We start from the raw sequence: 57,671 nt of genomic DNA, 5'->3' as shown, positions 1-57,671 counted from the left end.
CTTATAGATTTCTTTAACGATTTATTCAAAAGTACAGTATTTATAAATGATGATATTAATTATAAAGATGAAGATGATTTGGATTATAATAAAAAAACAGATGATAAATCAGTATCTTTACTAATATTAAATAACAATATAGAAGATGAGAGCATTCATTTATATGCCGATGATAAAACAGAATTAGAAGCCTATGCAATAGCTGAGTATATAAAAAATAATTATAGTAATGATTATAAAAACACTGTGATACTTCTTCCAACATTCAGTAGATTAGATAAATATTTAAAAGCATTATCAGATTATAAAATACCGTACTATATAGACGGCGGAAATAAATTCTACTCAAGAGAAGAAATAGTATTAATAAAAACATTCTTGGAATATTTAATATTAAGAGATCATGCAAAACTTCCTGAAATTCTTAGAAGTGAGTTATTCGATATTGATATAGGCAATTTATCAGATTTCCTATTCAGCTTATATGTAAGAAATCTGGATATAAAAGATTATTTTCCAAAAATGATATATGATGAAAATAAATATAAAGAAATAGAAAATATAGCTAAATCAAAAAGTTATTATAATCAATTAAAAACAGCCAAAGAATTATTAAACAGCATAGAAAGTAAAATACCTATGATGAATGCCGCTGAAATAATAGAAACTATATGTATTGATACTAATTTCTATAATTATTTAATGACTATGAATGATGCGGAAATTTCCTATGCCAATATAGAAAAATTGAAAAAAATAGCAAATGATTTTGAAAATCAAACAGGCAATAATATTTATGATTTTGTACTCAATCTAAAAAATACCAATGATAATGAAGCCTACTCTGCTATACCGAAATTATCAGTAGAATCTGTAAAAATAATGACTATACATAAATCTAAGGGACTTGAATTTAATAATGTATTTGTTGCTGGAATAGGCGGTCATATAAGACCTAATTTATCAGATTTTGATTTTATAGAAGATTCATCATTTATAAAACTTCCTGTAAAAAATAAACATTATACTGTAGATTTCTCAGCCTTAAATACTGACTACAATAAAAAAAGCGAATTTTCAGAAAAAAGAAGATTATTATACGTAGCATTAACAAGAGCATCAAACAATTTAATACTTTCAGGGGAACATACAAAAGAAGAAACATACAGATCATATTTAGATAAATATTTTCATGATGAAACAAAGAAATACAAAGCAGATATTATAAGCGAAGATACAGAAGGATTAATAAAAATTGATGATCTAGAAAATAAATTTATTGATACATATTTCTACGGATTAGCTATAAAAAGAGAAGAAGAAATAGATATTAAAGATGCTCAGTCAATAAAAGAAAAAATAAATAGTCTTTCAAAAGAAGATAAAAAAGAAAATAATAATGAATATATAAAAAATATTAATCCGTCTTTAAATAACAAGTTCAATAAAAATTATGTTAATATATCAGAGCTTCTTGATAGAAAAATATCAAAACTTGAAAATGATATAAATAATACAGATAATGAATATAATGAGGACATAGAAGTTATATCATATAAGGATATAGGAATAATAATACATAAAATGCTTGAATATTTTAATTTTGATAAATACAAAAAAGAAAAAGAAAAATATTTAGATAAAATAAAATCATATATTTTGAAAAGCAATAATCATTATAATAAAGAGCAATTAACAGAAATATTAAATACAGCATTTAAAAAACTATTTGAAAATTATCATATACAAAATATACTTAATGGTGATGAAGAAATAGTATCAAGAGAGCATACATACCAACATGATAACGGGAAAAAATTAATAACTGGAAAAATTGATATTATAACTAAAAATAAAAATGATGAATATTATATAATAGACTATAAAGTAGCAGAAGAAAGCGAATATAATATAAATAAATATCAAGATCAATTAAATATTTATAAGTTTATGTTTGAAGAAGTTATGAAAACAAATAATGCTGATATAGATAAAAATAAAATAAAAACTGATATTATATTCCTTAAATAAATTATGAATATCAAATTTTAATCATATTTATTATAAAATACACTGTATTTATATATTATTACAATATATTTTTATTAATTATTTCTATTATATTAATAATTTTCTTTACTTTTTTCTATTATAATGTATATATTATAATTGTGAGGAAAATGAATGGAAGTAATTTTAAAATATTTTACATTAATAATTTGTTTTTTATCTATCATATCATGTGATAAGCAGGTATTTTTCAATAGATTTAATTTAAACAGAGCTTATAATCTATATGAAAAAGGAAAGAATGCAGATGATGATAAGGCACTTCTTGAAATAACTTCCACCTATAATGACATTATAAATCAGAAAATATATGCTCAGGATAGATTAGCATCTGTATATAGAACATTGGGTGAAAGAAGTTTAGTAAAAGAACAGTATGCATATTCAGCAAAATATTTTACTGAGGCGTTAAAAATACTTCCAAATAGTCCTTATTTAAGATACGGACTTGGAATATCTTATGCCAATTTAGCAGAAAGTGCTGATACTTATGAAAAAAAGAGTAATTTTATACAAAGAGCAGAAAACAATATTAGATTTGCTATAGATAAAGACCCTAACAATGCAAACTATTATGCTGCTTTAGCATCATTAAAGGGAATGCATCAGGATAATTATGAAGAAGCATTTGATAATATAAAAAAAGCTGTTGAAATGAATCCTAATAATGCAGATTATTTAATGCTGCTTGCAAGAATACAGTACAGCAGGGGAAATTATAATGAAGCGGTGGCAGCGTACAGAAAAATACTCAATCTCCCTGTTGAAAATAATGTTAAAGAAACGGTATTAAAAAATATTGAGCAAATTATAGGACAGAGAAATTGAGTAATAATTATGATGTTAAAACTTATTTGATTGCCTTAAATCAAATTGATAAAGTAGGAGATAAAAGAATATCCGAACTTATAAATCATTATGAATCTGTAGAAAATATTTTTGATGATAAAGAAGAAAATATAAAGGAATTATTAGAAAAAAAATTTAAATCTCAAATAGGTAATTTTGATAAAAATGAGATATTAGATAAAGCAAATACAATAGTAGAAAAATCAAATAACTATGGTATAGGAATATTAAGTTTATTTGATGAAGATTATCCATTTAATTTAAAACAAATAGATAATCCGCCTTATATACTTTATTATAAGGGAGATTTAAAAAAGCTAAGAAGAAATGCTATAGCTATAGTAGGTACTAGAGAGCCTACAAATGAAAGCCGTAAATATTCTTTCGAGCTTGCTAGTAAATTATCATCTTTGAATATATCTGTTGTATCAGGAATGGCTAAAGGAGTCGATAGAGAGGCACATCTTGGGGCAATATCATCTCATATTAATACTGTAGCAGTTTTGGGAAATGGCATTGATAATGTTTATCCTTCTGAAAATTTGCAGATATATAATAAATTATCAGAAAAAGGATTGATAGTAAGCGAATTTGAAATAGGAAGAAAGCCTGACAGAATGAATTTCCCTAGAAGAAACAGAATAATATCAGGACTTTCTTATGCTGTTGTTATGGTAGAAGCTGCAAGCAAATCCGGTGCTTTAATTACTGTTGATTATGCTCTTAATCAAGGCAGAGATGTTTATATTGCACCTTATGATGAGAAAAAAAGCTGTTATTTTGGAAATCATAAACTATATAAAGATGGTGCTAAAATAGCATATAATTATATTGATATACTTGAAGATTTTGATTCAATATTCTCAAATGATGATGATTATGTGAAAATGAAATTAAAATATTTTGAAGGCGGAGATATAAAATCTAAAGCCGTAAAAAATGATTCTATAAAAACTGAAAGCAATAATAGTAAAGAAAGGAAAGAAATAAAAAAAGAAACAGTAAAAAAAGAGGAAAAGAAAAAAAGCAAAATATCAAAACAAAATGATGAATCTATTATAAGCAGTTTAGAAGAAAATGAGGCATTGCTTTATAATATAATAAAACAAAATGATAAAATACATATTGATGAAGTTATAGAGGAAAGCAAAATGAAAGTGAATACTGTAACTTCTATGCTTATGCAATTAGAGATAAAAGGGATTATAAAGCAGCTTTCAGGAAAATATTATACTATAGAAAAATAAAAAATATATATAACTTTAGGATTTATAAAAGGAGATTTAACTATGGCTACAACAACAGAGGAAAAAGTAAAAAAACAGCAAGTAAAAAGACAAAAGACAAAAAAGAGTCTAAAAAGAAAAAACTTGTTATAGTGGAGTCTCCAGCGAAAGCTAAAACAATTAATAGATATTTAGGCTCTGATTATCTTGTAATGTCATCAATGGGGCATTTAATCGATTTGCCTAGAAGCAGACTGGCTATAGATGTAGATCATGGCTTTGAACCTGAATACATCACTATAAGAGGAAGAGCTAAAATATTAAATGATTTGAAAAAAGAGGCAAAAAAAGCGGAAGAAGTATTACTAGCTGCCGATGATGATAGAGAGGGAGAAAGCATAGCTTGGCATATAGGAAATAAAATCAGAGGCGTAAACTCTGCTGTGCCTATAAAGAGAATAGTTTTTCATGAGATAACAAAAGATGCATTAAAAGAAGCTATTGATCAGCCAAGAGATATAGATATTTCAAAAGTTAATGCTCAAAAGGCAAGAAGAGTATTAGACAGACTTATAGGTTATAATTTAAGCCCATTATTATGGGATAAAATAAAAAGAGGACTTTCGGCAGGAAGAGTACAGAATGTAGCTTTACTTATTATTTGTAATAGAGAAGATGAAATTGAAACTTTTGTACCTGTAGAATATTGGACTTTCGGAGTATTTTTAAAGCATAAAAATAAAGAGTTTTTAGCAGAACTTCAAAAATATAAAGGTGAAAAGCCTGATTTAAAAACTAGACAAGATGTTGAAGATATAATGGAACATCTTAAAGACAAAACTTATACTGTTGCAAGCATAGAGGTAAAAGACAGATTAAGAAACCCTACTGCTCCATATACTACAAGTAAGCTTCAGCAGGCAGCAAGCAGTGCATTAGGATACAGTGCTTCAAAAACTATGCAGGTAGCACAATCACTTTATGAAGGTGTTGATATAGCAGGAGAGGCTACTGGTTTAATAACTTATATGCGTACTGATAGTGTAAGAATATCTCCTGTTGCTCAGGAACAGGCTAAAGAGTTTATTGAAAAAGAATATGGAAGCAATTATTTACCTCCTGAACCTCCTACATATTCAGTAAAAAAGAATGCTCAGGACGCTCACGAGGCTATAAGACCTACTAATGTATTTTTAACTCCTGACAGCATTAAAGAATATTTGAAAACAGATCAATATAAACTGTATAAACTTATATGGGAGAGATTTGTATCGTCTCAAATGCTTCCTGCAAAAATGAAAAACACAAGGGCTATAATAGTGGCTGGAGATTGTGAGTTTTCTCTTTCTTCTTCAAAAATAGAATTTGACGGATTTATGAAGGTTCTTACAATAGACAAAGAAGATAAAGAAAAAGCTTCAAAAATGCCTAATTTATCAAAAGATGATGTATGTGAATTTGTTGAAAATAATCCTCAGCAGCATTTCACAACACCTCCTCCAAGATATACAGATGCTTCACTCGTAAAAATACTTGAAGAATCAGGAATAGGAAGACCTTCTACTTATGCCCCAACTATTAAAACAATAATATCAAGGCATTATGTACAGAGAAAAGGAAAGCAATTAGTACCTACAGAATTAGGAAAATTAGTTAATGAACTTATAAGCGAAAATTTCCCTGAACTTGTAAATATTAACTTTACTGCCGACATGGAAAGTAAACTTGATAAAATAGAAGACGATAATATAGAATGGAATAATATATTAAAAGAATTCTATCCTCATTTTTTGGATACATTGAAAACAGCTACTGAAAATATTAACAATATGAAAGACTTTTTCAATGAAGAAACTGATTTCGTATGTGAAAAATGCGGTAAGAAGATGATTAAGCGTTTGGGAAGATATGGATATTTCATAGCTTGTTCCGGATTCCCTGAATGTAAAAACACTAAAGGAATATCTTTTGGCGTTTGTCCTAAATGCGGAGGCGATATAACATTAAAACGCTCAAAAAGAGGAAGAGAATTCTATGGTTGTTCTAATTATCCTAAATGCGATTTCGTAAGCTGGGATAAACCTCTTCAAGAACCTTGTCCTAAATGCGGAGGACTTATGGTTGAGAAGAATATTAAAAACAAAGGATTGTTTAAAGTTTGTATCAAGGAAGATTGCGGTTATTCGGAGGAAATCAAAGAGGACGAAGAATAACATTACTATTAATTACTGTATTAGCTCTGTTTAATACTTGTTATCTACTTTATCCGCAAAATAATGATAAGATAAAACTAAATAATTTAAATATAAAAGTAGAAGATTTGAAAGAGGCTTTTAATCCAGCTGTAAGTAAATTCAGTGAGAAAACTATATCTACAATAATTATAGATCCCGGACATGGAGGAAAAGATCCAGGAGCTGTGGGAGTAAATAAATTATTTGAAAAAGATATAGTTTTAGCCTTTTCATTAGAGTTAAAAGAAGAATTAGAGGATTTGCTTCCAAATGTAAAAATAGTACTTACAAGAACAGGAGACACATACCCTACTCTTGAAAAGCGTTTTGAAATAGCTAATAATGCCGCAAAAATCAATACTGATAAAGCAAAAAATGCATTATTTGTAAGCGTACATGCCAATGCTTCATTTAGCCCTAATGCTAGAGGTTTTGAGGCTTATTTTGTGAGTGCTCAGGAGTCAAGCGAATATGCAAGAGCAGTGTCTATGTTTGAGAATGAGGCTTTGGTAAAGTTTGATAATATAGATACTTCAAAATATGAAAAAGATTCCTCGCAAATAACTCATAACTATATGCTTGTAGAACAGTATCAAAAAGAAAGCAAATTATTAGCTGAATCAATCACAGAACAAGTTCTCAAAGTATCAGGAGTGGCAAGAAGAACTAAACCTGTACAGAATGCTTTATTTTATGTTCTTAAGGGTGCCGTTATGCCTTCAACATTAATAGAATTAGGATTCATAACAAATCCGACTGATGCTAAGTTTATGAACACCAAAGAAACAAGATTAAAAATGGTAAAAGCTACTGCCGAAGGTATAAAGAAATACATAGAAATTTTTGAAAAGACTAAAGGTTTTACAAAATAATAGCAATATTCAAAATAAAGTTTTTAAATTAAAATATAAAATCCTTTATTCTTAAAAATATTTTCTGTAATTAATAATAAATTTAATAAAATAGTATATAATAATATTTATAAATTCTTTCTATAAAATTCTAATGCCTTTTTTTCTATGTCTTTTATAAATTTATCTTTATAATTACAATATAATTCAATATCATTATTACAATTTTTCAAAGCTTCCAATTTTATTTTAACATATTCTTCAGCAATATTTTTATTTGCCCTTAAAAAATCTCTAAAAGCTAAATGCCTTTCAATATCAAACTTATTATTAATATCAAATATATGTATATGAGAAAATCTTTTTTGGGTACCGTTATCATCAATATAATCTTTCATAAAAAATCTTCTCTTTGCTATTCCATTTTCTCCCATGGCTTTATAACCAATATTAGCAAAATCATCATTATAACTATCAACTTTATTTATGTCATCAACTACAGCCAATATATCTATAATAGGTTTTGCTTTTAAATTTTCTATTGATGTGCTTCCTATATGATGAATGCTTATAAGTATATCATTAATAATATTTTTTATTTTTGATTCTTCCTCTCTATATAAATTCTTCCAATTAGGATCATAATCAACAATTTCAATTATTCTCATTCACAAACTCCAAATATAATAAAATTATTATGTATACTAAAAAAATATATTTTGTCAAAATAATTTTTTTAATTCAAAATATTTTCAGGGCTTTGCTGCGAAGCACACAGTCGTGCCGAACCCTAGTTCTTTTGCGACTGAAAAGAGTGCCTGTGGTATTGGTAAAAAGAACCTATATCCTCGACAGGCTCGGATACGCTTCGCGAAAGACTGCATTTAGTCTTTAATTTAATAAATTATCTTGCATGTAAGACAAAATTAGTATTATTTAGTACTAATTTTATACTTGCACTTTCGCCGCAGGCGGACTTTGTCTGGTTCTTTTTGCGGCGGGAAAAAGAACAAGAAAACATTGACAAACTTAAAAATTTTCAGTATATACTAAAGAATAATATAAATATTACAAAAACTATTGAAATATAATAGATTTATTTTTCATTGTTTTTTATAAATCACATCAAAAATAATAAATATATAACAATGATTTATTAATTTTTATTTAAGAAAAAGAGTTTTTATATAAAAAATAAAATACTCTTTTTCTTTAAAAAATTCAAATATTAATGAACCTCTCCCCAGCTGTTTCCTTTATGTATATCAACAGTTATAGGCACATTAGTTTTTACTGAATGCTCCATTATCTCTTTCATTATAGTCATAGCCTTGTCAGCCTCTTTTTCAGAAACTTCAACTACTAATTCGTCATGAACTTGCATAACTATTTTTGCTGTCTTCAAATGATTTTTAAACTCTTTATGTATAGCAACCATAGCAACCTTTATCATGTCAGCAGCACTTCCCTGAATAAGAGTATTCAAAGCCATTCTTTCAGCCTCATTTCTAGCCATAGCATTTGAAGAATTGATAGTCTTTGATAAATCCCTAATCCTTCCGCACATAGTTCTTACATAGCCTTTATTTCTTACTTCTTCAACTACTTCCTCACAGAAAGGCTTCACTCTTGAATATGTTGAAAAATATCCTTTTATAAAATCTTCAGCTTCTTTTCTTTTTATTCCAAGCTCTTTTGAAAGTCCGAATGCTGTTTTACCGTAAATGATAGAGAAGTTTATTATCTTAGCAATATTTCTCATTGATGCAGTTACATGCTCTTTGCTCACAGAATATATTTTCATTGCTGTTTTTCTGTGAATATCATCATTATTTTTGAATGCTTCTACTAATACAGGATCATTACTGAAATGTGCCAATAATCTTAATTCTATTTGAGAATAGTCTGCTGCTATAAGTAAATTGCCTTTTTCTGGTATGAATGTATTTCTTATCTCTCTACCCTCTTCACCTCTCACCGGAATATTCTGCAAATTAGGTTCTGATGATGATAAACGTCCTGTAGCTGTTACAGTTTGATTGAATGAAGCATGTATTCTTCCTGTTTTTTCATTTATCAAAGTAGGGAACACATCAAGATAAGTATTTTTTAATTTTGCATATTTTCTATATGTAAGCATGTATTCTGCTATTTTGTATTTTTGAGAAAGTTCTGTTAATACTTCTTCATCAGTTGAGAAACCTGTTTTTGTTTTTTTAGTTGGAGGTATTCCCATTTTATCGAATAGTATATACTCAAGCTGTTTAGGAGATTGTAAATTAAATTCTTCTCCTGCTTCTTTATATATTTTCTCTTTAGTCTTTTCTAATAGTGAAGTATACTCATCGGATAATGCTTTCATTCTTTCGCTGCTTATATAAACACCGTCAAATTCCATATCAGCAAGTACGCTAACTAAAGGCATTTCTATATTAAAAAATAATTCTTCAAGATTATGAGTTTTTAAAAGAGGAGCAAAACATTCATAGAATCTGAATGTTACATCAGCATCTTCGCAAGCATACTCAACAACATCTTTTAAAGGTGCATCTAATAATGTCTTTTTAGCATTATCAGTTAAATCGCTGTATTTGATTGTATTGTATGAAAGATAAGCCATAGCTAAATCATCCATATTGTATCTTCCTCTTGTAGGATTAATCAAATATGCAGCAACCATAGTATCAAAGTACATATTGCCTAAACTTTTACCAATAGCTCTCATCATCTTGTATTCATATTTAAGATTATGACCTATAACCTTTATATCTTCTTTAGATAAAGTATCAAATACAAGATTCATACATTTATCTTTATCAATATTAGTTCTTCCGCTTAAATCTAAATAAAATGCTTCATTAGATCTTATAGCAAATGAAATTCCTATTATAGTATCTTTGAAAGTATCAAGTCCTGTAGTTTCAAAATCTATACATACAAGTTTTTTACTGTTAATATCTTTTAAAAGATTTTCTAATTCTGTTTCATTCTCTATTAAATAATAGCTAGCCTTATTATCTTTAGCACTAAGTATAGGACTTTCTTCTTTTACTGTTTCATTGCTATTTGTTTTTTCATCAGATATTTTTACTTTTTCAGCTTTTTTATTTGAAGAAGAACCATATATATATGAATTAATTTTATCTCTTATCTGTTTTAATTCTAATTCATCTAATATTTTATTAACTTCATCAATATTTATTTTACTGCTTGCTATTTCATTATAATCTAAATTAAAATCTTTAATATCTCTTTCGATGGTAGCAAGTTTATAGCTCATATATGCCATATCTTTTGATTCTAAGAGTTTTTCTTGAATCTTACCCTTAATAGAATCAATATTTTCATATATACCGTCTAAACTTTTATATTCTTCAAGAAGTTTTAAAGCAGTCTTCTCTCCTACTCCTTTAACTCCAGGTATATTATCAGAAGCATCACCCATAAGGGCAAGTAAATCTATTATTTGATTAGGATAAACTCCCCTCTTTTCTTTAACAGCCTCAGCATCATATTCCATTAACTCATTATCTTTATTGCTTGCAACCACTCTTACATCATCGCAAACAAGCTGAAGTATATCTTTATCAGGAGAATAAATTATAGTTTTTATATTCTCTTTTTTATTTTTCTCAGCAATAGTTCCAACTATATCATCAGCCTCATAATTCTCTAGTACTATTCTAGATATACCTAAAGCATCTATAAGATTATAAAGTATAGGTATCTGACTTCTTAAATCATCAGGCATACTCTCCCTATTCTCTTTATACTCTTTATATATTTCATTTCTAAAAGTTTTTCTAGAACTGTCCAAAGCTATAGCAACATATTCAGCAGGATATGTATTAATAAGCGAGAAATAAGTTCTCATGAAACCATTAATAGATGAAACATTTTGCCCCTTAGAGTTTAAAAGAGGTCTTTTCAAAAAAATAAAATGGTATCTGTAAAGTATACCAAATGCATCGATAATAAGAAATGTTTTTTTCATAATATTTCCATAATTGTTTTTTAATAGATTACATAACTTAATTATTATCGTAATTTGGCAGAAACATTTACAAAATATTCTCTGCTTGATATAGGATAGCCTTTAATAGTTTCATACTTAACATCTAATACATTCTTTACACCAAATTTTAGAGATATATCTTTTTTAAATACAAATGAACTTATTATATCAAATGTGGTATAAGACTTATCAACTTCAGATTTTGTTGTATTATTATATTGATCCCCTATATATTGTACATTAAAAAGTATGCTTGATTCAAAATCCTTATTTCGACTATATATATATTCCAAAGATGTATTAAACTGATGCCTTGGAAGTCCCGGTAAATCATTATTATTTACACTTACATTATATAAATTTTTACCAACCAAATATGAATAATTACCTTTTATCCTTATGGTTGAACTAATATCTTTTATTGGTATATTGAATATTATACTAGTTTTAGTTCCTTGAGTTGTAAGATATTGATTATTATTTGTAAGTAAATCTTTTTTAGAGCTTATAAAATATAAAGCTTCAAGAGTAACTATATCATGTGGTTTTAATGATAATTTAATATTACCGCCCTGATATAAATTCTGATTTTTTATATTATTAGTGTATCCCCTATTTAATAATGCAATATCAGTTTGCATATTAACAAAATATCTTCCTGTTACACTTATCTGTTTTATAGGACTTACATTAAAATTAACATTTCCATTCACGTATGATCTGAAATCTGCTGTCTTACTTTTCTTACTGCTGAATCCCCTTTCCTCTCCTGAAGTATCTAAATTAAAATTTAATGAACTATTATTTTGATTTTTTATATTATATTCAAGCAAATTCATTTTACCAGAAGATTTACTTTCATTGGTTTGAGTTTTTACATACTTAATAGTTTTATCCGATTCAAGCTTAATATCTCTTGATAATTTTGTATATAGTAGTTCTTCAGATTTAGAATATTTCTTACTCAAAATATCATATACAATACTTCCGCTTGATGCATAATAATTAATATTTATTGAATCTATATCATCTTTATTATATAAAAATAAATATATTTTTTTTTCATCATTATTAAGTACTTTACCATTCAATATAAATGTAGACTGAGAATATACTGTTTTATTTTTTATATCTATATTACAATATTCTTTTATAAGTTCTGCCATATTTTGTGATTTAGATGACTTTATTTGACTTTTTCTTATATATATTGATTTGTCAAAGAGAAATTGCTTTTCTTTATGAGATGCTTGAATTTCATTTGTTTCTTCTTGTATAATTTCATAGTCAAATGCATTTTCATCTTCAGACAGAATATTATCTTCAGCATAAATAGGAAAAGACAAAAACATATATAATAATATTAATAAAAAAGCCGGCATATTTTTTATTCCTATCTCATTTAACAATGTATAAACTTAAACCAATAAAATAGAAATTTGAAAAATTAATAGATGTAAAACGAATTTACATATAATAATCATTTAAGTATATTTTTTATAATTTTGAATGCTCTGTAAAATTCACTGTCATAATTATATGTAAAAGGCTCTTCATTCGGAAATAATAATATAAATCTAATGATATATACGATTATAAAAATTAATAACATAGAGATTATAATATAGTTATTATGATAGATATAATTTGCTATTTTAAACCTTTTTTTAAAAATCACTACAAAGAAAATAATACTTGGAAATATGAATAATGGATGATAATAAAAAGCTTTTTTGAAATTTAATTTTAAAACTTCTATATGTGCTCTTGTCATTCCACATCCTGGACATGGATATCCTGTAACATTTCTAATCATACACAATCTATCTATTGGGATATAATATTTATCAAAATGTTTATTGCTGTCGTAATTTATAAAAAATACTAAAAAAGATATTAATATAAGTTTTAAAAATTTTGTCATAATATTAATATTATGTTTTTAAATTAAAACTATATTATACATATTTTTCCATTTGATTATATATGATATCAGCAAGACCAAAAGTTTTTGTTTTTGAGAATTCTTTTGCATATTCATCATAAAGCATATCCTCAAATATCTGCTCAGCCATACCTCCATCTATTAAACCGCTTTTATCAACAGTTTTTCTCATCTCTTTAAGCATTTGATTAATCATCAAAGCTTCAAAGTCTTCAGATACTTGTCTTAAACGTTTTTTTTCAAATTCTTTATTATATTTGGATATTGCATTATTTACATTTTCTGTTGGAGTTGTATCTATAGAGAATTTAGCATTTCCATATTGTTTTTTGGCATTTTCTAATTTAGTCAAATTAGCACTGCCCATACTTAAATTATATTTATCAGTTATATTCATAATCTTTCCTGTAGTAAAATTGTATCGTTAATTATATCGGAAATCATTAAAATTATATTAGCAATAAAAAAGCCTGAACCATATTAAAGATTCAGACTTTATATGTTTATTAATAATTACCAAGTTACTATATATTCAGTATAAATATAACCTTTACTTATAGACTTAGTCATCTTTACTTTAGAACCATTAGGATATTTGAATCTAAATATATTTTTTATCATCTCATCAAAATAAGTTTCTATCATAGAATCATAATTAGGGAAGTAGTGAAGATGATAAATAATACGTCTCTTCTCTGCTTTAACTACTTCTACATGGATATTTTTAAACATTTTCTTAGTAAAGTTAACAAATACATCAGCTAATGAATTCTTTTTAGCAAGTTTTATAAATACTTTTTTAATAAAACTAAACCTTTTAAAATCATATCTAGCTTTTTGTCTAATACCTTCTCTTGCTCCATCATAGAACTCATCCATTATTGAAGTCATAGGTATAAAACAAGATGTAGACAAAGGATATTTCTTTCTAAATTTAGTCTTTTTCAAATCTTTAAATATGTTTTTACATTCATCAGGCATTTGATCTAAAAGAGTTTGGAATTTATCCTTTCCAAAAGTAGCTACAACAAATCTATAAATACTTTCTACGAATGCCTGTCTGCTGTATGCCCTATCGCCTTCATTAATAATTTTTATTTTCTCTTTAATAACATCTTCAAAATCTTTTATAACATAATTAGACATTTCTTTTTCTAACATATCAACTGAATCACTGGCTACATTAGAAAGCTGTTCTATTTCTTTTATTAAACCAAATACATTTCCTATTTGATTTCCCATATCCTGAGTCTTAGAAACTATATCATCACTATTTTGTGATACAAGCTTCATGGCCTCATCATTTTTCTTAGAGAAATCAGAAAGATTTACCAAATCATCCTTCGCTATAGATATTCTTCCATGTAAATTTGTATATTGTTCTTTAATCTCTTTAACAGCATCATACAGACTTTCTATAGATACACTTATCTCTTTTGTAGAATCATATTTTTCATCTGCAACTTTTTTCACCTTAGTCATAGTATTAACAAAATTCTGAAGCTTAACTAACATATCTTCTGTAGTTACTATTCTTTCTGTCATACTTGACATAATAAGATTCATTTCTTTTTCTATATCTCTTAATATCTTCCAAGCTTTTTCAGACTGCAAATTTGTTGTAGTAGCTAATTTTCTAATCTCTTCAGCAACAACTGCGAATCCTTTACCTTGTTCTCCAGCATGTGCAGCCTCAATAGCAGCATTCATCGCTAACATATTTGTCTGCTGAGATATATCAATAGTAGAATTTACGAAGTCTGTAATACCTCTTATAGAAGTTATTAATGATTTTGTAATATTTTCAGTTTTAACTATTTTTTCTTTACTATCCTCTGCTAAAGATACAACATGTTCAGATTCTTCTTTGGCCTTACCTACTGAAAGAGATACTTCCTGCATATCTTTTTGCATAGTCATAGTTAATGAATTAATTTGATTTATACTTACAGACTGATCATCGATTTTGCTTTGAAGATTATTAGTCATATCATCAATGGAAATTAATTCAGCCAAGCTAGAAGCTATAATTTTATATATTTCCAAATTACTAGTTTCTACATGTTTGAATTCTGTTTGCTGAGATGATATATTATCTATTATTAAACTTACAGATTCTGTCATAGAACCAGCAGCTTCGGATATATCTACCATCTTAACTTTTAAAGCATTACTTTGCTCTTTTGATACTTTAAGAGTTTTTGATACACTTGAAAACACATGCTGAACCATATCAAAAAATATTCTTATCCAAGTGCTTAAATCTCCAAGAGAGTCTCTAGAATGAATCTTACTTACATTAACAAATATATTATTATCAAACACCCCAGATTCCAATTCCTGAGATATTTTATCCAAAGGCTTTAATGATATAGGAATAGTAATATTCAAAACTACTATTATAACTATAATGGCAACTATTAATATAAAGAATATTGTATTATTAGTTGTTACCAATACATTATAGAAAAAGCTTGTAGGAACATACATAAATATATTATAAAAACCATTATCAAACTGTTTGAAAAATAAAGTATATGTATTATCGCCTACTTTATAATTCTCCCTTATTCTAGTATTAGTATAGAATGTTGTATTATCTATTGCATTGTTAATCCATTCTATATCTTTTAAATCACTTAATATATAATTAGCATTATCATGATAAACTATCCTTCTATTTCTAGAATCAAATATAACAGTATTGAATGGTCCTGTTTTTACTATATTAGTAAACATTTCATGAACTATTTCTAAAGAAACATCTGATAAAGAAACTCCTATCAAATTATCATTTATACTGGAATATATAGGAGATGAGAAAGAAATAACTTTTTGAGGCTTATCAATATTCTTCAAATATGGAGAAGAATAATAAATAGTTCTAGGTCTTTTAGCCTCTCTATTCCAATTCTCAGGAAGAGCCAAAGAATAAAATTCCTCTTGATTATAGTTATCATTAACTGTTTCTATTTTAGGCTGCATATTACCAGTATTACCTACATCATACAAATATAAAGAATAAAGTCCTCTCATATAAGGATTATTATCTATGATATCTGGCTCAAAATATATACCATTTGCTATAACATGATGCAAACCTAATTGAGATTTATGGAATCTATATATTATTTTTCTTAAATTAGTAGCAACATCTGTAACACTTCCTGTAGAGTATAAATCATAAGATACTGTAGCTATATCTGATAAGGAAACAGTACCTACAGTCGTTGAAGTGAATATATTATCAAAAGTAGAAGATACATCATAAAAATAGTTCTGCGAAATATTCATAGCAGAATTATATAATGCTTCTCTATTCGTTCTAGTATTTATGAATATTGTTGGGGATAATGCTAAAATTACAACTATAATAACTAATAAAAGTACCTTATTTTTTAGACTCATAGAAAAAACCTTATATTAAATAAAAAATTACTGCTTAAATTATCGGATACTTTTTTCTTATTATTAAGAATGATATATATTATTTTTTCAGAAACTTTCTTGATAATCTGCCTTTAAACATACTAATAAAGGAAACAAAATCATCATTTCTTAATATAATGTTCATTATAGAATAAACAACAACTCCTAATAATATTACTATAAATACTTTTAATATAAAAAATACCCTAGAATCAGCATTACTAGATAACAAATAATATTTCATTCCATAGACAGAAGCCGCCATAAATAAACTAGCAGCCAATGTCTTTACAACCTCAATTTTTTTATTTATTATCGATTTCACTGCCATTCTCTTTATAAGCAATACATATAGTATACAAAAAGATACAATATTTGCAACAACACTTGATATAGATATTCCTATAATATCGAATTTAAATATATAAACACATAAATAATTACTAACAGCATTAATAATAAATGTAAAAAATGCTACATATACAGGAGTTTTCATATCTTTCATAGCATAAAATGACTGTACAAGTATTCTATAGCTTGCCACAAAGAATAATGATATAGATAAATATCTTAAAGCACTAGATACTAAATATGTAGATTTTGAAGAAAAAGCACCGTACTCAAATATCATTCTTACAATTTCTCTGCCAAGTACCACAAATCCAAAAGTAGCTGGAATTGTAACTAAAGCAACAAGCCTTAAAGAATATCCTAAATTTTCAACAGCTTCATCTTTTTTGTTATCAGCTATTAATTTACTTAAAGTAGGAAGCATAACAGTTGCCACACTTACAGCAAAGACACCCAAAACAAATTCATGTATTCTAGTAGCAAAAGTAACAGCTGAAACCCTGCCCTCTCCTATAGCTCCAGCAAATGCAGTAGAAACAAGCAAATTTATCTGATATATACTAGCACCGAAAATACCCGGAGCAAATAATTTTATCATCTTTATAACATAAGGTTCTTTAAAATGAAAATAAGGCTTGAAACTAAAACCCTGTTTATGTACAAAAGGCATTTGATAGGCAAATTGTACAAACCCTCCAAGCAGTACAGCAAATGCGAATACATAAGCCATATTATTAAAAAAATTAGGAAGAAAAAATTTAAAGAACAAAGCCATAGATATAATTACAGTATTTAAAAGTATAGGGCTTGCAGCTGATATTGAATAATAGCCCCTTATATTAAGTACACCCTGCATTAAAGCTGCCAAAGATATAAATAAAAGATAAGGAAACATTATTCTTGACAAATCCGATGCCAGATTAAGAGCTTCTATATTATTATGTGCTGATTTATAAAGTATTCTCACAAGCAAAGGAGATATTATTATTCCAATAGCTACAACTACTATAAGTATTAATCCCAATAATGTAAAAACAGCCCTAAAAAATTTCTTTGACTCTTCAATGCCTTTTTCTTTTTCAAGCTCTGTAAATACAGGTATAAAGCTTGCAACCATATTACCTTCAGCAAATAATCGCCTCAATAAATTTGGAAGTATGAATCCTATTGCAAAAGCATCTGCTATGAATGTAGTACCAAGCAAAGCAGCCTGTATTTGATCCCTTACAAGCCCAAATACTCTGCTTACTGTAGTTACTAATGACATTTTTAATGATGATTTAGCTATCTTTTCTTTACTTACTGTTTTATTCTCTGACATATTGCCTCTATTATAAATAAACTGCTAATAGTTTTTATTTTAAATATTATTAATTATAACAGTATATCAAACATATAATAAAAAGCGAATTTATACTAAAAATTTTTAAGTTTGTCAACCGATGCTCTTTATGTAAATTTTATCTACTTTTTTTGACGCACACGCTCTGCGGGCTTCGCCAAAGTAGCAAAAAACGCATATACTATAACTTAATATTTTAAGAATATGTATAAAACTTGGTATAACCATAATGTCAGATTAAAAATGCGGTCTTTCGCGAAGCGTATCCAACCTGTTGAGGATATAGGTTCTTGCCTGCCGAAGGCACGCACAGCGAGGTGGTCTTCACCTATACCAATACTGAAAGGTACCTCCCTACGGCACGCAAAGCGTCGGTAAAAGAACTGTGGTGCTGCAAGCTGTGTACTTATTAAGGGCAAAGCCCTGCATATAGTTAAATTTAAAAAAATTATTTTTGACAAAATATATTTGTTTCAGTATATATTAGTATAAATTAAAATTCTTTTCATCTCTATATTCTTCTAGTTCTTTTTTATAATCAAAATTTTCAGGTAATCTTCCTTGATATTTCTTTAAATTTTCTAAAGCCTGTTTTTTATCATTTATTATTTTTTCATTTGAATCATTATTTATAAAATCTATTACTGATAAAAGTTTATCTTCTGGTAATTCTTTAATTAAATTTAATGTTTTTTCTCTTAACTCTGTCACCTAAATATCCTCTTAAATTATTATATATTAAATCTATAATAATTACATATCAAAATTTATTTTATTAAATTATTTTTTTAGATTTATAATAAATATTTACAATATTTTTATAATATAGCTTTCCCATACGAAACAAATATAGTAGAAAAATAAAGCCTAATCAAAAAGCAATAAAAAATTAATATAGTTTAATTAACATAATATTTTTTATTAATATATGCCTGTACTTGTGTTATTTTTACATATAAAGAAAATCAATAATTCAAACAAAACAAAAACTATAAATTAATCATATACTAAGATTTTAAATTTTGTTCTCACTCCCCACCCTCTATATTTATTAATTAATTTTGAATTTATAATTTTCTTTATCTTTATTGCTTTAACATGAATGATAACACCCACCCTAGTATTATTTAGGTTAAAAATGGTATTAACGCACGTTAAATAATTATAAAAATAAAGTATGCTAAGAATAAAGCAATTTCAATTATTCAAAAAATCAACTTACCGTGCGTAATTATCAAAATATTATGATAACTAATAATTGAAATTTTATTATTTTAATGTAATATTAAAAAATTCATAGTTTATTTTTTATAAAAGAGGAATATATGCAAAATAATATTGATAAGGTTTTAATACTAGATTTCGGCTCACAATTTACACAGCTTATTACAAGAAGAATAAGAGAATTGAATGTGTATTCAGAAATTCACCCATTTCATGTTTCAATAGATTTTATAAAGGAATTTAATCCTAAGGCAATAATACTTTCAGGAGGTCCTTCAAGTGTATACGAAGAAGATGCACCAAAAGTAGATAAAGAGTTATTTAATTTAGGAGTGCCTATACTTGGAATATGTTATGGTATGCAGATAATAGTTTATTCTATGGGCGGAAAAGTTGAAAGTGCTGACAAAAGAGAGTACGGAAAAGCTGAAATTGAAATAACTAATCATGAAAGCATATTTAAATCATTCGGTAAAAGTAATATTGTGTGGATGAGTCATGGCGACAGTATTAAATCTATACCTGAAGGTTTTGAACTTATAGCAAAAACTCCAAATACTGAACTCGCTGCTATAGAAAATAAACAAAAAAATATTTATGCTATACAGTTTCACCCTGAAGTAGTTCATACAGAAAATGGTATAAAAATAATAGAAAATTTCTTATTTAATATTTGTAAATGCGAAAGAAATTGGAATATGGGCTCTTTTATAGAATATGAAATAAAAAGAATAAGAGAAACTGTAGGCGATAAAAATGTAATATTAGGGCTTTCTGGAGGAGTTGATTCTTCTGTAGCGGCTGTATTAATAGAAAAAGCTATAGGAAAGCAATTAAAATGTATATTCGTTAATAATGGACTTCTTAGAAAAGATGAAGATAAAAAGGTTGTTGAAGTATTTAGAGATAATTTCAATATTGATTTGATTTATGTTGATGCTTCAAAGAGATTTTTAGATAAATTAGCTGGTGTTACAGATCCGGAACAAAAGAGAAAAATAATAGGACATGAATTTGTAAGCGTATTTAATGACGAAGCTAAAAAGATAGAAAATGTTGGATTTTTAGCACAAGGTACGCTTTATCCTGATGTTATAGAAAGTGTATCTTTAAGAGGAAGTTCTGCTGTTATAAAAAGTCATCATAATGTTGGCGGACTACCAAAGGACATGAAATTTGAACTTTTAGAGCCTTTCAGAGAATTATTCAAAGATGAAGTTAGAGAAATAGGTTTAGAATTAAAATTACCTGAAGATATAGTATACAGACAGCCTTTCCCTGGTCCTGGTTTGGCGGTTAGAATATTAGGCGATATCACAGAAGAGAGAGTTAAAATACTTCAAGAAGCTGATGATATAGTTGTAACCGAAATAAAAAAGGCAGGACTTTACAGAAAATTATGGCAGTCTTTTGCTATACTTCTTCCTGTAAAAAGTGTCGGCGTTATGGGTGATGGCAGAACCTATGAGCAGGTTTGTGCTGTAAGGGCTGTTGAAAGTGTTGATGCTATGACTGCTGATTGGGCTAAAATTGATTATAATGTTTTAGGTATAATATCAAACAGAATAATAAATGAAGTTAAAGGTATTAACCGCGTTGTTTATGATATATCTTCAAAACCGCCTGCTACTATAGAATGGGAATAATTTTTATAATAGCGGGAAATACATGAATACTAAAGTTAAATCAGTCAAAAATAAAACTATTGATTTTGATATAAATACAGAAGAAGGTAAATCATATCTAAACAAATGTATTATAGACAATGAAAATATAATAGAATACAAAAAAGAAAATATTATAAATAAAACTATAAACGGCAATACTTTTGATGTTTTAAAAAAAATAGAAAAAAATATAGCTGATTTAATGATAGTTGATCCGCCTTATAATATATCCAAAAATTATCATGGTTTTAAATTCAAAGATATAGATAATTTAAGCTATGAAAAATATACTCATCTATGGGTAGAAGACATTATTCCAATATTAAAAGAAAATGCCACTATATATGTATGCTGTGATTGGAAGTCTAGTCTTGTAATAGGGAATGTTTTAGAAAAATATTTCAACATACAAAACAGAATCACTTGGCAGAGAGAGAAAGGCAGAGGGGCTAAAAATAATTGGAAGAATGGAATGGAAGATATATGGTTTGCTACCCTATCAAATAAATATACTTTCAATGTAGATGATGTAAAAATAAGAAGAAAGGTAATAGCTCCATATAGAATAGAAGGAAAGCCTAAAGATTGGACGGAAACAGAAGACGGCAATTTCAGAGATACCTGTCCGTCTAATTTTTGGGACGATATATCTGTGCCTTATTGGTCTATGTCAGAAAACACTGCTCACCCTACTCAGAAGCCTGAAAAGTTAATAGCGAAATTGATATTAGCAAGTTCAAATGCCGATGATTTTATATTTGATCCTTTTTTGGGAAGCGGCACTACTTCAGTGGTAGCGAAGAAACTAGGAAGAAATTATTCAGGTATAGAACAGCATAAAACATATTGTGCTTGGGCTGAAAAAAGAATCGAAAATGCTGAAAGCAACAAAGAAATACAAGGCTACACAGGTAATGTATTTTGGGAGCGAAACACTATATCAATACAGAAGAAAATAAAAAACGTTAATCAATAATTATTATTCATAAATAAAAAAATGGAGCTGCCTCCCACGAACAACCCCATTACTTTTAATAATCGAACAAAAAACTACTTTTTTATTAAAGTATTAAATTAAAGAACCGATAATATAAATGCGACAAGGGGGAAATTATCCTTGCACATTTAAAGCACCCCCCGTGATTTTCGGCTCTACTTCAACAGTAGCTGTTTTGTCAGAGAAATTATTTCTGACAGTGACATTTACCCCGCCTATTGACGTAGTATACGTATTGGTTGTATCAGTCGTCGTAATAGCTGTAACCATATTTGTAAACTCCTTTTAAAATATAGCTTTGTCCTTTAGATATTATACTATATAATAAAAAATTCACAAATAGAAAATTATCTTTTTTTGAGTAATTTTACAATCAATTTTTATAAAACTGTTTAGATAATTTGATATCATCATCAGATAATTTAAAAGTCTTATCTTTCATTTCAGAAAAAGGTACATAAAACATATTTTTATCAAGCAGTTCTAATAAAATTTCTTTTTTCTTTCCAATTTTAAAGATAAAAATTCTTCATCATCTTCAAAACTTTTATTTTCAAAATAATCTATTTGAAGCCTATGATTAATTAAAGATTTATTTTTCATATCTTCAAATATTTCTTTTAACTCTTTATCATCTTTTATTTTTTCAATTTTTTTAGCCCAATCAGCATTATATGAAGCAATATCAAAAGTAATAAATTCTCCTCCGCCCTGCCAATTAACATTTTTAGAAATACCTGAATTCTCACCTTCAATAACTTTTTTAAGCCTTTCAACACAAATATCAAAATGCTCTTGTATCTGCTCAACTCCTATATATCGCCTATTCATTTTATGAGCAACGGCTAAAGTAGTACCAGACCCAGCAAAGAAATCAAGAACAATATCATTTTCGTTAGTAGAAATTTCAATAACTCTTTTTAATAAAATTTCTGGTTTTGGATATCCAAATATTTTATTATTAAATAGATCATAATGCTCCTTTGTACCTATTTCATTATTAAAACCATCTATTAAAAGTGTACTATATGGATTTTGTCTTACTATATTTTTTAAATCATTATCTACAAATTGATATTGTTTAAAATAAACAGACCATATTCCATTATTATTTTTTTGAAAACTATAAAATTATTCTCTATACCCCAATCCAATTTATCTTTGCTCCATCTCCAACACCAACCATTATATTCTTTTACTCCACCAGCATATATTAAAGTTCCATCTGGTGCTTTAATTGGATAATCTAAAGAATCAGAATATCTTATACTTCCTCTATCTAATTTATTTAATTTATATTTACCTCTTGTATATACAAATTCATCTTCATATATATATGAATCCATATTATCTGCAATTTCTTTATTTATTAAAATATAGTCAATATTTTTAGAATATAATAATAAATAATCATGTTGTTTAGCAATATATTTAGCATCAATTCTAGCAGCTTGACCTGTTTTTCTAATAAAATTAGATATAAAATTATCTCTTCCGAAAATTTCGTCCATTAAAACTTTTAGGTATGCCTGCTCGTTATCATCGCATTGTACAAAGATTGCTCCGTCATCAGACAATAATTCTCTGGCTAATTGCAGTCTGTCTTTCATAAATACAAGCCAAGCACTATGATTAAAATTATCATTATAAGAAAATGTATCGCTTCCAGTATTGTATGGAGGGTCTATATATATTAATTTTATTTTACCAGCAAATTTTGCTTTCAAACTGCATAAAGCTGCAAAGTTATTACCATTAATAATTAAATTTTCATTACCTTTTATAGCTTCAGGTGTTTCCTCTTTTAATTTTTCATTTTCAAAACTATATTTTTTAAAATTTTTAAATGCTTTAGGGCTTTTTAATTTATGTATATCATCTTTGAAAAGAATATTATTTATCATCGTTTCTTTTCTGTTTGTTCTTTTTGCCTCTGTTTTTGTCATTCCTCCGTCAAGAGTGCAGTCTTTATAAGGATAACTTAATACCACATAATCTTCATTCATTATTTTGACAATACTTTTATCAGTTATCAAACCTATTTTATTTCCGTATTTTGTAAAACTATTTCCTAAAAATCTTGCATCATTTATACACATTCTGAAATCTTCTGATTTGAAAATAGTTACATCATCTATTTTTTCTAAAAAATAATATTGGCATCTTTTATCATTAAGCAGAAATTTTATTAATTCTGAATTATAAAGTCTTGCATCTTCAGCTATTTTTGATATTAACAAATCCCCATCTTTTCCTATATAGTTATTATTTTTCTTAAATAACTTTTTTAAATAATTATGTATATATTCCATTTAATTATCCTTTAAACTCATTTTTCAATTCATCATTCCATTTTTGAATATCCATTTGATCAGTAAAAAATCTCATACCGAATAAAATATATTTATCTGTATCAAGCTCAAAAATATCTTTATTTAAAGTACTATCATTTTTTATAGATAGTAAAAAATCTTGTTTTGCTTTTTCTTTTGGAGAATCTCCTAAACCTTTTCCTTTAGGTTCTAAAAATACTTGATAATGAATCTGTTCTTTTTTATATTCGCATATTAAAATAAAATCAGGGTAAAAAGCTGTTCCATTATCAAAATTATATATAGCTAAATCTTGGTCATTTCTAAATAAATATATATTGCTATAGCCTTTTTCTTTTAAATATTCTATAACATCATTTATATGTTTTTTAGAAAAAGATATTTCTAAATCGCTATCAGCATATAAAAAATTTTGTGCATAATAGTCTATTTTTTCCATATCATCACATAATTTTTCATTGTATATTTTTTTCTTTTTATCTCTAAATACATCTTTTATTAATTGTGGGTAAAAATCTTTTGTTCCTATATATTCACTATAATTTTCATCAATTATTTTAATTAATTTAGGATAAAAATTTGTTGTAAGAAAATTAATATATTCATAATTTAGATTTACATATTTATCATTTAAATTGAAAAAAAGAAATTTTACATCATTTAAATAGTCAAATAGTTCTCCTATATTTTTTAAATCTTGGAATTTAGGTTTAAGTTTATCAAATCCGTAATTCATTTTATACCAAGCATTAATTTTTATATAATCTTTAATATCTCCAAAACTTATATGTTTAGGTTTTCCCAAAGATTCTATTTTAAGATTTTGAAGTTTTTCACTTTCTGTTAAATTTTTTTCTTCTTCAATGCTAATAGCATGTTCTATTTTTCTTATACCTGTTCTGCAATTATATTCTAATGTAATATTTCTAAAATAAGATTTAATATCTTCAAAAGATTTTTTATTTCCTACTAATGTTTTATCTTCTTTATAAAATCTAGCTTTTTCTTCTTTTCTATTAGAAAATATAAAATTTGTATCAGCGTATTTTTTTACATTTTCTTTTAGTTTAAAATCTTCTTCTCTGCAATATACATCATCTAAAAGTCCATGCTCTCTTAATACAGTTCTCAATTCTGATATGTATCTGCTATCTTTTATACTATGATAATATAATGTTTCTAATATTCTTTTATCATTATCCAAATCTTTATCATATTTTCTTTTATATATTTCATCATCATTATAATAATCTAATTTTAAAGGATAATATCTTGCTCCTCTTCCTATTAATTGAGCCTCGCTTATTGTAGTTTTTCCAGCTTTTTTATTTTTTGTATCTGCATCTCTTTTTTCATATAATCTAACTATATCAAATAAATTTAAAACGTCCCAACCTTCATTTAATTTATTAACACTAAAAATAACTCTTATAGGATTGTCTTTATTCTCAAGTGTATTTAACAATTTATTTTGTTTTGACATTTCCTTACTATCTTTATCATTTTTTCTTCTGATGATTTAGTTTTTTCATTAGTTATTAATTGATATTCTTTTTTAAAAGCTTCTTTTATTCTGCTTATAAAAATATCAAAATCTTTATATTTATTTTTAAAATATCCTATAGCTTTATATATGATGTCTTTTTTATCATTTTCTTTAAGATTAGATTTGTATAATTTATCAATATCTTTTTCTTTTAAATTATCTATTAAATCATTAAATATTTCCTGATTTGCTTGAGATTCTTTTATAAGTTTATGTGCTTTAAATAAAATTATTGGTTTTAACTCTATACCATTATTTGAAGCAATTTCTCTCCTGTATTCGCTAAGTATAACAGCACCAAGCATTAAGTATTTTTTATCAACATCATTTTGTATTATATCAATTTCTTTAGAATATAAATCTTGTCTAAATTTTAATAAATCATATTTAAATATTGTTTTATCCAAATATTTATCAACTATAGATTTGTTTTCATAATCTATAGTAGCTGTAAATTCAAATAAAAAATTTTCTTTGTTAGATTGAAATATAGTTTGTACAGTACTTTCCCAATTATCATTTTTTACTGTTTCTTTTTCATTTGATTTTTCTTCTTCAAAAAATCCTTTTTGAACAATTTTATTTTTAGAAGTTTCTGCATTAAAATGATGTGCTTCGTCTGCTAATATAACAATTTTTTTATCCTGTAAGTTTGTTATATCAAAAGCATTTTCTTTATTTTCTTTTAATAAATTATGTAAATATTGTATAGAAGTTACAAATATATTTATATTATAATCATCTGAATAATCAAAATTATTAACTTCTTTTATTTCAACATTTTTATTATTGATTATAATTTCATTATTAAAAAGATATTTATTACTTGATATATTAAAAAAATTTTCTCTCGTTTTATCTATGATATTTACAGAATTTACAAAAAATAAAAAATTTCTATATCCTTTTTCATATAAGTAAAGTATCAAAGAAGCCATTATTAATGTTTTTCCGCTTCCTGTAGCCATATTAAACATTAAATGATTATTTTTATTATTATTATCATATTCATTTAAATATGCTATAAAATACTGTAAACAGTTTACTTGATATGGTCTTAAAGTATTTTTTATATTTTTAGTAATAGAAATAGGTATTTCAATTTTCTCAATACTTCTTTTCCCTATTTCAACTTCTATAGAATTTTGCAACATTTTAGATAACATTCAAATACCTTTATTAATAAAGTATTTTTATATATCGTAAAGTTTACATAACATATTTAGAACTTTAATTTTTACTTCTTAGGCAAATGCTTTATAATCTGACCTTCAAGCTGTATTGATTTCTGCTTGGCATCATAGCCCAAAATCTTACCATACACTTCTATATAGTTTTTAGGCTCTAATGTTACAGTAACATTCACTATTAAATCAGCAACGCCTGCAATGTTCTTGTCGGCTGTATCATAAATCAAAAGTCTTGCTTTTTTCTTTGGTATGCCGTCTATATTGGTTTGACTTACAGTATTTACATCAGCTTTCCATTTCACATAACCGCCATTGTATAAGTCATAATTTTCAACTACTGTAAGATAGTTAGGACTCTCTCTAAAAATATTATAATCCGGTGCTATTACAAATTCTTTAAGCACTCTGAATCTCTCTTTTAAATATTCGTTTATGTCGCTTTTCAATGCACCATTAATTATCATAACAGCTTCATTAACAGAGGCACTTCTCATATTGTTTTTAGCCTTGTCAAACATCTCAGCTACTTCACGCGGTGAGTATGTAGGACTCTTCGCACTCTCTGGAATCTTGCCGTCTTCTAACCCCTCAAATAAGTAAACATTCTCAAGCTTTTCTCTTAATTCTTTTTGCTCTTTATCAAGAAGTACATATCTTATTTTAGGGTAAACTCTGTCTATTGTTATGTATGATAAAAATGTGAGTATGAATGCTATAGGTATTAGAACTATAAATCTTGACATTGATAATTTTTTCTTGCCAAGTAAATACGCTCTAGGATTTATCTCATCGCCTCTTGCATTGTTGGTTAAAAATCTTATTCTCTCTATATTGTCTCTTGCAATTTTATTTTCAGGCTCTAAATCTAATATTCTGAAATACTCTCTCAAAGCATTTTCTCTGTGTCCATTGTGTAAACTTACATAGGCCTTGGCAAGCATAGCATTAAAACAAAAACTATCCTCTCTAAGTGCCTTTCTTGAAAGTTCCTCAGCACCATAGAAATCTTTTAAAAATATATCAGCAAAAGAAAACATAGCAAGAGCTTCCGCATCATGCAATATTTTACTTTTATTACTAAGAAGAAAATCTTTTGCTTTTTTATATTTCTTTTTCTTTATGAGAGTATATGCTTTGTCAGCTATTTTGCTTTTCATATTATGTATTATAATCCTAATGTTAAAGTGTTAACATAATTATCGATATTATGATAACTTTTATTAGCATTTTTTTATTATGTAAACTTTTTTCCTCTAATTTACACTTTATAGTACTAAAAACTTTATTTTTTTATTGACAAAAACACAATATAATATATTTTATTGCAAAATTAATTGCGGGATACAATTATGAGATTTTTAGGTCACTTTATAAGACTAATCATAATTTTAATGATTTCTATAATAATATTTTCATGCAATAAGAATGAAAGCGAATCACAAAATTCATCATTGGTTATATACTCACCATCATCAAGAGATTTTATTGATCCACTAATAGAAGATTTCAAAAGTAAGAATCCAAATATAAATGTAGAAGTAATAATAGCAGGTACAGGTGAATTAATAAAAAGAATAGAAACAGAAAAAAATGATCCATTATGCGATGTTTTAATGGCAGCCAATATTAATTTGGTAAAGAATAATCAGGATTTGTTTGAAAATTACACAACAACAAATGAAAATGAAATATTAGACAGCTATAAAAATGTAGAAGGCACAATGACTAGATTTATGATTAGCCCAAGCGTATTAATAGTCAATACTAATCTTGTAGGCAATATAAATATAGAAGGCTACTCTGATTTAACTAATGAACAATTAAAAGGAAAAATAGCATTTAATGATCCATCCACATCTTCATCATCTTTTAAGCATTTAGTTACTATATTGTATACAATGGGAAAAGATGATATCAATAAAGGTTGGGAATATATTGATAAATTATGCGATAATTTAGACGGAAAATTACTAACAGGTTCATCTGCAGTATATAAAGGTGTAGCTGATAATGAATATACTGTTGGACTTACATTTGAGAATGCCGCTGCAAATTATGCTGCTTCAGGTTCTCCTGTAAAATTAGTATATATGAAAGAAGGAGTTATAATGGAGCCTGCAGGAATATATATAATAAAAAATGCTAAAAATATGGAAAATGCTAAAAAGTTTTTGGATTATATGACTAGCTTTGATACTCAAAAGAAAATGAATGATGAACTTAATGCAAGAGCTGTAAGAAAAGATTTAGGAGCTTCCCCTATACTAGTTGATATAAAAAATATAAATGCTATCACTTCAAATGAAGAATTAGAATATATAGATAACTTTGTAAAAGAAAATCAAGAAACTTGGCTTGAAAAATTTAAAAATATAATTACAGATAAATTATAAAAAAGGAAAAATTATGAAAAAAATTATTATTTCATTTTTAATATTATCTGCACTTTTAATTTTTTCATGTTCAAAAGAAGAAAATACAAATAATAAACTTGTAATATATACACCAGCATCAAGAACTTTATTAGATCCATTAATTGAGGATTTTAAACAAAAAAATCCAGATATAGATAATATAGAAATCATTATGGCTGGAAGCGGAGAACTTATAAAAAGAATAGAAGCAGAAAAAGATAATACATTATGCGATGTTCTTATGACAGTTAATGTTGATTTTATGAAAGAAAATACCAATTTATTTACAAATTATATATCAACAAATGAAGAATATATACATGATGATTTTAAAAATATTGAAGGTTCTATAACTAGATTTATGCTTAGTCCGAGTGTATTAATAGTTAATACTAATCTTATAGGTAATATAAATATAGAAGGATATACAGATTTAACTAATGAACAATTAAAAGGAAAAATAGCATTCAATGATGCTTCCAGCTCATCATCTGCATTCGAGCATTTAGTGAATATGCTTTATACTATGGGAGAAGGAAATATAGAAAATGGATGGGAATATATAGAAAAATTATACTCAAATTTGGACAACAAAATTTTAGATAGTTCTTCTGCTGTATATAAAGGCGTTACTGACGGAGAATATTCTGTCGGATTAACTTATGAAAATGCTGCTGCTGATTATGTATCTTCAGGTGCTCCTGTACAAATAGTATATATGAAAGAAGGTGTAATAATGAAAGCTAATGGAGCTTGTATAGTAAAAAATGCTAAAAACATAGAAAATGCTAAAAAATTTATAGATTATATTACAAGTTTTGAAGCACAGAAAAAAATGAATGATGAATTAAATGCAAGGGCAATTAGGAAAGATTTACCTAAATCTAATGTTTTAATAGACATTAATGAAATAAATACAATAACAGATAGCAATGAATTAGAGAAAATATCAAAAGAATCTTCAAATAATAAAGAAATTTGGTTAGAAAAATTAAAAGATATTATAATATCTAAACAATAAAAATAAAAACGAGGATAAAAATATGAAAAATATCATTAAATTATTTTTAGTATCTTTATTGATAGTGATATCAATTCTTTCATGCTCTAGCAAAAAAGAAGAAAAAGTTAATAGTCTAGTAATATACACGCCAGCAACTAGATTCTTTATTGATAGGCTTGTAGAAGAGTTCAACAAAAAAAATCCTGATATAAATGTAGAAATAATAATAGCTGGTACCGCTGAAATAATAAAAAGAATAGAAGCTGAAAAAAATGATCCTTTAGGCGATATATTTTTTGCTGCTAATGAAAATATACTAAAATATAATTCAGAGCTTTTTCAAGAATACGTTACAACAAATTATGATAATATATACGAAGATTACAGAAGTAAAGAAAAATACATAACAGGCTTTATGCTTAGCCCAAGCGTATTGATAATAAATACAAATTTAATAAAAGATATAAAAGTAGAAGGATATGCTGATTTGCTTAATCCTGCTTTAAAAGGACAAATAGCTTTTAATGACCCTACTACTTCATCATCATCTTTTGAACAATTAGTTAATATGCTTTATGCTATGGGTAACGGTAACCCTGAAAACGGCTGGAATTATGTAGAAAAATTGTATGCTAATTTAGACGGCAAACTTTTAAGTAGTTCTTCTGCTGTATATAAAGGCGTAGCTGATAATGAATATGCTGTGGGACTTACATTTGAAAGTGCCGCTGCAAACTATATACATACTGGCTCTCCTATAGATGTTATATATATGAAAGAAGGCGTACTAACTAAAGCACATTCTATGGCTATAATAAAAGATGCCAAAAACTTAGAAAATGCTAAAAAGTTTGTAGATTTTGTAACAAGCTATGATGCACAAAAAATTATCAATGATGAGTTATTCACAAGAGCTATAATAAAAAATTTAGATGGTTCTCAAATACTTATGCCTCTTGAAAATATTAATGATATAAAAGAAGATGAAGAAATGGTTGATAAAAATAAAGAAGCTTGGCTTGAAAAATTTAAAAATATAGTTACAGCAGGCATTTAAAAAGTATTTATATATTTTCTTACTAAAGTCATACTGATAAAAATATATTATCAGCATTGAAAAGAGAAAATAATTATGAAAGATAAAATAATAACTATATTAAAAAAATGGACTTTTGGACATATGTTACTATAATAATAACATTTGTTTTTGCTTTATTTTTAGTTTATCCATTGTTCTCATTATTTTTAAGTAGTTTTAAAGATATAAAAACAGATGCTTGGACATTAAATAATTTTATAAGATTCTTCACCAAAAAATATTATTACAGCACTTTAATAAATAGTTTTGTAGTAACTACTTCTGTAACTATACTTGCTGTATTAATAGGTACGCCTTTAGCATATTGCATGAAAATGTATAATCTTAAAGGCAAAAGAATCATAGAAATTTTAATAATTATATCTATGATGTCTCCTGCATTCATAGGTGCTTATTCATGGATACTGCTTCTTGGAAGAAACGGAGTTATTACCAGATTTTTTTCATATATAGGTATCAATATACCAACTATATATGGTTTTGATGGTATACTTTTAGTTTTTTCTTTGAAGCTATATCCATTTATATTTATGTATGTTTATGGAGCTTTAGGAAAAATTGATAATATATTTTTAGAGGCTTCTGAAAATCTAGGTGCTTCTAGTTTTATGAGAAATATGACTGTAACTATACCATTAATAAAGCCAACTATAGTTTCAGCAGGACTCATTGTGTTTATGAATGCATTGGCAGATTTCGGTACTCCTATGCTTATAGGCGAAGGATATAGAACTATGCCTACTATGATATATTCAGAGTTCATAAGCGAAGTAGGAAGCAATGCAAACTTTTCTGCTTCAATGTCCGTTATAATGGTTATAATTACAACTATAATGTTCATTTCACAAAAATATATTGTAAATAAAAGATCCTATGCTATGAATGCTATGAACACTATAAAATCAAAAGATATAAAAGGTATAAAATCTATATTGATTCATAGTATAATATATATTTTAGTTTTGATTTCTATACTTCCTCAAATTACAGTTATATATACTTCATTTTTAAAGACAAATAGATCAGTTTTTACTAGTCAATTTTCTTTTGAAAGCTATGAAACAATATTCCGCTCCCTAGCCTCTTCAATAAAAAACACATATATATACGGAATAATCACAATAGCAATAATAATAATCGTAGGAATGCTCACTGCATATATAACAATAAGAAGAAAAAATATATTAACTAGTATAATAGATATAGTATCAATGTTTCCATATATAATACCGGGTTCTGTACTTGGAATAACTTTTTTAACAGCATTCAATAAACCTCCTATAATATTGACAGGAAGTTCCATAATCATTATTATATCATTAGTGATAAGAAGACTTCCTTATACTCTAAGATCAAGCTCAGCTATACTCTATCAAATAGATAAGAATGTAGATGAGGCCTCTATAAGTCTTGGTGCTTCAGAAATAAAAACATTTTTTTATATAACAGCCAAATTAATGCTTTCAGGCGTATTATCAGGGGCTATATTAAGCTGGATAACTGTTATTAACGAATTAAGCTCATCTGTTATACTTTATACGACAAAATCAAGAACTATGTCTGTGGCTATTTATCAGGAAGTTATAAGGGCTAGTTATGGAACAGCTGCGGCCCTTTCTACAATACTTACTTTAACTACTATCATATCGCTTATTATATTCTTTAAGATAAGCAATAAGAAAGAAATAACTCTATAATTATATAACATGCTATAATAACTATATAACATGCTATTTGTTTGTATTATATGTAAAATAAAAATGAATATTTTTAAAATTTATATTATTTATTTTTTAATATTTTAAAAATTTATATTGACAAAAACTATATATAGTATACTATACATTATAGATTGTTTTTATTTTTTATCATATGTTTTCTTAAAAAGCCTACCATAATAAACCCCATTTATTATATGGTAGGTATTTTTATTGCTCCTTTATTTATCACTTATTAATGCTAAGCAAAAACTCCCTAGCAACAAATACACTAAACACTATAAGTATAGCAGCACTTATTCCAGCACTTATATATGGATTGATTCCGAATAATAATGATATTATGGCTGTTGTAACTATTGAAAGCACTATAATGATTAATTCAAATACGATAAGAAGAACTATACTCTTTTTATTTATATGTTTCTTTTCCACAGGTTTCTTGTATGGTATTGGTTTTCTCATAAATTACCTTCCGTTTATTTATTTTTAATATTTTGTATCTATATCTAAAGAAGCTCTGGATATCCAAATTTCATCTTTTCCATTTACTTCAACTTTTAAATATCCTTCTTCTGTTATCCCTTTTACATCAGCATATATTTCAGCATTATCTTTTATAGCCTTTATAGTTTTACCTATCATTTTGCTATACTCTTTGAAATATTCTGATAATTCTTTACTTCCTGTATAAACATCTTCAAAATAATGAATTAAATCTTTATAAAAATCACTTAATTCTATTTTTTTGCCTGTTTCAATATAAAGTGAAGTAGCTTTATTTCTTATACTCAAATCAAAATCTTCACTGCTTTGATATAAATTAACTCCTGTTCCTATAACGCATGCATTTATATCTTCAATAGGCGTAACTTGTATAAGAGTTCCTGATATTTTTTTACTTCCCACCAAAACATCATTAGGCCATTTAACATGGGCATCAACATTATATTTTTCTCTCAAACATTTACTTAATGCTATACCGGGTAGGAAACTTAAAGCCTCTTTCTTATATGGCGAATAAACTAAAACGCTAAACCATAATCCTAAATTATTATTAGATTCCCATTTATTGCCATAGCTGCCTTTTCCAGATGTCTGCACCAAAGCTATATATACAGTACCCTCTTCTAATTTTACCCCACTATTCAAATCTTCTATCATTTTTTTATTTGTACTTTCTAATGATTCAAATAATAAAGTATTTTGTCCGTATATCTTAGTATTTAATTTTTCTGTAAATATGTTAACTTTCATCTTTTTATTATATAATTAAATAATCATTATATCAATATTATGATAACTATATTTTAATATTTATTTATTGACTTTTACAGCATATTAAAGTAGTATATTACGCAATAATTCTACAAATAGTTATTAATCAATTAAAAAAGAGGTTATAAAATGAAAAAAATACTAATATTAATGATGATTATCTCTTCAATGATCTTTGTATCATGCAGTAATTCATCAAAAACATCTGACACTGAAAACAAAAAAATATATGTCGGAATAGATGTTGATTTTCCGCCTTTCGGATATTTGGACAGCGATGGAAAAATAGGCGGTTTTGATTATGATATAATGAGTGAAGTTGCTAAATTATCAGGTTTGAATGTAGAGTTTACTCATATGCAGTTTAACGGACTTTTGCCTGCACTTCAAGCTAAAAAATTAGATGCTATAATAGCAAGTATGACTGTTACAGAAGAAAGAAAACAGTTCGTTAATTTCTCAGAGCCTTATTATGTATCAAGTCAGGTTATGCTAGTTCATAAAGATGATGATTCAATAAAAACATTCGATGATTTAGTAGGAAAAAATATCGGCGTTGTTATAGGTACAACAGGAGACACTATAATGAGTGAAAAAGAAGGCGTAAATAATGAAAAATTTGATACAGGTGCTGCTGCTGTACTTGCATTGAAAGAAAAGAAAATATCAGCTGTTGTATTTGATAAAGAACCTTGTAAAAGTTTTGCTAAATACAATGATGATATAAAATTAATAGAAAGCGATGCTGTAGAAGAAAATTATGCCATTGCTTTAAGAAAAGAAGATACTGCACTTTTAGAAAAAATAAATGCTGGACTTTCTCAAATAATGACAAATGGTACTTATGAAAAATTAATAGAAAAGAATTTCCAATAATTAGAAATAATATATATAATTAATAAATATTTTATCTATGTAAATTAATTTAATTAATTTGCATAGATATTTTTTATTATAATTTTTTTTGATTATAATTTTTATTAGGACTTTTATATTATGACAATATATGAAACAAAAAATAGAGATGATGAATTAATAGATAAACTTTATATAATATGGGAAAAATCTGTGAGAGCAACTCATTTATTTCTTAAAGAAGATGATATTATAAATATATCCAAATACGTTAAAAAATATTTAATAGAGATAAAGCATTTAATAATTGCAGAGATGGAAAATAATATTGTTGGTTTTATGGGAATAGAAAATAAAAAATTAGAAATGCTTTTTCTAGATCCTGAAGTTATAGGAAATGGCATAGGCAGAAAATTAATACAATATGCTGCTTACAATTATAATATCGAAGAAGTATCAGTCAATGAACAAAATACAAATGCGTACAATTTTTATAAGCATATAGGTTTTGAAGATTATAAAAGAGATGAATATGATGAACTAGGAAACAATTTTCCTATTATTTATATGAAATTAAAAAATCTATAATAAAATAAAAACTCCCCAGTATTCTAAAAATATCGGGGAGTTTTATGCATCACAGCAAAATATTTTTTACTGTAATGTTACAACATAATTCCATTGAGGAACAGGATATCTTCCTGTTTTTCCAACTGATCTGCCGTTAGCATCTGTAATTTCTGCTTCGGCATATAATAAGTATCTTCCTTTAGGCAAGTACTTTCCGCCTGCAGAAGTTCTTCCTGCGAAGTAGAATTGAGTCTGTGCCTGTCCGTCCAATACATATATTTTAGGCAAATAGAATACTAAATCTCTGCTTAATATATTATAATTGTTATCTACTCTTCTAGCATATACTCTTATTTTAGCATATTTTCCTTCAGCAGGAGATTTTACTGCTAAAGTTATTAAAACAGGATTAGTTCTAGTAGCAACGAATCTATCATTATAATTGATGATAAATGAACTTATTCTCACATTTGTTTCAGTAGATGACATTGTATTCATCATATTATCATTAGGTCTAAGAGTATTAGAACTTGTTACTAAAACTGTATTATCAGTATTATAAGTATAAGCTGAACTGCTGTTATTTGGTTTAGAAACAGGAGGTTTTATATCTGGTATATCAAGATTATTTCCTGCCTCATATAATCCGTTATCTGTAAGATTTATAGAAGAATCTTTGTTTGTTGATTTAGTGTTTGTATTATTATCTGTTAATATGGTGTTATTTGTAGCTAAGAAATCTTTTTCTTCAGGAGTTATATCCTCGCCGAATATATCATCTGTTGTCAAAGTATCTTCAGGCATATCATTTGTATTGGCTGCACCGAAATCTAAAATAGGTATATTATTGCTGCTCAATATGCTCTTAGTAATAAAGAAACCTGCAACTAAAATTACAAGTAATATTACTATTATAATTATAGGTTTTAATTTTGCTTTCATTTCGTTAGACATAAATTCCCATCCATGATTATATTTTATTATATTAATTTTTCGGTAAAAATATAAATTGTTTAATAAAAAAATATAATTATAAAATGAAAATTATTTAATCCCATAAGAAACTTTTTAATTCTTTAGATAAATTAAGTCCTGCAAGTTTCTTTATGGCTTTTATCTGAATCTGTCTTACTCTTTCCCTTGTGATATTCAATTCTTTCCCAGTATCTTCAAGAGTTTTAGCCTCTTTTCCATATAATCCGTATCTTGATATGATAACTGTTCTCTCTTTTTCATCTAAACATTTAAGGGCTTCTGTCAAAGTATCTCTCAAACTATCCATAAATGCTTTTTGATGCGGAGATGGGAAATTTTTATCTTCTATTATAGAAGTCATATCATTATTATCAGAATTTCTGAAAAAAGAATCAACACTGGCAGTATCCTGAGTAAATATCATAATGTAAGATAAAGTTTTTCTATCTATTTTCATTTCTTTAGATATTTCATCTATTGTAGGTTCTCTGCCTAATTTCTGAGTAAGTGTTTTTGATGTTTGTATGCTCTTTTTTATAAGTCTTGCTATATGCATAGGGAATCTTATAATATGTCTTTTGCTTGATATTTCTTTAACTATGCTCTGTTTTATCCACCAAACGCCATAAGTAGAAAATTTGAATCCTTTTTTATATTCAAATCTTTTAACAGCCTCTATAAGCCCTATGTTTCCCTCATCTATAATATCAATAAAAGGTACTCCACTATTATAATATCTCTTAGCTATACTTATAACAAGCCTTAAATTAGATTTTACAAGCTTATGCTGTATAGAATCTATTTCTTTATCTATCTCTTCTATTTTCTTTAAAGACTCTTCATCATCATTATTTTCTAATGCTGCTCTATTCTCTCGGCAAACTTCCAGACGCTGCCATAAATCAAGTTCTTCTTCTTTAGTGAGTCTTCTTATTTCACCTATTTGCTTTAAATATACGCTAACAGGTCCCTTATACTCTTGATTAATATCTTTTTTAACAATTACTTTCCCTAAAACAAAAAAACATTACTATTAGGATATAAGATTTTTATAAATTGTCAAGTATATAATAAATATTTAATTATAAAGGACAATCAAATATATAAGCCCCTCTTACTTTTTCTAAATATTTAATAAATATATAGAAAATTACAGGGTCTATCTTTATATTATATCCTAAAAAATTCTCATACATATAAGAAATTACTTCATTAGCAATATTTCCTGTACCAGTCTTAGAAATATTCATGTATAAACTATCATAAGAATCCACTATTTCTAATGCCTTAGCAGGAAAATATGACAATGCAGTTAAATTCTCAATATCATTTGAATCATAAGTTAATATATTTTCTATATTATTATAAGTCTTATTTGCAAACTGCTTATTATACATATTTGTAAATATACCGTATCCGTTTCCATAATATTCATGATGAAGTCCTACTGTAGCATAAGTATATTCATTCTGTGCCATACAGTATTTAAGCAAATTAAATCCTAATACAGCATGATTATCTCCTTCATTATTACTAACAATAGGAATATTAGGAAGAACATCAACAAGTGCTATATCATGCCAAAAAGCAGCTCTGGCATAATATTTAATTTCATTTTGTTCTATTTTTCTAAATCCTACTTTTGATATATCTTCTATTCTATCTGCTTTGGTGAGTATATTATATTTTTTACCTATTTCATTATAATATGAATAATATTTCTTTTTATAATCTACTCTTAATTTGGAAGCAACACCTCTAGATATTTCCTCATTATAATAATATAAAAACTCAACCATCATAACAAATACTCTATTGCTATGGCATATTACATTATCATCTGTAAATGAAGAAATACTGTGAAATATAGAAATATCACTATATTCTTTCTCTAACAAGTTAACTATAGTTCCTATAATATCAGCAAAAAGAAGATCATCTTTCTTAACATTTTGATAATTTTTTAAATCAGATATGTTATTCTGCTTTATATAATTCAAATGGTATATCAAATTTAATCTCTCTATAATACCTATATCTGTTAAAATATTTCCTATTAATTTTGCTAATTCCAAATCTACCTTATTTTGGGTTGTAAATAATCTTAATTTATTAAATAATTCTTTTAAATAATCTATCCTTTCTATATTTCTTATAGATATTAATTCATTAAAATGTGTCTCATAATAGTCTTTATCAGTTTCAAATCTGCAGTTTTTATAGAGTGAATAAAAAATATTGATATCATGTATATCAGCATGCTGTTTATTTAAATCTATAGTTACCTGTTTACCAATTATTGAAATTAATGATTTATCCACATAGATTGAAGATTTCTTAATATATTCTGATCCGTCTAATGGAAATAAAACATCTTCTATCTTTTCATAAGGTATTACACTCAATATACCATCTTCATTAATGATAATAATATCGAGATGCATATCTTTTATGCTGTCAATATTAGTCTTTATTTGCTGCCAATCTATTAAAGAATATTTTTTTAAATCTACTATCATATAACATTCCATTAACAAATTATACCTGTTAATATTTTATACCATTTTACATTAATTTCTAGTTCATTTTCATTTTTTTAATTAATTATTTTTATTGATATTTATAAAATTTTTGTTATATTTTCAATATAGTATTAAATTATGTAAAATGAACAGAGTATTAACAGCTACATTATTATTTATTCTTATTTGTATGGCTTTATTTTCATACGATAATCTACTTCCTGAAAAGTCAGTTAAATTCATAAACGATTATTTTAACTATAATAATATAATCAATATAGTTAAAACAAACGAATTTTATGAAGTAATATTCAATGATGATATAATAATACATTTTGATTTGGACGGATATTGGCAGGAAGTAAGCGGAAATTCATCTCCTATACCAATAAACTTTATAGATAAAAAAGTATTAAATACTGTAAGAAAAACGAATCCTAATGCAGCAATTATAAATATAAAGAAAAGATGGAATATGTATGTAATAAGTTTAGATAATTATATAAATATATTCATAGATTTTGCAGGAATGCTAATAGGGCAAAAAGTACCAGATTAATTTGAAGGGGATATATGATAAAAAAAACAATACTTTTATTTTTTATTGCAGTAATTACTGTATATGCTGATGATATATATATAGCACCTAATCAGCTTCCAAATAATATACTGCAATTTATAAATGCTTTCTTTCCAAATTCTTCTATAATGTATGCTGAAATAGATAGAAAAAAATATGAAATTGCATTGGATAACGGTGTCGAAATGGAATTCTTTAGAAACGGAGAATTAAAAGAAATAGATGGAAATTATACGGCATTACCTTCAAATATATTGCCTCAGCCTGTAGCAAATACAGTTTCAAAAACTTATCCTAATACCGTAATAACAAAAATAAAAAAGAAATGGAATCTATATGAAGTAAAACTTAATAATATGATGGAGCTTTATATAGATGCAAGCAATGGTCAGCTTTTAGGACAGAAATTTGATGACTAAAAATAAATATAGATAAAAAATATATTATATTTTAATCTAATTTCTTTTTTAATTGAAATACATTCCCCGCCCTATAGATTTTTATGATTTCTATACATATTTTAAACTTCATTTACAAATAAAAGCATGCCCGCCCAAGTTTTGTTTAGGTATAAAATTTAAATAAAAAGGACTGCATTTTTAATACAGCCCTTTTAATATTTTTTATCGTTATTATGTTAATTAAACTATATCAACAATCATTATTTAAGCATTAATTTACTCATTCTGCTTGCAAATAATTTAGGATCTTCAAGAGGAAGTCCCTCAAGTATACAAGCTTCATCATAAAGAAGTTCGCTGTATTCTTTAAATGTTTCTGAAACTTTATTAGCCTGATATTCTTTTTCCATAGCTTTGAAAACCTCATGAGAAGTATTAATCTCTAATACTCTTTCAGGCTTCATTCCAAACATATTATTGCCTGTTTCAGCAAGAACTTTAGCCATATTAAAGCTGATAGAATCTTCTTTATTAGATAAACATACAACACTTTCTTTAAGTCTGTTAGTTTCTCTTACCTCAGCAACTCTATCTGCACCTAATACATCTTTTATAGCATTAAGTATATCTTTATTAGCAGATTCTTTATTTTCATCTTTATTTTCAGAATCATTATTATCAGCCTGAAGTATAGAATGAAGTTTAGTACCGTCAAACTCTTTCATCATAGTAATCATAAATTCATCTACTCTGTCAGTGAAATAAAGAACCTCATATCCTTTATCTTTCATACCTTCCATATGAGGAAGTTTTTCTATAGCAGATTTGTCCTTAGCAGCAGCATAATATATATACTCCTGACCTTCTTTCATTCTTGATTTATACTCTGCTAATGTTGTATATTCATCATCAGCTGTATTTGAAGATTGGAATAATAAAAGATTAGCTAATTTATCTTTTTTGCTGAAATCTGAATATATTCCTATTTTTATAGATTCACCAAACTCTTTAAAGAATTTCTCATATCTCTTTCTGTCATTTTTAAGTATATTTTCTAAAGCATCTAAAATTTTCTTTTCAACATTAGAAGCTATTCTTTTTAATTGAGTGCTATGCTGTAAAATCTCTCTTGAAATATTGAGTGAGAAGTCAGGAGAATCAACCAAACCTCTAACAAATTTTAAATATTCAGGAAGCAAATCTTTACACTTGCTCATTATAAATACATTTCTAGAATAAAGCTCTAATCCTCTTTCAAAATCTGGATGTAGGAAATTGAAAGGAGCTCTTGAAGGTATGAATAAAAGTGCTGTATATTCTATAGTACCTTCAGCCTTTGTATGTATAACTTCAAAAGGTTCTGCATAATCATGGAAATGCTCTTTATAAAACTCATTATACTCTTCAGGTTTAACATCGCTTTTTGATTTCTGCCAAATACTAATCATAGAGTTAATAGTTTTTTCTTCGTATTGCTGAACTTCGTTTTCCTCTTTTTTAGGTATAGGCATATCCATAACTATAGGATAATGAACATAGTTTGAATATTTATGTATTAAACTCTCTAAAGTGTATCTGTTACAGTAATCATCATCAACAAAACCGTCTTCTTCTAACTTTTCATCTTTTCCTTTCAGCTTTAATGTTATAGTAGTTCCTCTATCTTGTTTATCAATATCTTCTATAGAGTAAGAACCATCTCCATTACTCTCCCAACGAACGCCTTTTTCACTATCAACATGCTTTGTTTCTATTACTATATCATCAGCAACCATAAATGCAGAATAAAATCCTACTCCGAATTGTCCTATCAAATCTATTCCGCTTTCCTTTGATGCCTCTTTATCCTTTTGTATTTTTTCTAAAAATGCTTTAGTTCCGCTTCTTGCAATAGAACCTATATTATTAATAACGTCCTCTCTTGTCATACCGATTCCGTTATCTTTTATAGTTAATGTTCTATTTTGCTCATCTACTTCTATTTTTATTCTTAAATTATCTATATCTGTGTATTTATCTGTGTTTGTTATAGATTCAAATCTTGCCTTATCCAAAGCATCACTTGCATTTGATATAAGCTCTCTTAAAAATATTTCCTTATGAGTGTATATAGAATGCACCATTAAATTTAATATTTGTTTAGTTTCGGCTTCAAAATTAAGTATTTGTTTTTCTGCCATAATAAACTCCTTCGTTTAATTAATTTAAAATTCTTTACGGTTAAAGATTAAATATAAAAGTATTAAAGTGAATATATAAAGTCTAAAAATTGAATTAATATATAATATAACAAATAATAAAAAAATCAACTATTTTAATATATAAACTATCATAATAATATTTTAGTAAAATATAATATTAAATTGATTATTTTCATGCTATAATAATACAGACATTATATTAATAAACGGATTCAAAAATGTATACTATTATAGAATTAATACTTCCAATATTCATTTTAATAGCCTTCGGTAAAATATTAAAACATACTAATATAATAAGCAATGAAGGAATAAAAACTATAAAAAATTTAGCAGTGAATTTATTTCTTCCATTTACTTTTTTTAATATACTTATTCATGGCACATTCAATAAAGATTCTATAGTATTAATAGTAGCAGGATTTATAATAATATTTTCAGCGTATTTATTAGGTTTCTTGTTTAAACCATTATTCAGCGACGATATAAAAAAATATGTACCATATACTAATACCTGTATTGAAAGCGGAATGTTTGCATTAGCTATACTTAATATGATTATAGGCAAGGAAAATCTATTTCAAATAATACAAATGGATATGGTAAATAATATATTTGTTTTTACTGTAGTTACAACAGGTTTGACTTTGATATCAGGTAAAAAGCAAAGTACAAAGCAAGTAATAAACTCTATAATAAAAAGCCCAATAATAATAAGCCTTATATTAGGTATAATAGGAGCATTATTCAATTTGGGTGAAAAGATAGATAATTCAAATTTATCCGGCACTTACAATAGAATAATATCTTTTTTGACAGAGCCTTTATCTCCTATGATATTATTATGTATAGGGGCAGAACTTGAATTTGAAATTGATATATTAAAAAAGGCTATTAAATTATTTTTTATAAGATTCGCTACAATGGCTGTATTAATATCATTAATTTTATTTGTAATATCTAAAATAATAACTGTTAATTCTATATTTGTTAAATCTATGATTATATATTTTCTATCACCCTCACCTTTTATATTATTAATGTATACGAATGATAAAAAAGTTAATAAATTTCTATCAGGATTCTTGTCATTGCAGATAATAATGTCTTTAATATTCTGCATCATAGTAAGTTTTATACAATTTTAATATATTTATAAAATTATTAAAATAAAAGCATTTAAAAAAGTTAGAATATACTAACAAAAGTATTGACAATTCTAAAATTATATGTTAGAATACTCTAACAATGAAAGAATATAGTTTTGATGAGTTAATTATAAATCACTGTGCCCCTGCTCTGTCAGGTATAAAGATAGCTAATATATTTACATACCAATACGGCTCTAAAAAGGAGGTTTACAAAAAAGCAGCATCATACAATAAAATATTAAACAGCCGTAATATAAATGTATCTATAATAAAAGACTATGATAATAAAGTTATAGTATATGTTTATAATAAAAAAAGGCTTGAAGAATATATTTTGAATGATGATGTTTTCGATTTTTTAGAGCTTTATGGATATGAAGCTAAAGATGTGTATAAGTGTATAGAACTATTAAAATATAGAATGCAGAACAATAAAGATTTTCCTCATGAGATAGGAATATTTTTAGGCTATCCTCTTATGGACATATACGGCTTTATAAATAATTACGGCAAGAACAGCCTGCATACAGGATATTGGAAAGTGTATCATAATAAAAATGAAGCTATAAAAACATTCAATAGATATAATGAATGCAGAAGTTTTTATATAAATACATTTTTAAACGGCAAGGGTATATTGGAAATAATGGACGATTACAAAATGTATATTCAAAATTAATAATTATTACAAATTGGAGGTAACAAATATGAATAATAAAATAGCAATAATATATTGGAGCGGTACAGGAAATACTGAAATTATGGCACAGAATGTACAGAAAGGTATTGAAAATGCCGGAGGAGAAGCTGATATTTTCCCTGTATCTAGTTTTGATACTGCAAATATAAATAACTATTCAAAAGTGGCTTTAGGCTGTCCTGCTATGGGAGCTGAAGTTTTGGAAGAATCAGAATTTCAGCCTTTCTATGATTCTATAAGAGGAAGTTTATCAGGTAAAAAAGTTGCCTTGTTCGGTTCTTATGATTGGGGTGATGGAGAATGGATGAGAATATGGCAAGATGATGTAAAAGATACAGGTGCTTCTTTGGTAAAAGATGGACTCATTACAAATCTTACTCCAGACGATGATGCTGTTGATGAATGTAAATCTTTGGGTGAAGCCCTATTGAAAGCGTAAGTTTTAAATAAATCCTAAAACAAAAAAGAGGCATTAGCTTATAAAAAAGTTAATGCCTCTTAATTATTTATTAATTAAAGATTATAATATACATACTTATTTTTATGATATATACTAAAAATTTTTAAGTTTATAATTTTTTGTTTTCATTAATCAAATTTACTTTTTATTACTTCTTAATTAAAATTGTAATACTCATAATATTTACCAATATCATTCATCATAACATTGTCATGATCAAAGAAATATTCAGGTGCTGACAATTCTCCTGTATTAGGATTTATCTTAAAAGTTCTTTCTGAAAAGTTAGTAAGATAAAAATTAACTGTATTATTCTTTTTTACTATATTAAATTTATAAAAATTAAGACAGGAATATTTCTTTGAATAACGATCTAATACAAATTCAAGCATATTGTTGCTCACTTCTGAAACTATATCACCTATCCAGTCAGCAGATATAGTATACGGATAAAAACCAGAAACAAAATTTGCTTTATTATTATTTAATTTCCATATACTTATATAAATATAATTCTCTTTATCTTTTTTTTCATCAAAACTTTCATCATTAGTATTAAGAATATCTACACTAGAAATATAATATTTATTTCCGCTTATATCAATGATATTTGTAGCATGTACCCTATAAGCATTTAAAGTTTCCATAACATATTCATCTATATTAGTGTAAGTATTATCTTTTATATCAATAGAAGCAGTATCTGACACTTTTATTTTTTTTATTCAGATTTTGTATTAGCAGCACATAATATTAGCATAACGATAGAAAGCATAAGTGCCAAAATAAATTTACTCATTTTAAAATATCCTCCACACTTACTTTTTCAACACAAGGCTTTCCAATAGATTCTAAAAATACGAAATTGATTTTATCATCGCTTCTTTTTTTATCGAGTTTAATTGAATCTTTTAAATTCATATTATCAGGTATTGATATTGGGAGAGAGAATTTACTCAATATATTTTTGGCTCTTTCTAATATATTTTTATCTTTAGTGATGCCTTTTCTAATACCATACTCTATAGCAAAAATCATACCTATAGCAACAGCCTCCCCATGAAGCAATACACCATAACCAGCAGCATTCTCAACGCTATGCCCTATAGTATGTCCGAAGTTTAAAAACATTCTTTCTTTCTGCTCTTTATAATCTATTTCTACAATATGAGCCTTTAATTCGCAGTTTCTCTTTAATACAAAATCCATATCCAAATTAGTATTATTATGAACATGTGCCTCTATCAATTCCAAAAGTGCCTCATCAAATAAAAATGCATGCTTGATAACTTCAGCCATTCCTTCATTAAACTCCCTTTTAGGAAGGCTTAATAAAGTATTACTGTCTATTATAACAAGTTTTGGACTATGAAAAGCACCTACTAAATTTTTACCTTCTTTTATATTAATACCTGTCTTTCCGCCAACAGAAGAATCTACACATGCAAGCAATGTAGTTGGAATCTGCACAAAATCTATCCCCCTCATCCAAACAGCAGCAGCATATCCGGCCATATCTCCTATTACTCCGCCTCCCAATGCAATTATTATATCCTTACGGCTTAATTCATTTTTTGCCAATGCGGAGAATATATTATTAATGCTTTCTATATTTTTATTAGGCTCTCCATTTGGAAGAACGCATACAGAAGTGATAATATCTTCCTTTTCTAAACTTTCTTTTACTATATTAGTATAAAGTTTATCTACTATATCATCTGTAACTATTAAGGCTCTTTTTCCTCTTAGTATATTTTTTACTAATTTACCAGTATCTTTTATCAATCCTTTTTGAACTAAAATATCATAATTGATAATCGAATCATTTTTTATTTTTACTTCTACTTTATTCATAGCATTAAAATCCATTATATTTTATATTTTTTTTCATTATAAATCATTTTAAAAAATAAAAAACATTAAATCATATTTTATAATAACTAAAAAAGTTTTATATATTTTTTGTATAAAAAAACAAACTTTCATAATATAAAAATCATATTTGAATATTTATAAACTTGACAATAAAAACTATTTTACTATAATTTAAAAGTCATTATTAGGAGTATATATAAATGAAAAGATTTATTATTTTATTATTAGTATTATTATCATCTTCTGTGTTATTGTATACACAGAAAAAAACAAATTCTATAGGTGTGGCACTTTATAGATACGATGACAGTTATATGAGTTTTTTAAAGCAGTATATAGAAAAAAATATAAATAGAAATACTTCTCTGCTTATGGCAGACTCTTATAATAGTCAATCAACTCAAAATGGTCAAATAGATATGTTCTTACAAAAGAATGTCAATCTATTAGCTATAAATTTGGTAGATAAATCTCAAGCTCAAAAAGTATTGGATAAAATAAGCATAAATAATAAACCCATAATATTTTTTAATAGAGAACCGGGACTAGAAGTTGTAAAAACTTATGATAAGGTTTGGTATATAGGCGGAATAAGCGAAGAGGCAGGAAGTGCTCAAGGCAGGGTAATAGTAGAAAGTTGGAAAGACAGAATGAATTGGGATAAAAATGAAGATGGTAAAATACAATGTGTCATATTAAAAGGCGATTTGAATGATACTGACACTATAAAAAGAACAGAGTATATGAAAAAATACATAGCTTCTAATAATATAAAATTAAATGTACTAGAAGAAGTTTCAGCTATGGGAAGAAGAGACGAAGCAGCAAAGGTAATGAAAACTTTAATATCTAAATACGGTAAAAAAATAGAGTATATAATATGTAATAATGATAATATGGCATTAGGGGCATTGGATACTTTGAGAGAATTTAAATATAATAACAGCAGCAGAATGCTTAATTATGTACCTATAATAGGAATAGATGGAATACCTGAATGCTTGGAAGAGATTAATAATTATGGAATATTTGCAACTGTTATGCAAAATCCTCAAATACAGGCTCAAACGCTATGCTCTGTTTCAAGTAATATAATAAGCGGAAAATCTCCTTTAGACGGTTTACATTTTACCATTTATAATGATAAATATATTGTAATACCTTATATACCTGTAAATAAATCTAATATAGATACTGCAATAAAAATATATAAATAAATTATATTTTTTCATAATTTAATTTGACTTATATATCTTTTTTTAATAAACTGGATATTATTATATAAAAAATTGGAGTTTTTTATGAATAAAGCAATAGTTACTATTTCATCAATTTTATTGTTTATATCATTAGTAAGCTGCGGCAATTCTTCAAAAGCTAATAATGAAATAGAAGTTGGTATTACTATTTACAGATATGATGATGCCTTTATTTCATTTATGAGAAGAAATATTGAAACTATGTTAAATGGAAAAGCTAAATTTATAATGAATGATTCAGAAAATGATCAGGTTAAGCAAAATGATCAAGTAGATGCTGCCATTCAAAGAGAGGTTGATGCTTTAGCAATTAACTTAGTAGATCCTGCATCAGCTAGTTTTATGATTAATAAAATAAAGCCTACAGGAATACCTGTAATATTTTTCAATAAAGAGCCTAGCAAAGAAGATATGATGCTTTATGATAAAGCATGGTATGTAGGTACTTTGAGTGAAGAATCTGGAAATATACAGGGTGATATAGTAGTTAAGGCTTGGCAAGAGAATCCTGCTTGGGATAAAAATGGAGATGGAAAAATTCAATATGTTTTATTAAAAGGAGAGGCAGGACACCCAGATGCTGAAGCTAGAACAGAAAGAATTAAATCAGTTTTAACTAATAATGGAATAACTATAGAACAATTAGATGAACAAACAGCAAATTGGGATATACTTCAGGCTCAAACAGCCGCTGACTCTTGGGTAGAAAAATATGGAAACAGTATAGAGTTTATATTCTCAAATAATGATGCTATGGCTTTGGGAGCATTAAAATCTATTCAAAAACAAGGTTACAACATAGGAGACAGCAATAAATTCATACCTATAGTTGGTGTTGATGCTATTCCTGAAATTATTGAAGAAATTAAAAAAGGAACTGTAGTTGGTACTGTTTTACAAAGCCCTAAAGATCAGGCTAAAGCTGTAGTTGATATGGTTATGAATGCTGCAAATGGAAATGATGTATTAACAGGAACAGAATACAAATTAGATGAGGTAAAAGCTGTAAGAGTACCTTATAGAGCTATCACATTAGAAAATATAAATGATGCTGCTGAGGCTTATAAATAAATTGTAAATATTATTAATTACTATATTGATTATCAAAGGCAAGTTATTGTATTATTCAAGCAATAATTTGCCTTTTTTATATAGCATTTTTTTTCATTATATAAATTATATTTACAAATAAAAATAAAAAGTGTAAATAAAGTTATCATAACACTAAAGATAACATAAAATTAGACTTCATATAAATATCCAAAAGTCAAAAAAAGTGATTTTACTTGATTTAATAAAATAAATTTATATACTAATTAATTAAGAGAATATTAATTAATTTAAGGAGTTTTCTAATATGAAAAAGTCACTTATCGTTATGGCGGCATTATTTATAATGTCTTCACTTTTCGTGGTATCTTGCGGAGGCGGATCTTCTTCATCCACAACTACTGATGGCCCAACTATCGGAGTAACAATTTATCGTTACGATGATAACTTTATGTCATTCTACAGAAGAAACATTGAAACTAGAATTAGCGGAAAAGCAAATTTGATAATCAATGACTCACAAAACAACCAAGCTCAGCAAAATGACCAAGTTGATGTTATGATTCAAAAAGATTCAAAAGCATTAGCTATTAACTTGGTAGACCCTCAAGCAGCTCAAACTATCATAGATAAAGCTAAAACTAAAAATATACCTGTTGTATTCTTCAACAAACAGCCTAGTGCTGAAGCTATGGCTAGCTATGATAAAACTTGGTATGTAGGAACTACTCCAGAAGAATCAGGCGATATGCAAGGTAAAATCGTTGTAGATACTTGGAAAGCTAATCCTACTTGGGACAAAAACGGTGATGGAATTATACAGTATGCTTTATTAAAAGGCGAACCAGGACACCCAGATGCTGAAGCTAGAACTAGCCATGTTACTTTATACGTTACTAACAATGGTCTTAAAGTAGAAAAATTAGAAGAACAAACAGCTATGTGGGACACTGCAAAAGCTAAAGATATAGTTGATGCTTGGATACAGAAATACGGTGATAAACTTGAATATATATTCTGTAACAATGACGCTATGGCTTTAGGTGCTTTACAGTCAGTACAAGCTTTAGGATACAACAAAGAAGGCGATACTACTAAATTCATACCTATAGTAGGTGTTGATGCTATTCCTGATATGATCAATGAAATCAAAAAAGGAACTGTAGTAGGTTCTGTTCTTAATGACCCAGTTGGTCAATCTCAAGCTCTAGTTGACATTACTTTAAATGTTGCTGCTGGAAAAGACCCATTAGATGGTACTACTTGGACTTTAGACGAAGTTAAAGCAGTTCGCGTCCCTTATGTACCTATAACTAAAGACAATATAAACGTTGCTGAAGAAGCTTATAAATAATAATTAATTTGTGATAAAACAGGGATATTAATCTTTTAATATCCCTGTTTCTTAATTATCTAATATCTAATTTATTTTTATATTAGCAGAGTTTGAAAAATAAAGGTTTTAATATGGATAATAAAAAAATTGTTCTTGAAATGAAAGGTATTTCAAAGTCTTTTCCGGGTGTTAAAGCATTAGATGATGTACAGCTAACCGTAAGAGAGGGCGAAGTAGTTGCTCTTATGGGTGAAAATGGTGCTGGAAAATCTACTTTGATGAAATGTTTATTCGGTATATACCGTAAAGATGAAGGACATATATTCTTAGATGGTAAAGAAGTAAACTTTATATCACCCAAACAAGCTTTGAATAATGGTGTAGCTATGGTACACCAAGAACTTAACCAAGTTAGACAAAGAAATATACAAGATAATATATGGCTTGGAAAATATCCTACCAAATACGGCGTTATTATTGATGAGAAAAAGATGTATGATGATACTAAGGCAATTTTTGATGATTTGGAAATACCTCTAGATCCTAGAACAAAAGTATCTACATTATCTGTATCTGAAATGCAAATGGTAGAGATAGCAAAAGCGGTTTCTTATAATTCTAAAATATTGGTGTTAGATGAGCCTACAAGTTCTCTTACTGAAAAAGAAGTTGCTAAATTATTTAAAATCATTAGAAAACTTCAAAGCAGAGGCGTAGGTATGATCTACATATCTCACAAGATGGAAGAAATACTTCAAATATCTGATGAAGTTACTATAATGAGAGACGGTAAATATGTTGCCACTACCCCATCTAAAGAATTAACTACTGATATGATTATTAAACAGATGGTAGGAAGAGATTTAACTAATCGTTTCCCTGAAAAAACAAATGTTCCTGGAGAGGATATTTTAGAAATAAAAGATTTCACTGCATTTTATCAGCCTTCTCTTAAAGAAGTTAACTTTAGTGTAAGAAAAGGAGAAGTATTTGGTATTGCAGGACTTGTTGGAGCAAAAAGAACTGAAGTACTAGAAAGTATATTCGGTATGAGAACTTTATCTTCAGGTCATGTATTTAAAATGTCTGAAGAAGTTAACAATTCTTCTACAAGAAAAGCTATAAAAAATGGATTTGCTTTGGTTACCGAAGAAAGAAGACAAACAGGTATATTCGGTATGCTATCTATCAATTTCAATTCTACTATAGCTAATATAGACCATTACAAAAATAAATTTGGATTCTTGGATAATAAAAAGATGCAGGAAGATACAAAATGGGTTATAGACAGTATGCAGGTAAAAACTCCTTCTGAAAAAACAGCTATACAATCATTATCAGGAGGTAATCAGCAGAAAGTTATATTAGGAAGATGGCTTTTAAGTAAACCTGATATTCTTATGCTTGATGAGCCTACAAGAGGTATTGACGTTGGTGCTAAATATGATATATACAGACTTATTATAGATTTAGCTACTGTTGGAAAAGCTGTAATAGTGGTTAGTTCTGAAATGCCTGAATTACTCGGTATCACTGACAGAATCATGGTTATGAGTAATGGAAGAGTGGCTGGTATTGTTGAAACTAAAAATACTAATCAAGAAGAAATCATGGCATTGTCTGCTAAATATTTATAATTTTAATCAAAAGGAAGGATCATGGATAAAAATAAAATAAACATTAAAACTATTAAATCATTTGTATTAAACAATGCTATATTTGCAGCATTACTTGTAATACTTATAGGTATTATCATTAAAGAGCCTACTTTCTTCAGATTGAGCAACTTCTTAAATATATTTGCTCAAGCTTCTACTCGTATGATAATAGCTGTAGGTATTGGAACACTTCTTGTTACTCAAGGTAACGATTTAGGTGCTGGTAGAGCTGTAGGACTTGCTGCGGTTGTAAGTGCTTCACTTTTACAATCTCCTTCTAACCCTACTAGAATGTATCCGGATTTACCTATGCTTCCGGTTATACTTCCTATACTCTTAGTTATGCTTATACTTATGATATTCGGTCTTATAAACGGTTTTATCATTTCTAAACTTTATGTAACTCCATTTATTGCCACTTTAGGTATGCAGCTTATACTTTATGGTGTAACTAGTACTTATTTTGACAGACCTCCTTATGGTGCTCAGCCTATCGGAGGACTTGATCCTAGATTTACTAATCTTGCTCAAGGCGGTATAAAATTAGGAGGCTTCACTATATCATATTTGATCATATTTGCTGTCATTATAACCTTGATAATGTGGGTTATTTGGAATAAAACTAAATTAGGTAAAAATATATTTGCTGTTGGAGGCAACCCTGAAGCTGCTGCTGTTTCTGGTGTAAACATTCCTCTTACTCTTATGATAGTATATACTATGGCTGGTGCTTTATATGGTATAGCTGGTTCATTAGAGGTTGCTCGTGTTGGATCTGCTACTAACAACTTAGGTAACGGTTATGAACTTGATGCTATTGCTGCTTGTGTTGTAGGAGGAGTTTCTTTCTCTGGCGGTATCGGTTCTATTATAGGTATTGTATCTGGTGTATTGATATTCCAAGTTATTAACTATGGTATGTCATTCGTTGGTATTTCTCCATATATGCAATACATCATTAAGGGTGCTATCATAATTGCTGCTGTTGCAGTTGATACACAAAAATATTTGAAAAAAGTATGATATAGGGTTTTATTATGGAATATGATAATAACGATCCTTTTAGGAGAGAATTTAATAAAAAGGAAACTAGAAAAAGAACTTTGAAATCTTGGATATTCTTGGGTTTCATAGTAATGATCTTTTTAATAGCTGAGTTTGTAAGATATATTGCTAGTTTAATATATCGCTAACAATAAAGCAATATAAAAAAGGCTGTACTTATTTAAGTACAGCCTTTATTTTCTCATTTTTTAATCTTTTATTTCTTCATAGATAAGAGGTTCATCTATAAACCTTGTATATATTATAAGTCTGTTTCCCTCTATTTTGATTGAATATGCTGTTTGAAGTATTGATAAATAATCACCCTCTGCCCTTCTCTTTTCAGCATTATCAGTTTTTCTTGTGGTTTTTATCATATCTATTGATATGCTTTCTCCATCAATCTTACAATTAGCCCAATAATCATTTATAGCAGATTTACCATATATTTTATTATCATCTACACTAATAGTTATATTCATAGCAGTATGCATACTTATAAGACGATAAACTTTAATTTTTTCTTCAATTACAGGTTCTTCTGCTATTGAAACTGCATTATGAGCACATGATACAATAAGGAATATGATTAGTATCGTATTTACATATAAAAATCTTTTTAAAGTTAAAATAAAGTAAGCTCCCCTTCTTTACTTCCGCCGCCGCTAAGATCTTCAAATGTATCCATTGATCCAGAATTATCAAATGCTCCTGAAGAATTGCCTTTAAGCACATCTTCAAATATAGGAGAACTGATAAGTCTAGTATAAGCCTGATTAGCATTCTTCTCAAATTGTATATTAGGATTAGCTTTGATGGCATGAGTTAAAAGCAGCTTAGCAAAACCATTTCTTCTATATGGATAATTCATATATATATATTTAAGTACACAATCTTTATTTATATAATAATATCCATTAATTCTTCCATCTATAGTCAAAAGACCTATATTAGTATTATTTGTGTGAAGAATTTTATTGAAATAAGGTTCAACAAAAACTTCTTCTTTATTATCTTTGATTTTTATATTATGAATAAAATTTTGTAATTCATTTCTGTATATGCTATTATACTCAATAACAACTACAGACGGATATTCTTCATGTTCTATTATTACTGGCGGCATAGTATAATCCCCTTAAAATTAAGATATGATATCTCATTATTAATATCGGCAATAATAAAAAATTATATAATTCTTTATTGACTATTTTTTATTTGTAATATAGTCTATACTATATAATATAAGAAAAAAATATAAATTAATTCCAATGTTTTTTATAAATAATTTTTTTTACCAAAAGCAAAAAGAAAATTTTTTATCATTTATAAAAAGAGCTATAGAGTATACACCTAGTATATTTGTAGGTCTTTTGGTATCTGCAATATCCTTTAAGTTCTATGGAAAAGAAAATGCTAGTATAGGGCCTATTTGTACATTAATATGTGCTTTACAACATAAAAGTTTTTCTATTGATAATTTTCAAATATTAGCTTTAAGAGTATTATTATTTGGACTTTTAGCCACTATAGCAGAACAAAATCTATTTTTTATTATATCATTTAATTTCATAGTACCATTTTACATAGTATATTTCCTCTCAGATGATTTTAAACCAAAAAACTATTTTATATATGGTTTTACATATGTTATATTACAATCATATAACGTACCTATGTCAAGAATATACATAAGAATAGAAGCTATATTAACAGGATTAACAATAGTATTCATATACCTAGCAATCAATAGCTTTTTTACAAAAAATAAAAAATATAATGATTTTTCATATAGAGGGATAAAATCAATAAATAATAAGCTATTAACTTTATACAATAAAGCATGTCCTATAAATAAAAGTGAAGATATAATTTCTATTATAAATGAATATGTTTCAGAAATATATATGGATACATTGAAAAGAAATAATACTATGAATAATAGAAATATAACTCATTTCAAATTTATATTAATTTTAGAAGAAATTAATATCTTAATAGAAAGAGAATATGAAAATTTATATAAATTTACTAAAAAAGATTCAGAATATTTTATAATGCTTTCAAAAATACTAGAAAGAATATCACGCATATTAAAACATGGGATATACAAACATGAATCTGAATATAATATTATAATTAAAATGATAAATGACTTTAATAGTAATTACTTTTTAAGCAATGAAAAAAGTTATTATGAATGGCTATATGTTATAATAAAATTAAGAAATATATTATATAGTATGTTTGAAAATAAAAAAGATGATTTTAAAATAACAAAATCATTCAATTTTAAATTAATGAGCTTAAAAAAAGAATTAAATATTGATAAATGCCATTTCAGATTTTCTTTAAAAATGGGTATTGTAATGTGTATAGCATTTACTGTTAAATATTTTCTTCCAGATCAAATAGCAACTAGAGGTTATTGGCTTCCTATCATATCATATATAATACTACATCCTTTCTATGAAGAACAAAAAGAGACAATAAGAACTCATATATTAGGTAATTTCATTGGAATATTTATATTTGCAATTTTATTTAAATATATTCCTAATAATACAATTATGCCTGCTATAATAATATGTATGGTATTTTCTATATCTTCTAGAAATCAATTCTTTAAAAAAATATACAGTACAATATCTGCATTGATATCATCATTTCCATATATGAATAAATTAGTATCTATATCATCAAGAATTACATTTATGATGACTGCAATATCTATAGTGTGGGTATTTGATAATTTTATAATAAGAACAGAAAATTATAAAGGATTGATAGATAAAATAAGTGAACTTATAGAAATAGATACTATGCTAATAGATGAAATGGAAAAAGCTATAAATAATGAAGTAGGATCTGAATATTTATATGAAATATTATTAAAAGCCTATATGATAAAAAATAATATTATTGTACATGAAAAAAAACAAACAAGATATAAAGGAACTCCTATAAAAGATTCTTTCATAGAAAATAATAGAGAATTTATAGTGGAATCAGAACAATTAATAAATCTTATAAGAAAATATAATAGACCAGAAGATAAAAAAAATATATCTATATTTATTAAAAATATTTCAACAATATTAGAAAATACAGCAAAAATATTCAAAAATGAAATTGATGATATTAGTAATAATATACAAAATAATAATTTTAATAAAAAAAGTAACTCATATTTAATTTATAGATTAGAAAAATGCTTAAATAGTATAAATGCAATTAATGTATCTATAAAAGATAATATGGATAACCTTAATATAAGATAAATAATTAACAAATTTATATTCATCTGTAAAATTAAAAACATAAGTATATTATATATGTTATATTATTAATGCCTTCATGATACAATCCAATTAAAATTAATATAAGCAATAATAAAAAATTATATAATTCTTTATTGACTATTTTTTATTTGTAATATAGTCTAATATATATAATTAATAAAAAATACAAATTAATTCCAATGTTTTTTACAAATAAATTTTTTTATCAAAAGCAAAAAGAAATATTAATTGCATTCATAAAAAGAGCTATAGATTTTCTGCCTAGCGTATTGGTAGGGCTTTTTATAATGGTACTATCTACTAGACTATTTGGAAGAGAAAATGCTACTATAGGTGTAATTTCTATATTTATATGTGCTTTAATGCGTCAAAGTTTTACAATAGAAAGCTTCCCTGCTGTAGCTTTTAGAATACTTTTATTAGGATTTTTGGCAACTATAGCAGAACAAAATTTATTCTTTACTATAACTCTTAACTTTATAGTTCCTTTTTCTATAGTATATTTACTATCAGATGATTTTGTACCTAGAAATTATTTCATATACGGCTTTGCTTATGTTCTTTTACAGGCATACAACATACCTATATCAGATATACATTTAAGAATGGAAGCTATATTAACTGCTTTACTAATAATATTTATATTCTTAGTATTAAATAGATTTTTAACTAGACATAAATTATCTAATAATTTGGCTTGTAAAGGAATAGAAGCTATAAATAAAAAAATATCATCATTATATAATAAAACATGCTCATTAAATAAAAAAGATGATTTATTTCCTATCATAAATGGATATACTACTGCAATATATGTGGACACATTAAAAAGACATAATACTATGAATAATAGAAATATTAATCACTTTCAGCTTGTTTTATTTTTGGAAGAAATAAATTTATTAATAGATAAAGAACATCAAAATATTATTAATTTTACTGATAAAGATT

Annotated in this window: 49 protein-coding genes (2 of these 49 running past the window's edge); 26 read left to right on the top strand and 23 right to left on the bottom strand. The window is 26.6% G+C overall.

Translation table 11 applies throughout. The features are described 5' to 3' along the window. The 5 genes from BINT_RS04055 to BINT_RS04035 form a co-directional block, all read left to right on the top strand. On the top strand, positions 1–2,031 hold the 3' portion of the coding sequence (locus BINT_RS04055; protein ID WP_014487285.1) for a UvrD-helicase domain-containing protein. The gene continues 1,359 nt to the left of window position 1, outside the view; 2,031 of the gene's 3,390 nt are visible here — the last part of the coding sequence; the start codon falls outside the window, past its left edge; its stop codon occupies positions 2,029–2,031. Positions 2,032–2,184: 153 nt separating this feature from the next. Next, positions 2,185–2,898 carry a tetratricopeptide repeat protein gene (locus BINT_RS04050; RefSeq protein WP_014487284.1) on the top strand — a complete coding sequence of 238 codons (714 nt, stop codon included), beginning with the start codon at positions 2,185–2,187 and terminating at the stop codon, positions 2,896–2,898. Continuing rightward, positions 2,895–4,166, top strand: coding sequence for a DNA-processing protein DprA (gene dprA / locus BINT_RS04045; RefSeq protein ID WP_014487283.1), 1,272 nt, complete (start codon positions 2,895–2,897; stop codon positions 4,164–4,166). The genes BINT_RS04050 and dprA overlap by 4 nt, the downstream gene beginning before the upstream one ends. A 131-nt stretch (positions 4,167–4,297) precedes the next feature. Continuing rightward, a complete protein-coding gene (gene topA / locus BINT_RS04040; RefSeq protein WP_014487282.1) occupies positions 4,298–6,358 on the top strand; it encodes a type I DNA topoisomerase in 2,061 nt (686 codons plus the stop codon). After that, positions 6,304–7,251, top strand: a complete 948-nt coding sequence (locus BINT_RS04035; RefSeq protein ID WP_041177239.1) for an N-acetylmuramoyl-L-alanine amidase family protein — start codon at positions 6,304–6,306, stop codon at positions 7,249–7,251. The genes topA and BINT_RS04035 overlap by 55 nt, the downstream gene beginning before the upstream one ends. 107 nt (positions 7,252–7,358) lie before the next feature. On the opposite strand, the gene BINT_RS04030 is transcribed toward BINT_RS04035, so the two are convergent. From BINT_RS04030 to BINT_RS03995, 8 genes are all read right to left on the bottom strand, one after another. Continuing rightward, a complete protein-coding gene (locus tag BINT_RS04030) occupies positions 7,359–7,898 on the bottom strand; it encodes a GrpB family protein (RefSeq protein ID WP_014487280.1) in 540 nt (179 codons plus the stop codon). A gap of 560 nt (positions 7,899–8,458) precedes the next feature. Next, positions 8,459–11,224 (bottom strand): DNA polymerase I, encoded by a 2,766-nt coding sequence (gene polA, locus BINT_RS04025; RefSeq protein ID WP_041177238.1) that lies wholly within the window; start codon positions 11,222–11,224, stop codon positions 8,459–8,461. A gap of 44 nt (positions 11,225–11,268) precedes the next feature. Beyond that, on the bottom strand, positions 11,269–12,627 hold the full coding sequence (locus tag BINT_RS04020; protein WP_041177237.1) for a TonB-dependent receptor domain-containing protein: 1,359 nt from the start codon (positions 12,625–12,627) through the stop codon (positions 11,269–11,271). Positions 12,628–12,725: 98 nt separating this feature from the next. Beyond that, positions 12,726–13,061 carry a DUF2752 domain-containing protein gene (locus tag BINT_RS04015; RefSeq protein WP_234944357.1) on the bottom strand — a complete coding sequence of 112 codons (336 nt, stop codon included), beginning with the start codon at positions 13,059–13,061 and terminating at the stop codon, positions 12,726–12,728. A gap of 142 nt (positions 13,062–13,203) precedes the next feature. Continuing rightward, a complete protein-coding gene (locus tag BINT_RS04010) occupies positions 13,204–13,587 on the bottom strand; it encodes a rod-binding protein (protein WP_014487276.1) in 384 nt (127 codons plus the stop codon). A gap of 116 nt (positions 13,588–13,703) precedes the next feature. Continuing rightward, positions 13,704–16,598: a methyl-accepting chemotaxis protein gene (locus BINT_RS04005; protein WP_014487275.1), complete on the bottom strand. Its 2,895-nt coding sequence runs from the start codon at positions 16,596–16,598 to the stop codon at positions 13,704–13,706. 79 nt (positions 16,599–16,677) lie between these two features. Further along, a complete protein-coding gene (gene murJ, locus BINT_RS04000; RefSeq protein ID WP_014487274.1) occupies positions 16,678–18,291 on the bottom strand; it encodes a murein biosynthesis integral membrane protein MurJ in 1,614 nt (537 codons plus the stop codon). Positions 18,292–18,795: 504 nt separating this feature from the next. Further along, entirely contained in the window at positions 18,796–19,023 is a 228-nt protein-coding gene (locus BINT_RS03995; protein ID WP_014487273.1) for a hypothetical protein, read from the bottom strand. 614 nt (positions 19,024–19,637) lie between these two features. On the opposite strand from BINT_RS03995, the gene guaA reads away from it, so the two are divergent. Then, positions 19,638–21,182, top strand: coding sequence for a glutamine-hydrolyzing GMP synthase (guaA, locus tag BINT_RS03990; protein ID WP_014487272.1), 1,545 nt, complete (start codon positions 19,638–19,640; stop codon positions 21,180–21,182). 22 nt (positions 21,183–21,204) lie between these two features. Further along, entirely contained in the window at positions 21,205–22,179 is a 975-nt protein-coding gene (locus tag BINT_RS03985) for a DNA-methyltransferase (RefSeq protein WP_014487271.1), read from the top strand. A gap of 504 nt (positions 22,180–22,683) precedes the next feature. Here BINT_RS03985 and BINT_RS15065 read toward each other — a convergent pair. From BINT_RS15065 to BINT_RS03960, 5 genes are all read right to left on the bottom strand, one after another. Further along, positions 22,684–23,193: a DNA methyltransferase gene (locus BINT_RS15065; protein WP_268741616.1), complete on the bottom strand. Its 510-nt coding sequence runs from the start codon at positions 23,191–23,193 to the stop codon at positions 22,684–22,686. Between the two features lie 71 nt (positions 23,194–23,264). Continuing rightward, a complete protein-coding gene (locus BINT_RS14930) occupies positions 23,265–24,512 on the bottom strand; it encodes a site-specific DNA-methyltransferase (protein WP_014487269.1) in 1,248 nt (415 codons plus the stop codon). A 4-nt stretch (positions 24,513–24,516) separates the two neighbouring features. Next, positions 24,517–26,016 (bottom strand): hypothetical protein, encoded by a 1,500-nt coding sequence (locus tag BINT_RS03970; RefSeq protein ID WP_041177236.1) that lies wholly within the window; start codon positions 26,014–26,016, stop codon positions 24,517–24,519. Further along, entirely contained in the window at positions 25,992–27,245 is a 1,254-nt protein-coding gene (locus tag BINT_RS03965) for a DEAD/DEAH box helicase family protein (RefSeq protein WP_041177235.1), read from the bottom strand. The genes BINT_RS03970 and BINT_RS03965 overlap by 25 nt, the downstream gene beginning before the upstream one ends. A gap of 71 nt (positions 27,246–27,316) precedes the next feature. Beyond that, a complete protein-coding gene (locus tag BINT_RS03960; RefSeq protein WP_014487268.1) occupies positions 27,317–28,426 on the bottom strand; it encodes a tetratricopeptide repeat protein in 1,110 nt (369 codons plus the stop codon). Between the two features lie 192 nt (positions 28,427–28,618). Between BINT_RS03960 and BINT_RS03955 the strand changes: the two genes are divergently transcribed. The 4 genes from BINT_RS03955 to BINT_RS03940 all read left to right on the top strand — a co-directional run bounded on the left by BINT_RS03955 (position 28,619) and on the right by BINT_RS03940 (position 33,482). Continuing rightward, entirely contained in the window at positions 28,619–29,662 is a 1,044-nt protein-coding gene (locus BINT_RS03955; RefSeq protein ID WP_041177234.1) for an ABC transporter substrate-binding protein, read from the top strand. A 13-nt stretch (positions 29,663–29,675) separates the two neighbouring features. Continuing rightward, complete coding sequence (locus BINT_RS03950; protein WP_014487266.1) at positions 29,676–30,704, top strand: extracellular solute-binding protein; 1,029 nt, start codon at positions 29,676–29,678, stop codon at positions 30,702–30,704. Positions 30,705–30,726: 22 nt separating this feature from the next. Next, a complete protein-coding gene (locus BINT_RS03945) occupies positions 30,727–31,743 on the top strand; it encodes an extracellular solute-binding protein (protein ID WP_014487265.1) in 1,017 nt (338 codons plus the stop codon). Between the two features lie 107 nt (positions 31,744–31,850). Continuing rightward, on the top strand, positions 31,851–33,482 hold the full coding sequence (locus tag BINT_RS03940; protein ID WP_014487264.1) for an ABC transporter permease: 1,632 nt from the start codon (positions 31,851–31,853) through the stop codon (positions 33,480–33,482). Between the two features lie 249 nt (positions 33,483–33,731). Here the strand turns inward: BINT_RS03940 and BINT_RS03935 are convergent, their stop codons facing one another. Both BINT_RS03935 and BINT_RS03930 read right to left on the bottom strand, forming a co-directional pair. Continuing rightward, the gene (locus BINT_RS03935; protein ID WP_014487263.1) at positions 33,732–33,968 is read right to left on the bottom strand and encodes a hypothetical protein; all 237 of its coding nucleotides are present in this window, start codon (positions 33,966–33,968) and stop codon (positions 33,732–33,734) included. A 24-nt stretch (positions 33,969–33,992) separates the two neighbouring features. Beyond that, positions 33,993–34,760 (bottom strand): biotin--[acetyl-CoA-carboxylase] ligase, encoded by a 768-nt coding sequence (locus tag BINT_RS03930; protein WP_014487262.1) that lies wholly within the window; start codon positions 34,758–34,760, stop codon positions 33,993–33,995. A gap of 150 nt (positions 34,761–34,910) precedes the next feature. Here BINT_RS03930 and BINT_RS03925 point away from each other — a divergent pair, with 150 nt between their 5' ends. Next, positions 34,911–35,657 (top strand): basic amino acid ABC transporter substrate-binding protein, encoded by a 747-nt coding sequence (locus tag BINT_RS03925; RefSeq protein WP_041177233.1) that lies wholly within the window; start codon positions 34,911–34,913, stop codon positions 35,655–35,657. 120 nt (positions 35,658–35,777) lie between these two features. Then, positions 35,778–36,224, top strand: a complete 447-nt coding sequence (locus tag BINT_RS03920; RefSeq protein WP_014487260.1) for a GNAT family N-acetyltransferase — start codon at positions 35,778–35,780, stop codon at positions 36,222–36,224. Between the two features lie 66 nt (positions 36,225–36,290). Here BINT_RS03920 and BINT_RS03915 read toward each other — a convergent pair whose 3' ends face one another. The 3 genes from BINT_RS03915 to BINT_RS03905 form a co-directional block, all read right to left on the bottom strand. Then, positions 36,291–37,160, bottom strand: coding sequence for a hypothetical protein (locus tag BINT_RS03915; RefSeq protein WP_041177232.1), 870 nt, complete (start codon positions 37,158–37,160; stop codon positions 36,291–36,293). A 94-nt stretch (positions 37,161–37,254) separates the two neighbouring features. Beyond that, positions 37,255–38,169: a sigma-70 family RNA polymerase sigma factor gene (locus BINT_RS03910; protein ID WP_268741615.1), complete on the bottom strand. Its 915-nt coding sequence runs from the start codon at positions 38,167–38,169 to the stop codon at positions 37,255–37,257. A 94-nt stretch (positions 38,170–38,263) separates the two neighbouring features. After that, on the bottom strand, positions 38,264–39,700 hold the full coding sequence (locus BINT_RS03905) for a hypothetical protein (protein WP_014487257.1): 1,437 nt from the start codon (positions 39,698–39,700) through the stop codon (positions 38,264–38,266). Between the two features lie 148 nt (positions 39,701–39,848). On the opposite strand from BINT_RS03905, the gene BINT_RS03900 reads away from it, so the two are divergent. Together BINT_RS03900 and BINT_RS03895 are read left to right on the top strand one after the other, a co-directional pair. Continuing rightward, positions 39,849–40,262, top strand: a complete 414-nt coding sequence (locus BINT_RS03900; RefSeq protein ID WP_014487256.1) for a PepSY-like domain-containing protein — start codon at positions 39,849–39,851, stop codon at positions 40,260–40,262. Positions 40,263–40,276: 14 nt separating this feature from the next. Continuing rightward, positions 40,277–40,702: a PepSY-like domain-containing protein gene (locus BINT_RS03895; RefSeq protein ID WP_014487255.1), complete on the top strand. Its 426-nt coding sequence runs from the start codon at positions 40,277–40,279 to the stop codon at positions 40,700–40,702. Positions 40,703–40,944: 242 nt separating this feature from the next. Here the strand turns inward: BINT_RS03895 and htpG are convergent, their stop codons facing one another. Continuing rightward, complete coding sequence (gene htpG / locus BINT_RS03890) at positions 40,945–42,864, bottom strand: molecular chaperone HtpG (protein WP_014487254.1); 1,920 nt, start codon at positions 42,862–42,864, stop codon at positions 40,945–40,947. Positions 42,865–43,103: 239 nt separating this feature from the next. Here htpG and BINT_RS03885 point away from each other — a divergent pair, with 239 nt between their 5' ends. The 3 genes from BINT_RS03885 (at position 43,104) to BINT_RS03875 (ending at position 45,175) form a co-directional block, all read left to right on the top strand. Then, positions 43,104–44,033 (top strand): AEC family transporter, encoded by a 930-nt coding sequence (locus BINT_RS03885; protein WP_014487253.1) that lies wholly within the window; start codon positions 43,104–43,106, stop codon positions 44,031–44,033. Between the two features lie 100 nt (positions 44,034–44,133). After that, positions 44,134–44,715: a DUF3793 family protein gene (locus BINT_RS03880; protein WP_014487252.1), complete on the top strand. Its 582-nt coding sequence runs from the start codon at positions 44,134–44,136 to the stop codon at positions 44,713–44,715. 28 nt (positions 44,716–44,743) lie between these two features. Next, positions 44,744–45,175: a flavodoxin gene (locus tag BINT_RS03875; RefSeq protein ID WP_014487251.1), complete on the top strand. Its 432-nt coding sequence runs from the start codon at positions 44,744–44,746 to the stop codon at positions 45,173–45,175. A 176-nt stretch (positions 45,176–45,351) separates the two neighbouring features. Here BINT_RS03875 and BINT_RS03870 read toward each other — a convergent pair whose 3' ends face one another. Continuing rightward, a complete protein-coding gene (locus tag BINT_RS03870) occupies positions 45,352–45,906 on the bottom strand; it encodes a hypothetical protein (RefSeq protein WP_014487250.1) in 555 nt (184 codons plus the stop codon). An 85-nt stretch (positions 45,907–45,991) separates the two neighbouring features. Then, positions 45,992–47,050 (bottom strand): 3-dehydroquinate synthase, encoded by a 1,059-nt coding sequence (gene aroB / locus BINT_RS03865; protein WP_041177230.1) that lies wholly within the window; start codon positions 47,048–47,050, stop codon positions 45,992–45,994. Positions 47,051–47,271: 221 nt separating this feature from the next. Here aroB and BINT_RS03860 point away from each other — a divergent pair, with 221 nt between their 5' ends. The 6 genes from BINT_RS03860 to BINT_RS14860 all read left to right on the top strand — a co-directional run bounded on the left by BINT_RS03860 (position 47,272) and on the right by BINT_RS14860 (position 53,567). Continuing rightward, positions 47,272–48,288: a galactose ABC transporter substrate-binding protein gene (locus BINT_RS03860; protein ID WP_014487248.1), complete on the top strand. Its 1,017-nt coding sequence runs from the start codon at positions 47,272–47,274 to the stop codon at positions 48,286–48,288. 84 nt (positions 48,289–48,372) lie between these two features. After that, positions 48,373–49,401, top strand: coding sequence for a galactose ABC transporter substrate-binding protein (locus BINT_RS03855; protein WP_014487247.1), 1,029 nt, complete (start codon positions 48,373–48,375; stop codon positions 49,399–49,401). A gap of 286 nt (positions 49,402–49,687) precedes the next feature. Continuing rightward, positions 49,688–50,734 carry a galactose ABC transporter substrate-binding protein gene (locus tag BINT_RS03850; RefSeq protein WP_041177229.1) on the top strand — a complete coding sequence of 349 codons (1,047 nt, stop codon included), beginning with the start codon at positions 49,688–49,690 and terminating at the stop codon, positions 50,732–50,734. A gap of 113 nt (positions 50,735–50,847) precedes the next feature. Beyond that, the gene (mglA, locus tag BINT_RS03845) at positions 50,848–52,353 is read left to right on the top strand and encodes a galactose/methyl galactoside ABC transporter ATP-binding protein MglA (protein WP_041177228.1); all 1,506 of its coding nucleotides are present in this window, start codon (positions 50,848–50,850) and stop codon (positions 52,351–52,353) included. 21 nt (positions 52,354–52,374) lie between these two features. Then, positions 52,375–53,397: a galactose/methyl galactoside ABC transporter permease MglC gene (gene mglC, locus BINT_RS03840; protein WP_014487244.1), complete on the top strand. Its 1,023-nt coding sequence runs from the start codon at positions 52,375–52,377 to the stop codon at positions 53,395–53,397. Positions 53,398–53,411: 14 nt separating this feature from the next. Continuing rightward, positions 53,412–53,567 (top strand): hypothetical protein, encoded by a 156-nt coding sequence (locus BINT_RS14860; protein ID WP_014487243.1) that lies wholly within the window; start codon positions 53,412–53,414, stop codon positions 53,565–53,567. A gap of 60 nt (positions 53,568–53,627) precedes the next feature. On the opposite strand, the gene BINT_RS03835 is transcribed toward BINT_RS14860, so the two are convergent. Together BINT_RS03835 and BINT_RS03830 are read right to left on the bottom strand one after the other, a co-directional pair. After that, positions 53,628–54,014, bottom strand: coding sequence for an META domain-containing protein (locus tag BINT_RS03835; protein ID WP_200859229.1), 387 nt, complete (start codon positions 54,012–54,014; stop codon positions 53,628–53,630). A 29-nt stretch (positions 54,015–54,043) separates the two neighbouring features. Continuing rightward, entirely contained in the window at positions 54,044–54,544 is a 501-nt protein-coding gene (locus tag BINT_RS03830) for a hypothetical protein (protein ID WP_014487241.1), read from the bottom strand. Between the two features lie 145 nt (positions 54,545–54,689). Here BINT_RS03830 and BINT_RS03825 point away from each other — a divergent pair, with 145 nt between their 5' ends. Together BINT_RS03825 and BINT_RS03820 are read left to right on the top strand one after the other, a co-directional pair. Next, complete coding sequence (locus BINT_RS03825) at positions 54,690–56,699, top strand: FUSC family protein (protein WP_014487240.1); 2,010 nt, start codon at positions 54,690–54,692, stop codon at positions 56,697–56,699. Between the two features lie 200 nt (positions 56,700–56,899). Then, a protein-coding gene (locus BINT_RS03820; RefSeq protein WP_014487239.1) for an FUSC family protein crosses the window boundary here: on the top strand, positions 56,900–57,671 show its 5' end (the start). The gene runs 1,229 nt beyond the window's last position; only the first 772 of its 2,001 coding nucleotides appear in the window; its start codon is at positions 56,900–56,902; its stop codon lies beyond the right edge, outside the window.

Origin of the sequence: Brachyspira intermedia PWS/A, assembly GCF_000223215.1 — a bacterium.
GTDB lineage: Bacteria > Spirochaetota > Brachyspiria > Brachyspirales > Brachyspiraceae > Brachyspira > Brachyspira intermedia.
The sequence above is the reverse complement of the archived record's forward strand: the minus strand, read 5'-3'. Positions and strand labels throughout refer to the sequence as shown.

Bases quoted from the DNA above. Each gene is read 5' to 3' on its own strand.
- BINT_RS14930 (WP_014487269.1), bottom strand. From the start codon at position 24,512: ATGGAATATATACATAATTATTTAAAAAAGTTATTTAAGAAAAATAAT.
- BINT_RS03825 (WP_014487240.1), top strand. From the start codon at position 54,690: ATGTTTTTTATAAATAATTTTTTTTACCAAAAGCAAAAAGAAAATTTT.
- BINT_RS03950 (WP_014487266.1), top strand. From the start codon at position 29,676: ATGAAAAAAATTATTATTTCATTTTTAATATTATCTGCACTTTTAATT.
- BINT_RS04005 (WP_014487275.1), bottom strand. From the start codon at position 16,598: ATGAGTCTAAAAAATAAGGTACTTTTATTAGTTATTATAGTTGTAATT.
- BINT_RS03860 (WP_014487248.1), top strand. From the start codon at position 47,272: ATGAAAAGATTTATTATTTTATTATTAGTATTATTATCATCTTCTGTG.
- BINT_RS03920 (WP_014487260.1), top strand. From the start codon at position 35,778: ATGACAATATATGAAACAAAAAATAGAGATGATGAATTAATAGATAAA.
- BINT_RS03885 (WP_014487253.1), top strand. From the start codon at position 43,104: ATGTATACTATTATAGAATTAATACTTCCAATATTCATTTTAATAGCC.
- BINT_RS03925 (WP_041177233.1), top strand. From the start codon at position 34,911: ATGAAAAAAATACTAATATTAATGATGATTATCTCTTCAATGATCTTT.
- BINT_RS14860 (WP_014487243.1), top strand. From the start codon at position 53,412: ATGGAATATGATAATAACGATCCTTTTAGGAGAGAATTTAATAAAAAG.
- BINT_RS04010 (WP_014487276.1), bottom strand. From the start codon at position 13,587: ATGAATATAACTGATAAATATAATTTAAGTATGGGCAGTGCTAATTTG.
- BINT_RS03895 (WP_014487255.1), top strand. From the start codon at position 40,277: ATGATAAAAAAAACAATACTTTTATTTTTTATTGCAGTAATTACTGTA.
- BINT_RS03880 (WP_014487252.1), top strand. From the start codon at position 44,134: ATGAAAGAATATAGTTTTGATGAGTTAATTATAAATCACTGTGCCCCT.
- mglC (WP_014487244.1), top strand. From the start codon at position 52,375: ATGGATAAAAATAAAATAAACATTAAAACTATTAAATCATTTGTATTA.
- BINT_RS04030 (WP_014487280.1), bottom strand. From the start codon at position 7,898: ATGAGAATAATTGAAATTGTTGATTATGATCCTAATTGGAAGAATTTA.
- BINT_RS03875 (WP_014487251.1), top strand. From the start codon at position 44,744: ATGAATAATAAAATAGCAATAATATATTGGAGCGGTACAGGAAATACT.
- BINT_RS03935 (WP_014487263.1), bottom strand. From the start codon at position 33,968: ATGAGAAAACCAATACCATACAAGAAACCTGTGGAAAAGAAACATATA.
- BINT_RS03970 (WP_041177236.1), bottom strand. From the start codon at position 26,016: ATGTCAAAACAAAATAAATTGTTAAATACACTTGAGAATAAAGACAAT.
- BINT_RS03985 (WP_014487271.1), top strand. From the start codon at position 21,205: ATGAATACTAAAGTTAAATCAGTCAAAAATAAAACTATTGATTTTGAT.
- mglA (WP_041177228.1), top strand. From the start codon at position 50,848: ATGGATAATAAAAAAATTGTTCTTGAAATGAAAGGTATTTCAAAGTCT.
- aroB (WP_041177230.1), bottom strand. From the start codon at position 47,050: ATGAATAAAGTAGAAGTAAAAATAAAAAATGATTCGATTATCAATTAT.
- BINT_RS04020 (WP_041177237.1), bottom strand. From the start codon at position 12,627: ATGCCGGCTTTTTTATTAATATTATTATATATGTTTTTGTCTTTTCCT.
- htpG (WP_014487254.1), bottom strand. From the start codon at position 42,864: ATGGCAGAAAAACAAATACTTAATTTTGAAGCCGAAACTAAACAAATA.
- BINT_RS03905 (WP_014487257.1), bottom strand. From the start codon at position 39,700: ATGATAGTAGATTTAAAAAAATATTCTTTAATAGATTGGCAGCAAATA.
- BINT_RS04050 (WP_014487284.1), top strand. From the start codon at position 2,185: ATGGAAGTAATTTTAAAATATTTTACATTAATAATTTGTTTTTTATCT.
- BINT_RS04015 (WP_234944357.1), bottom strand. From the start codon at position 13,061: ATGATTAGAAATGTTACAGGATATCCATGTCCAGGATGTGGAATGACA.
- BINT_RS03965 (WP_041177235.1), bottom strand. From the start codon at position 27,245: ATGTTATCTAAAATGTTGCAAAATTCTATAGAAGTTGAAATAGGGAAA.
- murJ (WP_014487274.1), bottom strand. From the start codon at position 18,291: ATGTCAGAGAATAAAACAGTAAGTAAAGAAAAGATAGCTAAATCATCA.
- BINT_RS03850 (WP_041177229.1), top strand. From the start codon at position 49,688: ATGAAAAAGTCACTTATCGTTATGGCGGCATTATTTATAATGTCTTCA.
- polA (WP_041177238.1), bottom strand. From the start codon at position 11,224: ATGAAAAAAACATTTCTTATTATCGATGCATTTGGTATACTTTACAGA.
- BINT_RS03855 (WP_014487247.1), top strand. From the start codon at position 48,373: ATGAATAAAGCAATAGTTACTATTTCATCAATTTTATTGTTTATATCA.
- BINT_RS03830 (WP_014487241.1), bottom strand. From the start codon at position 54,544: ATGCCGCCAGTAATAATAGAACATGAAGAATATCCGTCTGTAGTTGTT.
- BINT_RS03960 (WP_014487268.1), bottom strand. From the start codon at position 28,426: ATGAAAAGCAAAATAGCTGACAAAGCATATACTCTCATAAAGAAAAAG.
- BINT_RS03955 (WP_041177234.1), top strand. From the start codon at position 28,619: ATGAGATTTTTAGGTCACTTTATAAGACTAATCATAATTTTAATGATT.
- BINT_RS03940 (WP_014487264.1), top strand. From the start codon at position 31,851: ATGGACTTTTGGACATATGTTACTATAATAATAACATTTGTTTTTGCT.
- BINT_RS03915 (WP_041177232.1), bottom strand. From the start codon at position 37,160: ATGTCTAACGAAATGAAAGCAAAATTAAAACCTATAATTATAATAGTA.
- BINT_RS03930 (WP_014487262.1), bottom strand. From the start codon at position 34,760: ATGAAAGTTAACATATTTACAGAAAAATTAAATACTAAGATATACGGA.
- BINT_RS03945 (WP_014487265.1), top strand. From the start codon at position 30,727: ATGAAAAATATCATTAAATTATTTTTAGTATCTTTATTGATAGTGATA.
- guaA (WP_014487272.1), top strand. From the start codon at position 19,638: ATGCAAAATAATATTGATAAGGTTTTAATACTAGATTTCGGCTCACAA.
- BINT_RS03900 (WP_014487256.1), top strand. From the start codon at position 39,849: ATGAACAGAGTATTAACAGCTACATTATTATTTATTCTTATTTGTATG.